The 42,497-nt window shown below is 64.8% G+C and carries 39 protein-coding genes and 1 riboswitch (1 of these 40 only partly in view); of the genes, 16 read left to right on the forward strand and 23 right to left on the reverse strand.

Annotated elements, in window-relative coordinates; translation table 11 throughout:
• Positions 1 to 126, reverse strand: the 5' portion of a protein-coding gene (locus AC1DNE_RS24785) for an aspartate aminotransferase family protein (protein WP_441473259.1). It extends 1,281 nt beyond the left edge of the window; the window shows 126 of its 1,407 coding nt (coding positions 1-126); its start codon is at positions 124 to 126; its stop codon lies off the left edge, out of view.
• 15 nt (positions 127 to 141) lie between these two features.
• A complete protein-coding gene (locus tag AC1DNE_RS24790) occupies positions 142 to 1,620 on the reverse strand; it encodes an NAD-dependent succinate-semialdehyde dehydrogenase (protein WP_476766677.1) in 1,479 nt (492 codons plus the stop codon).
• 126 nt (positions 1,621 to 1,746) lie between these two features.
• Here AC1DNE_RS24790 and AC1DNE_RS24795 point away from each other — a divergent pair, with 126 nt between their 5' ends.
• The 3 genes from AC1DNE_RS24795 (at position 1,747) to AC1DNE_RS24805 (ending at position 7,098) form a co-directional block, all read left to right on the forward strand.
• Positions 1,747 to 2,214 carry an Lrp/AsnC family transcriptional regulator gene (locus AC1DNE_RS24795; RefSeq protein WP_476766678.1) on the forward strand — a complete coding sequence of 156 codons (468 nt, stop codon included), beginning with the start codon at positions 1,747 to 1,749 and terminating at the stop codon, positions 2,212 to 2,214.
• 717 nt (positions 2,215 to 2,931) lie between these two features.
• Positions 2,932 to 3,957 carry an efflux RND transporter periplasmic adaptor subunit gene (locus AC1DNE_RS24800; protein ID WP_476841257.1) on the forward strand — a complete coding sequence of 342 codons (1,026 nt, stop codon included), beginning with the start codon at positions 2,932 to 2,934 and terminating at the stop codon, positions 3,955 to 3,957.
• A 3-nt stretch (positions 3,958 to 3,960) separates the two neighbouring features.
• Positions 3,961 to 7,098: an efflux RND transporter permease subunit gene (locus AC1DNE_RS24805; protein ID WP_476766680.1), complete on the forward strand. Its 3,138-nt coding sequence runs from the start codon at positions 3,961 to 3,963 to the stop codon at positions 7,096 to 7,098.
• Between the two features lie 77 nt (positions 7,099 to 7,175).
• On the opposite strand, the gene AC1DNE_RS24810 is transcribed toward AC1DNE_RS24805, so the two are convergent.
• Positions 7,176 to 8,537 (reverse strand): hemolysin family protein, encoded by a 1,362-nt coding sequence (locus AC1DNE_RS24810; RefSeq protein ID WP_441473308.1) that lies wholly within the window; start codon positions 8,535 to 8,537, stop codon positions 7,176 to 7,178.
• Between the two features lie 218 nt (positions 8,538 to 8,755).
• Between AC1DNE_RS24810 and AC1DNE_RS24815 the strand changes: the two genes are divergently transcribed.
• The 3 genes from AC1DNE_RS24815 (at position 8,756) to AC1DNE_RS24825 (ending at position 10,520) form a co-directional block, all read left to right on the forward strand.
• Positions 8,756 to 9,037: a hypothetical protein gene (locus AC1DNE_RS24815; protein WP_441473254.1), complete on the forward strand. Its 282-nt coding sequence runs from the start codon at positions 8,756 to 8,758 to the stop codon at positions 9,035 to 9,037.
• 363 nt (positions 9,038 to 9,400) lie between these two features.
• Positions 9,401 to 9,820 carry a VanZ family protein gene (locus tag AC1DNE_RS24820; protein ID WP_441473253.1) on the forward strand — a complete coding sequence of 140 codons (420 nt, stop codon included), beginning with the start codon at positions 9,401 to 9,403 and terminating at the stop codon, positions 9,818 to 9,820.
• Positions 9,783 to 10,520 carry a histidine phosphatase family protein gene (locus AC1DNE_RS24825; protein ID WP_441473252.1) on the forward strand — a complete coding sequence of 246 codons (738 nt, stop codon included), beginning with the start codon at positions 9,783 to 9,785 and terminating at the stop codon, positions 10,518 to 10,520. Before AC1DNE_RS24820 ends, AC1DNE_RS24825 begins: the two co-directional genes overlap by 38 nt.
• 170 nt (positions 10,521 to 10,690) lie before the next feature.
• Here AC1DNE_RS24825 and AC1DNE_RS24830 read toward each other — a convergent pair whose 3' ends face one another.
• Complete coding sequence (locus AC1DNE_RS24830) at positions 10,691 to 11,626, reverse strand: carbon-nitrogen hydrolase family protein (protein ID WP_476841262.1); 936 nt, start codon at positions 11,624 to 11,626, stop codon at positions 10,691 to 10,693.
• A gap of 109 nt (positions 11,627 to 11,735) precedes the next feature.
• Between AC1DNE_RS24830 and AC1DNE_RS24835 the strand changes: the two genes are divergently transcribed.
• Positions 11,736 to 12,626, forward strand: a complete 891-nt coding sequence (locus tag AC1DNE_RS24835) for a LysR family transcriptional regulator (RefSeq protein ID WP_476766682.1) — start codon at positions 11,736 to 11,738, stop codon at positions 12,624 to 12,626.
• Positions 12,627 to 12,712: 86 nt separating this feature from the next.
• Here AC1DNE_RS24835 and AC1DNE_RS24840 read toward each other — a convergent pair whose 3' ends face one another.
• From AC1DNE_RS24840 to AC1DNE_RS24855, 4 genes are all read right to left on the reverse strand, one after another.
• Positions 12,713 to 14,443 (reverse strand): ABC transporter ATP-binding protein/permease, encoded by a 1,731-nt coding sequence (locus tag AC1DNE_RS24840; RefSeq protein ID WP_476766683.1) that lies wholly within the window; start codon positions 14,441 to 14,443, stop codon positions 12,713 to 12,715.
• The gene (locus AC1DNE_RS24845) at positions 14,440 to 15,336 is read right to left on the reverse strand and encodes a ChaN family lipoprotein (protein WP_476766684.1); all 897 of its coding nucleotides are present in this window, start codon (positions 15,334 to 15,336) and stop codon (positions 14,440 to 14,442) included. The genes AC1DNE_RS24840 and AC1DNE_RS24845 overlap by 4 nt, the downstream gene beginning before the upstream one ends.
• Positions 15,320 to 16,072, reverse strand: a complete 753-nt coding sequence (locus AC1DNE_RS24850; RefSeq protein WP_476766685.1) for a ChuX/HutX family heme-like substrate-binding protein — start codon at positions 16,070 to 16,072, stop codon at positions 15,320 to 15,322. Before AC1DNE_RS24850 ends, AC1DNE_RS24845 begins: the two co-directional genes overlap by 17 nt.
• Before the next feature lie 87 nt (positions 16,073 to 16,159).
• Positions 16,160 to 18,406, reverse strand: a complete 2,247-nt coding sequence (locus AC1DNE_RS24855) for a TonB-dependent hemoglobin/transferrin/lactoferrin family receptor (RefSeq protein WP_476766686.1) — start codon at positions 18,404 to 18,406, stop codon at positions 16,160 to 16,162.
• 445 nt (positions 18,407 to 18,851) lie between these two features.
• A riboswitch (cobalamin riboswitch) is annotated at positions 18,852 to 19,050 on the forward strand.
• Positions 19,051 to 19,139: 89 nt separating this feature from the next.
• Here AC1DNE_RS24855 and AC1DNE_RS24860 point away from each other — a divergent pair.
• From AC1DNE_RS24860 to AC1DNE_RS24885, 6 genes are read left to right on the forward strand one after another with little or no spacing between them, the layout of a single operon-like run.
• Positions 19,140 to 21,116, forward strand: coding sequence for a TonB-dependent receptor plug domain-containing protein (locus AC1DNE_RS24860; protein ID WP_476766687.1), 1,977 nt, complete (start codon positions 19,140 to 19,142; stop codon positions 21,114 to 21,116).
• Positions 21,113 to 21,961 (forward strand): ABC transporter substrate-binding protein, encoded by an 849-nt coding sequence (locus AC1DNE_RS24865; protein WP_476766688.1) that lies wholly within the window; start codon positions 21,113 to 21,115, stop codon positions 21,959 to 21,961. Before AC1DNE_RS24860 ends, AC1DNE_RS24865 begins: the two co-directional genes overlap by 4 nt.
• Positions 21,958 to 22,968 carry a FecCD family ABC transporter permease gene (locus AC1DNE_RS24870; RefSeq protein ID WP_476766689.1) on the forward strand — a complete coding sequence of 337 codons (1,011 nt, stop codon included), beginning with the start codon at positions 21,958 to 21,960 and terminating at the stop codon, positions 22,966 to 22,968. The genes AC1DNE_RS24865 and AC1DNE_RS24870 overlap by 4 nt, the downstream gene beginning before the upstream one ends.
• Positions 22,968 to 23,762 carry an ABC transporter ATP-binding protein gene (locus AC1DNE_RS24875; protein ID WP_476766690.1) on the forward strand — a complete coding sequence of 265 codons (795 nt, stop codon included), beginning with the start codon at positions 22,968 to 22,970 and terminating at the stop codon, positions 23,760 to 23,762. The genes AC1DNE_RS24870 and AC1DNE_RS24875 overlap by 1 nt, the downstream gene beginning before the upstream one ends.
• Positions 23,755 to 24,774, forward strand: coding sequence for a DUF6925 family protein (locus AC1DNE_RS24880; RefSeq protein WP_476766691.1), 1,020 nt, complete (start codon positions 23,755 to 23,757; stop codon positions 24,772 to 24,774). The genes AC1DNE_RS24875 and AC1DNE_RS24880 overlap by 8 nt, the downstream gene beginning before the upstream one ends.
• Before the next feature lie 60 nt (positions 24,775 to 24,834).
• Positions 24,835 to 25,059, forward strand: coding sequence for a hypothetical protein (locus AC1DNE_RS24885; protein ID WP_441473240.1), 225 nt, complete (start codon positions 24,835 to 24,837; stop codon positions 25,057 to 25,059).
• A gap of 10 nt (positions 25,060 to 25,069) precedes the next feature.
• On the opposite strand, the gene AC1DNE_RS24890 is transcribed toward AC1DNE_RS24885, so the two are convergent.
• The 13 genes from AC1DNE_RS24890 to AC1DNE_RS24950 all read right to left on the reverse strand — a co-directional run bounded on the left by AC1DNE_RS24890 (position 25,070) and on the right by AC1DNE_RS24950 (position 39,622).
• Positions 25,070 to 25,465 carry a hypothetical protein gene (locus tag AC1DNE_RS24890; protein WP_441473239.1) on the reverse strand — a complete coding sequence of 132 codons (396 nt, stop codon included), beginning with the start codon at positions 25,463 to 25,465 and terminating at the stop codon, positions 25,070 to 25,072.
• Between the two features lie 369 nt (positions 25,466 to 25,834).
• The gene (locus tag AC1DNE_RS24895) at positions 25,835 to 28,306 is read right to left on the reverse strand and encodes an arylsulfatase (protein ID WP_441473238.1); all 2,472 of its coding nucleotides are present in this window, start codon (positions 28,304 to 28,306) and stop codon (positions 25,835 to 25,837) included.
• A 651-nt stretch (positions 28,307 to 28,957) separates the two neighbouring features.
• A complete protein-coding gene (locus AC1DNE_RS24900; RefSeq protein ID WP_441473237.1) occupies positions 28,958 to 29,305 on the reverse strand; it encodes an HdeA/HdeB family chaperone in 348 nt (115 codons plus the stop codon).
• A gap of 381 nt (positions 29,306 to 29,686) precedes the next feature.
• Complete coding sequence (locus AC1DNE_RS24905; RefSeq protein WP_441473236.1) at positions 29,687 to 30,883, reverse strand: M14 family metallopeptidase; 1,197 nt, start codon at positions 30,881 to 30,883, stop codon at positions 29,687 to 29,689.
• A 61-nt stretch (positions 30,884 to 30,944) separates the two neighbouring features.
• Complete coding sequence (locus tag AC1DNE_RS24910; RefSeq protein ID WP_476841258.1) at positions 30,945 to 31,217, reverse strand: hypothetical protein; 273 nt, start codon at positions 31,215 to 31,217, stop codon at positions 30,945 to 30,947.
• 169 nt (positions 31,218 to 31,386) lie between these two features.
• Entirely contained in the window at positions 31,387 to 32,574 is a 1,188-nt protein-coding gene (locus AC1DNE_RS24915) for a carboxylate-amine ligase (RefSeq protein ID WP_441473234.1), read from the reverse strand.
• Positions 32,571 to 33,605 (reverse strand): ATP-grasp domain-containing protein, encoded by a 1,035-nt coding sequence (locus tag AC1DNE_RS24920; protein ID WP_441473233.1) that lies wholly within the window; start codon positions 33,603 to 33,605, stop codon positions 32,571 to 32,573. Before AC1DNE_RS24920 ends, AC1DNE_RS24915 begins: the two co-directional genes overlap by 4 nt.
• 254 nt (positions 33,606 to 33,859) lie before the next feature.
• Positions 33,860 to 34,846, reverse strand: coding sequence for a FecCD family ABC transporter permease (locus tag AC1DNE_RS24925; RefSeq protein ID WP_441473232.1), 987 nt, complete (start codon positions 34,844 to 34,846; stop codon positions 33,860 to 33,862).
• 8 nt (positions 34,847 to 34,854) lie between these two features.
• Positions 34,855 to 35,619 carry an ABC transporter substrate-binding protein gene (locus tag AC1DNE_RS24930; RefSeq protein WP_441473231.1) on the reverse strand — a complete coding sequence of 255 codons (765 nt, stop codon included), beginning with the start codon at positions 35,617 to 35,619 and terminating at the stop codon, positions 34,855 to 34,857.
• A 345-nt stretch (positions 35,620 to 35,964) separates the two neighbouring features.
• Positions 35,965 to 36,741 carry a substrate-binding domain-containing protein gene (locus AC1DNE_RS24935; protein ID WP_476841259.1) on the reverse strand — a complete coding sequence of 259 codons (777 nt, stop codon included), beginning with the start codon at positions 36,739 to 36,741 and terminating at the stop codon, positions 35,965 to 35,967.
• Positions 36,731 to 37,537 (reverse strand): ABC transporter ATP-binding protein, encoded by an 807-nt coding sequence (locus tag AC1DNE_RS24940; RefSeq protein ID WP_441473229.1) that lies wholly within the window; start codon positions 37,535 to 37,537, stop codon positions 36,731 to 36,733. The genes AC1DNE_RS24935 and AC1DNE_RS24940 overlap by 11 nt, the downstream gene beginning before the upstream one ends.
• On the reverse strand, positions 37,530 to 38,573 hold the full coding sequence (locus AC1DNE_RS24945; RefSeq protein ID WP_441473228.1) for a FecCD family ABC transporter permease: 1,044 nt from the start codon (positions 38,571 to 38,573) through the stop codon (positions 37,530 to 37,532). Before AC1DNE_RS24945 ends, AC1DNE_RS24940 begins: the two co-directional genes overlap by 8 nt.
• Positions 38,570 to 39,622, reverse strand: a complete 1,053-nt coding sequence (locus tag AC1DNE_RS24950) for an ABC transporter substrate-binding protein (protein WP_441473227.1) — start codon at positions 39,620 to 39,622, stop codon at positions 38,570 to 38,572. Before AC1DNE_RS24950 ends, AC1DNE_RS24945 begins: the two co-directional genes overlap by 4 nt.
• 164 nt (positions 39,623 to 39,786) lie before the next feature.
• Between AC1DNE_RS24950 and AC1DNE_RS24955 the strand changes: the two genes are divergently transcribed.
• From AC1DNE_RS24955 to AC1DNE_RS24965, 3 genes are read left to right on the forward strand one after another with little or no spacing between them, the layout of a single operon-like run.
• A complete protein-coding gene (locus AC1DNE_RS24955) occupies positions 39,787 to 39,921 on the forward strand; it encodes a hypothetical protein (protein WP_441473226.1) in 135 nt (44 codons plus the stop codon).
• 9 nt (positions 39,922 to 39,930) lie between these two features.
• The gene (locus tag AC1DNE_RS24960; RefSeq protein WP_441473225.1) at positions 39,931 to 40,272 is read left to right on the forward strand and encodes an iron chelate uptake ABC transporter family permease subunit; all 342 of its coding nucleotides are present in this window, start codon (positions 39,931 to 39,933) and stop codon (positions 40,270 to 40,272) included.
• Entirely contained in the window at positions 40,269 to 40,844 is a 576-nt protein-coding gene (locus AC1DNE_RS24965; protein ID WP_441473224.1) for a siderophore-interacting protein, read from the forward strand. The genes AC1DNE_RS24960 and AC1DNE_RS24965 overlap by 4 nt, the downstream gene beginning before the upstream one ends.
• Before the next feature lie 78 nt (positions 40,845 to 40,922).
• Here the strand turns inward: AC1DNE_RS24965 and AC1DNE_RS24970 are convergent, their stop codons facing one another.
• Both AC1DNE_RS24970 and AC1DNE_RS24975 read right to left on the reverse strand, forming a co-directional pair.
• On the reverse strand, positions 40,923 to 41,525 hold the full coding sequence (locus AC1DNE_RS24970; protein WP_476841260.1) for an invasion associated locus B family protein: 603 nt from the start codon (positions 41,523 to 41,525) through the stop codon (positions 40,923 to 40,925).
• A gap of 15 nt (positions 41,526 to 41,540) precedes the next feature.
• The coding region (locus AC1DNE_RS24975) for a YDG domain-containing protein (RefSeq protein ID WP_476841261.1) at positions 41,541 to 42,497 on the reverse strand (957 nt) is incomplete at its 5' end.

The following is a 42,497-nucleotide window of genomic DNA, read 5'->3' on the forward strand; positions in this document are numbered from 1 at the left end:
GCCCTTGCCGGTCTCGACGATGGTGGGATCGCCGAGCTTGCCGGTGGCGAAGTCCTTAAGCTGGGTGAAGGGATGCAGGGTGCTGGCGCGATCCAGCGCGCCGATCGTCGCGATGTCGATCGTCATAGTCTTGCTCCTTGATTACGCTGCCAGATTGCCGAAGCAGACATATTTCGCTTCGAGATACTCGCTGAGGCCGTGGCGCGAGCCCTCGCGGCCGAGTCCGGACTGCTTCCAGCCGCCGAAGGGAACGGGCGCGCCCGTGAATTTCGGCGTGTTGACCGCGACCATGCCGTATTCGAGCGCATCGGTGAGGCGCATCGCCCGGCGCAGATCCTCGGTATAGAGATAGGCAGCGAGGCCCATCTCGGTCGCATTTGCGCGAGCTGCGACCTCCTCCTCCGTGTCGAAGGGCAGGATCGCGGCTACCGGGCCGAAGGTCTCCTCGCGAGCGATGGTCATGTCATCGGTCACATCGGCCAGCACGGCGGGCTGGACGAAATTGCCGCCGAACGGGCTGCCCTGGCCGCCTGCGACCAGCCGGGCGCCGGCCGCCACCGCTTGCGCGATCTGCAGGCGGCACTTTTCAGCGACCGAGGGCCGCGTCATCGGGCCGATATCGACGCCCTCCTCCAGCCCGTGCCCGACCTTGAGGCGGGCCGTCGCTTCCGCATAAGCCGCGACGAAGCGCCGATAGACGCCGCGCTGGACATAGATGCGGTTGGCGGCGAGGCAATCCTGTCCCGAAGTCGCGAATTTGGCGGCGATGCCGCCGATGACCGCCTGATCCAGCGGAGCGTCGTCGAAGACGATGAAGGGCGCGTGGCCGCCGAGCTCCAGCGAAGTGCGCTTCACCGTCTGTGCCGCCTGGCCGAGCAGGAGACGGCCCACCTCCGTCGAACCGGTGAAGGAGAAGGCGCGGATTTCCGTATGCGCCAACAGACGATGCGCCATCGGCGCGGCCTCGCCGGTCAGCACCTGGAAGACGCCCTTCGGGAAGCCGACCTCCTCTGCCAGCTTCGCCAGCGCCAGCGCCGAGAGCGGGGTTTCGGGAGCGGGCTTCACCACCATCGCGCAGCCGGCGGCCAGCGCCGCGCCGGCCTTGCGGGTGATCATCGCGCTCGGGAAGTTCCAGGGCGTCACGGCAGCGGCGACGCCGATCGGCTGCATCTGTACCGAGAGCCGGCTGCCGGGCAGATGGCTCGGGATGGTCTCGCCATAGCTGCGCTCGCCTTCGGCGGCGAACCAATCGAGGAAGGTCGCGGCATAGGCGATCTCGCCATGGGACTCGGCGAGCGGCTTGCCCTGCTCGGCGGTCATGATGACGGCGAGATCGTCGACATTGCGCCGCATCGCCACCGCCCAGTCGCGCAGCAGGCGGCCGCGCGCGATAGGCAGGATATCGCGCCAGAGCTTCTGGGCCGCGACCGCGGCGGCAACCACCTCATCCACGGCCTCCAGCGGCAGCGAAGCGACGCTGGCGATGGTCTCCTGCGTCGCGGGATCGACGACCGCGATATGCTCGGCCGCGTCGCGCCAGCTTCCATCCACGAAAGCCCGGCTCTCCAGCAAGTCGGCACGCTGCAGCTCTTTCAGCGCGTTCGCGGATAAACCCCGCATCGCATCCTCCGCTTCGATGATTGAACGGCGGGGAGGCTAACGTGGAGAATGCCGCCTATGCCGCCGAAACAGGCGATTTCGCGAGGAATTTCGGCTTAGATCGACAGAGCGGCGCAGGGATTCGGCATGCTTGAACTCGACAGCCTGGATCGCAGACTTCTCGAGGCGGTACAGCAGAACAATCGATTGACGACGGCCGAGCTCGGCGAGCGCGTCGGCCTCTCGGCAACGGCTTGCCAGCGTCGCCTCAAGCACCTGCGCGATGCCGGCGTGATCGAGGCGGACGTAGCAATCGTTTCGCCGCGCGCCGTCGGGAGGCCGCTCTCGATGCTGGTGCTGGTGACGCTGGAGCGCGAGCGGGCCGACATCGTCGACCGCTTCAAGGCCTCGATCCGGGCGACGAAGGAAGTGATGATCGGCTTCTACGTCACCGGTGACGCCGATTTCGTGCTCCATGTCACAGCGAAGGACATGGAGGATTACGAGCGCTTCACCCGCCGGTTCTTCTACGAAAACCCCGACATCAAGGGCTTCAAGACCATGGTGGTGATGGACCGGGTCAAGGCGAGCTTCGCCCTCCCGATCGATCCGTGACCGGAAGGGCAGCGGCGTGGGCGGACATTTGAGACTCGACCGGATCGACCTCAACATCCTCGCGCAATTGCAGCTGGATGGGGCGCAGACCAATCGGGGCGCAACTTTGCGAGCCGTTTGACATGGATGCCCCCGCCAGAGGATCTGCATTGCTGGTGCTGCAGGGGTTTTGCACTGGCGATCCGATGCTTGCCCGACGCGCACCGCGGCCGCCGCCCGCGTCACAAGATCGAGAGCGAATTCGGCCGGACCAAAGGCCGGCGGCGAATTGCGCGGCGTTGCAGGCGCTGCATTCGCGCCGCTTTTACAGCATTTTCTGACGCTCCGGGTGCTGCTTTACGGCTCCGCCGGCCAAATCTCTGTCGCGAGCCGCGGTGGATCGGCTCGCAGATTGACGATGTCGTCTCGGAAACCCACCGGCGGCCGCCGCGTTGTTCCCGCACAGTCGTGAGGGGCATCGCTGCGGCGCCACGGGGTGACGCTTTCGTCTTTCGGCGGATGCGAGCATGGTCGAGAATGGGAAGAATGGACGCAAGCACCGCGGCCGCGGGTGGCTGCTTGTCGCCCTCCCGGTTATTGCGATCCTCGGCTATCTGGGCTGGCGCGAATGGGGAGGCCATACCTCCACCGGCAGCACCGCGACCGGGCCGGCCGCGCCACCGCGAATTCCCGTCGCCTATTCCAATGTCCGCGAAGCTGACTATCCCGTCTATATCCATGGCATTGGGCACGGTTTCAGCCTTCAAGACCGTGACGGTCAAAAGCCGCGTCGACGGGGCGATCACCAAGGTACTGTTCAGGCAAGGCCAGATCGTTCGCCAGGGTGACCCGCTGGTCGAAATCGACCGGCGCCCCTATCAGGCTTCTTTCGATCAGGTCGTCGCCAAGAAGGCCCAGGATCAAGCCAATCTGAAGAACAACCAGCTCATTCTCGAGCGCTACCAGTCACTCGCCGCAAAAGACTTCCAGTCGCGCGAGAATCTCGACACGCAGCAAGCGCTGGTCGAACAGCTCAAGGCACAAATCCAAGGCGATCAGGCTGCGATCGATAGCGCCAAGGTCAATCTGGACTATGCGACCATCAGCTCCCCGATCACCGGTCGGGTCGGGTTTCGGCTGATCGATCCCGGCAACATCGTCCATGCGGCCGACTCGACCGGCATCGTCACCATCGCCCAGCTGCAGCCGATCGCGGTCGAATTCACCGCCCCGCAAGATCGTCTCCAGGCGATCGCCAAGGCTTTCGACGGCGGCCAAGTCCCGGTCGACGCGATTTCCTCGGACGGCCGGCGGACGCTGGCGCACGGCCAGCTCGTCGCCATCAACAACGCCGTCGATCTCGCCAGCGGCACGATCGGCCTGAAGGCACGCTTCGACAACAACGACAATGCGCTTTGGCCGGGGCTTTCGGTGAACACGCGGATGCGGATCGATACGCTCAAGCAGGTCATCCTCATTCCCGCGAATGGGGTGATGCACGGCCCCGATGGTCTGTTCACCTATGTTATCGGCGATGACAGCAAGGTGAGCGCCCGGCCGATCCAAGTCGGTGCCAGCGACGATGACCGTGCGGTGGTCCTGTCCGGGCTTGGCGTCGGGCAGAAGGTCGTGGTCGCCGGCCAGTCCCGCCTGCAGGACGGCACTCTGGTCGATGCCAGGCCGATGCTCCCCGATTCCGAAGCGCCAATGGCCTCGAATGCCTCCGCAGAAATAGCCCCGGCCTCGGCGAAGAGGGCGGACTGAGCTATGGCCAGCAAAATCTCCACTCCCTTCATCCGTTTCCCGGTCGCCACTTCGCTGCTGATGGCCGGTCTCCTCCTCGTCGGTGTCGTCGCCTATCCGCAACTGCCGGTCGCACCATTGCCGGAGGTGGATTTCCCGACGATCCAGGTCTCGGCCAACCTGCCGGGCGCCGATCCCGCCACCATGGCAGCAACCGTCGCGCAACCGCTTGAATCCCAATTCTCACTGATTCCGGGCGTCGCGGAAATGACCTCGTCGAGCCAGGCCAACTCGACCCAGATCACTCTCCAGTTCGATCTCTCGCGCAATATCGACGGCGCTGGCGCGGATGTGCTCGCCGCCATCAATGCGGCCGCCGGCCAACTGCCTAAAAACCTGCCGAGCCCGCCGACCTATCGCAAGGTCAATCCGGCCGACTCGCCGATCCTGCTGCTCAGCGCCACATCCGACAACTTGCCGCTCACTCAGGTCTCCGACGAGGCTCTCACCAAGCTCGCCCAGGCCATCAGCCAGATCGGCGGCGTCGGCCAGGTCAATGTCGGCGGCCAGCAGACACCTTCGATCCGCGTCCAGGTCGAACCGGCGAAGCTGGCCGCGCGCGGACTATCCCTGGAAGATATACGCACGCCGCTTTCCGTCACCACCGTCAACAGCCCGAAAGGCACCATCAACGGCAGCGCACGCGCCTACACGATCTACGCCAATGACCAGCTTACCGACGCCAGGAGCTGGAACGACGTGATCATCGCCTATCGCGACGGCAATCCCGTGCGCGTGCGCGACATCGGCCAGGCCGTCAGTGCGCCGCTCGACGATACGCAAGCCGGCTGGGCCGACGGCAAGCCCGGCGTGTTCCTGGTGATCTTCAAGCAGCCCGGGGCCAATGTCATCGCCACCGTCGACAAGGTCATGGAGGCTCTGCCGCACCTGACCGCGGGCATCTCGCCCGGCATCAAGATCGGCGTGCTGTCCGACCGGACGCAGACGATCCGCGCGGCGGTCAAGGACGTCCAATTTACGCTGCTGGTGACGATCGCACTGGTCGTTCTGGTGATCTTCGTCTTCTTGCGCAGCCTCTGGGCCACCATCATCCCGTCGTTGACCGTGCCGCTCGCGCTGCTCGGCGCCTGCGCCCTGATGTGGTTCGCCGGCTACAGCCTCGACAATCTCTCGCTGATGGCGCTGACCATCGCTGTCGGCTTCGTCGTCGACGACGCCATCGTCATGCTGGAGAACATCACGCGCCATATCGAGGACGGCGAGGAGCCGATGGCCGCCGCCATCAAGGGCGCGAGCGAGATCGGGTTCACCATCCTGTCGATCTCGATCTCCCTGGTGGCCGTGCTGATCCCGCTGCTGCTGATGGGCGGGATCATCGGCCGGCTGTTCCGCGAATTCTCCGTCACGCTGGCAATGGCCATCCTCGCTTCCGCGGTGATCTCGCTGACCCTGACGCCGATGATGGCTTCGCGCTTCATGAAGCCGCTCCGCGAAGTGCATCACGGCCGGATCTATCAGGCCAGCGATAAGCTGTTCCGGGCGCTCGCTGGCGCCTACGAGCGCAGCCTCGATGTGGCGTTGCGCTTCCGCTTCGCCACGCTGATGGTGTTTTTCGCGACGCTCGCGCTGACCGTCTACCTATTCGTCATCATCCCGAAGGGTTTCTTTCCGCAGCAGGATACAGGCCTGATCACCGGTGTGATCGAGACCGCACAGGACACCTCCATCGGGGCCATGGCCCGGCATATGGAGGATGTCGGCGCGATCGTCCTCAAGGACCCGGCTGTCGATCATATGGCGATGCGCATGGGCGGGACCGGCGGCACCCTCAATGACGGCCTCATGTACATCACGCTGAAGCCGCGGGAGGAACGCACGGCCTCGGCCGACGAGGTGATCCGCCGGCTGCGCGCGCAAACCGGCCGGCTCGAAGGTGCCAGCCTCTACCTTCAGGCGGCGCAGGATGTGCGCGTCGGCGGCCGGCCCTCGCGCACGCAGTTCCAGTTCACCCTTCAGGGCACCGACGTCGCCCAGCTCGACGAATGGGCTCCCAAGCTGCTCGCCAGGATGAAGGCGATGCCGGAGCTGCGCGATGTCGCCTCCGACCAGCAGGCAGCCGGCTCCACTCTGACCCTGACGTTCGATCGCGACCAGGCCGCTCGCTATGGGCTCACGCCGGACGTCATCGACGCCACGCTCTACGACGCCTTCGGGCAGCGGCAGATCGCCAGCTACGCGACGCAGCTTTCGACCTACTATGTGGTTCTTGAGGTGCTGCCCTCGCTGCAGCAGAAGATCGCGACGCTCGATCAGATCTATCTGCGTTCCGCGACGACGGCCGGCAACGTACCGCTCGCGGCCATCGCCACATGGAGCACGGTCCCGGCACAGCCGCTGGCGATCAACCATCAGGGCCAGTTCCCGGCGGTGACCATCTCCTTCAACCTGGCGCCGGGCATCGCGCTTGGGCAGGCGACTGCCGCCATCGGCGGCCTGCAAAATGCGATGGATTTGCCCGCGACGATCACGACGTCGTTCCAGGGTACGGCGCAGGCCTTCCAGGACTCGCTCGCCTCGGTGCCGATGCTGATCGCTGCGGCGCTGGTCGTGGTCTATCTGATCCTCGGCATCCTCTACGAGAGCTACATTCACCCGCTCACCATCCTCTCCACCTTGCCTTCGGCCGGTGTCGGCGCGCTTGCGACCTTGCTGCTCTTTGGCTTCGATTTCAGCCTGATCGCACTGATCGGCCTCATCCTGCTGATCGGCATCGTGAAGAAGAACGGCATCATGATGGTCGACTTCGCGATCGCCGCCGAGCGCGAGCAGGGCTTGTCCTCGCTGGAGGCGATCCGCCGCGCCTGCCTGCTGCGCTTCCGCCCGATCCTCATGACCACCATGGCCGCCCTCCTCGGTGGCGTGCCACTGATGCTCGGTCACGGCACGGGCTCGGAGATCCGCCAGCCTCTCGGCTACGCCATGGTCGGTGGCCTCTTCGTCAGCCAGTTGCTGACCCTGTTCACGACGCCGGTGATCTATCTCTATCTGGACGCTTTCTCGAACTGGCTCGTCCCGACGCGCAGCGCGAAAGCTGCCGGGATCGAAGAAGGGCATCGGGCAGTCGCCAATACCGATGCCTGACGGCGGCCGAGCGCAGCCAGCCTGGACGCGTTCGACCAATCGCAACGGCAAATTTGCTTCGCGACGACGAGCGCAGGCTATTTTGCTGTACCTCCCGGCCCCGCATCAGGTCCGGCCGCTGTCATGGCGTGGCTTGCGAGCAGCTTGTCGATCCGGCGCCCATCCATATCGACGATCTCGAAACGCCAGCCTTCATAGGTGAAGGAATCTCCGACCTCCGGGAGGCGTTCGAGCTGGGTCAGCGCAAACCCGGCTATGGTGTGAAAATCGCCGTCGACGGCGTCCAGGCGAAGGCCGAGTCGTTCGAAGGCTTGATGGGCAGGCATCATCCCGTCGATCAGCAGCGAGCCATCCTCCCGTTCGATGAGATCGGGCTCCTCGGTATCGGAATGGGGGAGATTCCCTGCCAAGGCCTCCAGAAGGTCGGTCTGCGTAACGATGCCTTCAAGGCCGCCGAACTCGTCGATGACGAGCGCAAGGCGAACGGGTGCCCGCTTGAATTCCTCCAATGCCCGGAAGATGCGTATTCCCTCGTGCAGAACGAGCGGAGAGCGGATGACGGCCGTCGGGTCGATGGACGAGCCGTCGAGCACCTGGTCGAGAAGATCCTTTTTGAGGACCATCCCCAACGGCTCATCGATCCCGCCGCGACCAACCAGCAACTGTTCGTGACGGCACTCACGAAGGATCCTCAGGGTCTCCTCGGGATCGTCATCGAGGTCGATCCAGTCGACATCGCGCCGGGGCGTCATGATGTCAGAGATACGGCGGTCGCCGATGCTCAGGACACGGGCGACGACCTCCTGCTGCTCCAATTCGAGGATGCCCGCTTCCTGGCTGGCTCGAATCAGCAGCTTGAGCTCTTCGGGAGAATGCAGCGCACCCTCCCCGCCTCCCGGTCGAAGGCCGCATAACCGCAGCACCAGATTGCCGAGACCGTTCAGGACCATGATCGCGGGCTTGAGCAGGAACAGGAAGAGGCCGAGCGGCCTCACCACCCAGAGGGCCGTGCCTTCGCTGCGCTGGAGCGCAAGGCTTTTCGGCGCCAGCTCTCCCAGAACGATGTGCAGCGCCGTGATGATGATGAAGGAGATCACGATGGCGATCGCATGCGAACTCGTCGTCGCGAGAGCGCCCGGCAGTCCCTGAAGCACGGGCTCGATCAGGTGAGCCAGGGCTGGCTCGCCGACCCAACCAAGTGCGAGCGAGGAGATGGTGATCCCCAGTTGCGTCGCGGCCAGATTGGCATCGAGGCCGTCTACCGCCCTCTTTAGCGCGATCGCATTCACGCGTCCGGCCGCCACGAGCTCCGTGACACGGCTGCGCCGAACCGAAACGAGGGAAAATTCAGCCGCGACGAAAAAGCCGTTCGCGGCGACGAGAAACAGAACAGCCAATATGCCGAGGATATCGAACATACTGCCACCGGGGCTGGACATGAACTCCCTTCTTGCGGACGGAGCCGCACCATTGCTGATTGGATTCTGCACCCTATAGCACGAGCGGACCGCATCCGCCCTGCGGAGGGTCGCCGGCGAGCCAATCGGGATAGCGTTCGGAGAACTGACCGAAAGCAGCGCCGGCCGCATGGCAAGCCAGACAATTCGTCTCCCTGCCGCTATTCTAGGTTTCGGAACAGGATCGGCCGAGGTGACCTATGTTCGAAGCCGTCAAAGAGAAAATTGAAGCGGAAATCGTCTCGCTGGTGAGCCAGAACGAGCATCTCCTGAAAGACTTCGCGGGACAGAAGGCGTCCGATCTCGTCAACGACGATGCCGCCATGCGCGATCTCGCCCTAAGGCTCTACGGCCTGCTGCCGGCCATGCTGAAGTCTATCGTCGGGCAGGATATCTTCATCGCCTTCGTGCTCGATAATCGCCAGCGGCTCATCGAGGCCATCACAGCGGCAACGCAGGAGCCCGGCGGCAAAGGCGCCTGATCTCCTCGATGGAGCGACCTGGACTCGGGCCGATGAGGTCGTGGTGCCGGTTGCCCAAGCCTCTGTGAGCCGGCGTTCCGCCCCGCACCGCGCAGCCAGCATTTCGCATGCCGACCACCTGCCGAATCTCTTGAACAGCAAATTTGCGCCTTGGTCCAACAATGGACCCATTTTCCTTCAGAATTTCATTTGTCAGAACTTGGCCTGGCGGCAGCAGGGGCAGGTCGATCGTGCGGGAAACGACGAAGTTGATGCTCCCAACCGGTAAAGCTGAGCGAGGAGCGCAAAGCCCCCTGCCCCCTGCCAGTGCAAGGAAGTACATTTTCCGTCCGAGGACAGTGGAATTGAGCCTCGGCGAAGCGTTTGCGTTCCCTGTCCCGCATTCTGGCTGACTTTCGGGCTTCCGCCTTGCCGCCCTTCCTCGAAAGATTCCGTCAGGCAGCGCTCATCCTGGGCTGGATTGCTCTCGCAGCGATCGTCTTCGCCACGCTGTCCCCGATCGAGCTGCGCCCGCACATCCCCGGACTTCAGCCCGATAGCGAACGCCTTCTGGCGTATTTCGCGGCAAGCGCATTATTGATTTTTGCTTATCCGCGAAAGCGCTTGGTCGTTTTGAGCGCCATCGTTCTCATCGCGTTCGGGCTCGAATGGCTTCAAACACTCGAGGCAACCCGCCATGGCCGACCGCATGATGCCATCGTCAAGGCGATTGGCGCGGTGACCGGAGCCTGCTTGGCGATGCTGTGTGAGCGCGCATTGCGCTGCTTTGGGTTGCCGCGGTGAACTCCTCGTCGAATGGATACAATCTCGATCGGCCCGATGGGCATCACAGGAGACTTTTATCGCGATGCAACGCAGCAGAGGACATGGCCCGAGATCGGCAACCATCCTGGCGGTGCTCGCGTTTGGCGGAGCAGGCGGCGGCTACGCCTGCGCGGCGCCTGTGACGCAAACGATCGTGTTGATCCGGCACGGCGAAAAGCCGAAGGGCGGATTGGGCCGGCTCGACTGCCGCGGATTGAGCCGCGCGAACGCCCTGCCGCCGGTCCTTGCAAAGCAATTCGGCCGCTTCGACGCGATCTTCGCTCCCGATCCCGAGCGGCAGAAGAAGGACGAGGGAATCAAATATCGATATCTGCGCCCCCTGGAGACTGTCGCGCCTCTCTCCAAGGCGACCGGGGTGCCGGTCGAGACGCAGTTCGGCTACAAGGAGATCGACAAGCTCGAAAAGGCGCTGCAATCCCCTGACTATAGAAGCGCGACTTTGCTGATCGCGTGGGAACACAAGCAGTTGGTCAAGCTGGCTCGCAACCTCCTTGACCACCACGGCGGCGATCCTCGCCAGGTCGAAAAATGGCCGGGCAACGATTTCGACAGCATCTATGTCGTCCGGATCGTCCGGGATGGCTCCGCGACACAGGCGCTTTTCAAGCACGGCATTCAGGGCCTGGACGGCGCGAGCGAAGCCTGCACTGGGGGCTAGACACCGCCTGACGAGCGACATTGGCTGCCAAGAGCATGCGCGTGAAATCGAGCATTTCCATCAGGCAACCCTCGGCTCTTTCGTCCTTCAAAGCCCTCAGTTCTCGTGCTCCCGAACTTCGCCGCTCCAACAGTTTTAGGTGCATGGCGATGGATTGCGGGGGGATAATGTCACGCGTCCTCGAACGAAACGAGACTCTGGCGCCGCCGATCGACGACCAGGCGCGTCACATCCGGTCGAGCATAATGCCCCGCCTGATCGAAGTTCTGGCGTTCCCGGCGCACCAGGCGGTGGTCGAGCTGCGCCACCAGCAGTTCCTCGCGCCCCGTCACGGGCTCCACCACCCAATCGCCGTCGGGGCCGGCAATGCAGGATCCACCGTCGGCCAGCCAGTCGGGGCAGCCCCGCTCCAGCATCGCGGCCGCCGGACTGTCCGAGGTCACATCCGCTCGCCGCATCAGTCCCGATACGGCCAGCACATAGCTGCGCCCCTCCCGGGCCAGGAAGCGAGTCGTATCCTGTGTGTTGCGGCGACTGCCGGGCCAAAGCGCCACATGCAGGTCCTCGCCCTGCGCATAGAGCGCCGCCCGGGACAGCGGCATCCAGTTCTCGTAGCAGTTCAGCCCTCCGACCGTGAAAGGGCCCACGGGGTGAACGCATAGACCGTGCCCATCACCGGGCGCCCAGCTCAGCCGCTCCTCATAGGTCGGCATCAGCTTGCGATGGACCGAGGCGACCTTGCCGTCGGCGCCGATGTGAACACGCGAGCAATAGACGCTGTGCCCACCTCTGTCGGCCGGACGCTCGATCGCGCCCAGCATGACGGCGATGCCGAGCCGGGCCGCCGCCGCCCGCACCCCGTCGAGATGTCCCGCTTCGAGCTGCACCGCCTGATCGAGATAGTGCGCGTGGATTTCCTTCTGCAGGGAGGATTCGAAGCGCGCGCCGTCCGTATGCTCGATCCAGAAGGGATAGCCCGGCACCAGGGCTTCTCCGAAGACAACGAAGCCGCAGCCCGCCAGGGCCGCCCGCTCGACCCATTGCTCGATCTTTGCCAAAGTCGCATCGCGGTCCAGCCATATCGGGGCGATCTGCGCCAACCCCACCGTCAACCCGTCTCTGTTCGTCATGATGACCGTCCGCAGCGTTTCGGTTGCGTCAACTACCGAACCGGATCAACATCAGTCCAATTAATCGTTCTGAAACTCACCTATCATGTTAGCTAATATCACTCTGACGCAGCTCCGGTGCTTTCGCGCCGTTGCCGAGCGGGGCGGCTTCACGGCCGCAGCGAGCCAGCTCTGCCTGTCTCAGTCAGCCGTCAGTCAGGCCGTCGCGGCGCTGGAAAAGAGCCTGGGCGTCCCGCTCCTCGTACGGGGAGGCCGCGATGGCGCAACGCCGACCGCTGCGGGGGTCGAGGCTTTGGCCGAAGCGAGAACCGCACTGGCCGCTCTTGAACGCCTCGCGACCGGCGCGGCGGCTGCCGCTGGTTCTCGAAGCCTGACCGGCATCCTGCGCGTCGGCGTCGTGCAGAGCGCCGCCGTACAACTGCTGCCGGACTGGATGCGGCGCCTGCGCAGCGAGCACCCGGGCATCACCGTGATGCTCCATGAAGGCACGGATCCGGAGGTGACGAGCTGGGTCCTGTCCGACGTGGCCGAGATCGGAGTGACCAGCCGGACCCATGCGAGCCTCTCGTCCCGCGCGGTTGTCCAGGACGACTATGTCGTCGTCGTTCCGGACGGCCACGCCTTCGCCAATCGTCGCGAGGTTGCGCTGAAGGAGCTCGACGGGCAACGCATGCTGCTGTCGGGTGGTGGCTGCGAGACGCTGATCCAGGAGCTCCTGGCCTTGGCCGGAAGCAACCCCGAGATCGTCTGTCTCGTACGCGACAACGCGACCCTGGCGAGCATGGTGCGCGGAGGTCTGGGGCTGACGATCATGCCCGAGCTCGCCCTGCCGGCGGACCGCCATGGCATACAGGTTCTCGGCCTGCGGCCGAATGTCCGCCGCACGCTGCATCTGCTGACCAAGCCGCGCGATGCGCTCGGTCCCGTCGCGCTCGCTTTCGCCGATATGGTGGAGCGGACGGAGCGCGCCAGTTGATTGCGCCCTGCGTCCGGACGGTCTCGCGCATTCGGTAGCTTTTTGACCGGGCCGATCGGACCAGCTCGCGCGTCCCAGCAGTAGCCTCAGGCCGGTAGCGGCGCGAGACGGGACATCGGATTGCCGTCCGAAGCAAGGCCGGGCAGCGAGATTCGTTCGATATCGCCGAGGCCCGCCGGCTCACGATGGGCGATCGCGATCACGGTCACGCCCGGCAGCGCCGCGCGGACGGCCACCAGCACCTGCTTCTCGCCGGCCATATCAAGCGCGCTCGTGGCCTCGTCCAGCACCAGCCAGTCTGGCCGCTGCAGCAAGGCGCGCGCCAGAGCGAAGCGCTGCCGTTCGCCGCCGGAGAGCCCGCGCCTGGCATCGGTCCAACCCTGATCGTCAATGGACCACAGCCCTTCGAGCCCGACGGATCCGAGCGCTTGCCGCAGTGCTTCGTCGCCGATCGCGCCAGGCTGCTGCGGATAGGACAGAGCTGTGCGCAGGTCGCCGAGCGGGAGATAGGGTTGCTGCGGCAGCACGAGGATTCGCCCCTCGGGCCGCTCGATCCGCCCCTCGCCGTGACGCCACAGCCCGGCCATCGCCTTCGCCAGGGTGCTCTTGCCGTGGCCGGAGGGAGCCGAGAGCCAGTAATTGCGCCCCGCTTCCAGTGTCAGCTCCGGCCACGGCGTCAACCGGCGCCCGGCTGGCGTCTCGAGCGCGATGTCCCGAAGCCTCAACCTCGCATCCGCCGTGGTGTGCAGGCTCGGGCGCAGCGCCGGCGCGGCTTCCGCCTCCGCGACCCTGATGAAATGCGACAGGCGGCTGGCTGCCGCGGCGAGCTCGGTGAGGTCGCGATAGGAGAATACGAACCAGGAGAGCGTTGTCACGACGTTCTGGAAGGCCGAGCCGATCTGCATCAGCCCGCCGAAAGTGACACGGCCGGCCAGGTAAGCCGGCAGCGCCAGAAACAGGGGAATGCGCAGCACGGTCTGGAAATAGGGTCGGGTGAACAGGCCCAGGATCAGGTCGCGATTGGCGAGGCTGCGCCAGTTCTGGACGATCGCGGCGAAGCGCTCGCGCATCAGGCGTCGCTCTGCCGGCTCGCCATCGGCCAGCGCCACCGCCTCGACATGCTCGCGCAGCCTGACCAGCGCGAAGCGGAAATCCGCCTCGCGGCGCTGCTGCTCGACGGAAAGCGCCTTGAGCGGCCGGCCAAGGAGATGGGTGATCCCGCTGGCGATCGCGACATAGAGCGGCGCTGCCCAGACCATGTAGCGGGGGATCTCGACGGAGAAGCCGAGAGCGCTGAACGCAAGCGGGAAGGTCGAAAGCGACCACAAGATCCCGAGATAGGTGATGAGCGCGACGATATTGGTGGCGAGTTCGAGCCCTTCGCTGGTCAGCTTGTCAACGAAGATGCGGCAATCTTCGGCGATGCGCTGGTCGGGATTGTCGAGCCCGTGGTCGGTGCGCTCCCGCAAATGCCAGAAGGCCTTGCCGGTAAGCCAGCGGTCAAGCGCAGCCTCGGTCAGGGTGCGCCGCCAGCGGATCTGCAGCATCTTGCGCAGATAGGTGCTACTGAGATGCAGCGCGACGCTGATCGCGATGAGCCCGAAGAAGAGTCCCACTTGCCGCAAGGCGCCATCGACATCGAGCTTCTGCAAGGCGTTGTAGAAATCCGCCGTCCATGAGATGAGCCGCACGCCGACCTGCACGCCGGCCAACCCCAGCCCGAAGATCAGCCCGAAATAGAGCGCGCCGACCCTGCCGCCGGGGCCGGCGATGCACAGACGCGTCAGCCAGGCGATCTGGGAAAGGACGGCCCTCATGATGCGGCTCGCGGCAGGGCGCGCCGCGGTTGCGGCGGCTCCGGCATGTCGAGGCGGAACACGGCGTCGGCGATGCCCCGCAGGGCCGCGGCATCGTGCTCGGCCTCGCTCGTCGGCAGCAGCACCGCGACATCCTCGATGCCGAGATCGCGGAGCTGATGCGGCGTACCATGCCCGTGCTCGAGATGGCCCCGGCCGATGATGCCGATGACCAGCGGATCATCCGTCGCCTCGGCCAGATGATCGGCGATGCGGCAGGCGAAGGCGCGGTCCCAACATTGCTGCGCCCGGACGAAACGGTCGAAGCGTTCCGGCGCCATCGCTTCCGGCCGATCGGGCCCGGCGAAGCGGCCGGTGATTGCGGCGAGGTAGTCGCGATAAGCCTCGGTCGCAGGCGCCGCAGGGGTGACGCCGTCGCGCTCCTCGACGGGGATGGCCTCCCAGCCCAGCTGACCGACGCGCGTCACCAGCGGCCGGTGGCAGTTCAGGGCCAGCATCTTCACGCGCTGCTGCCGGCAGAAATGGAAGAGTGGCAGGTAGAGCTCCGGATCGAAACCCCAGACCTGTGTCCATTCGCTGCGCTCGATGAAGGTCGCGGTGTCCATCGCGCCATCGACCCAGGCGTCGAGGATCGGCTGGATGCGCAGCGGAAACATCTCGAAGCCAACGGCGAGCGCCGGCCGCAGCATGTGCAGGAACGCTGTGACATGCAGCTGCCAGCGATGGATCTCGGCGACGTCATGCGTCTCGCCGAGCAGGACGACGCGCTTGCGCGCCATCGCCTGCATCAGTTCGCCCTGCGGCAGCAGCTCTCCCGTTTCCGGACAGAGCCAGCTCGCGCGCGGATGGGCATGGCGCCCGCCCCTGCCCTCCCATTCAGCTGCGAGCGGCATGGCTTTCCGGGACCTTGGCGAAGGCTGCGGCGGGCCCCCTCAGGACGAGACCGAAAGGCTTGCCTTCGCTGTCGAGGGCCTGGAGCGTGACGGTTCCGCCGCTTTCGCTGCGCTGCCAGCTCGCGACGGCACCGGCCCTGAGATGGAGGTGAAAGTCGGGCTGCATGATGTTGACGAAGCCCATCGCCGGCTTCGGCTCGGGCAGCACGGCTTCCCAGTGTTGGAACAGGCCGGGCCGCTCGATGTCGATGGCGATGGTCTCGCCGCTGTCGAGGATGGCCGCGAAGCTCCGGGCGCCGAGATCGTCCGCGGGTATGTCGGCCGCGCCGCCTGTGCCGGGCGCCTCGCGCATGGCCGGCTCCAGAGGCTCGCCGGCGCCGAAGGCTGCCAGCGCCTTGTCGAACGGCTCCAGCCCGTCGAGGCCGATCAGGCTGAACAGGGTCTCGCCATTGGCATCCTGACATTCTAGGCGCGGCAGCACTCGCTCGCGCATCTTGCTGGTCCGGTCGGCGACGATGCGCACGACCGCCGTCAGGTCGATGCGGCTGTCGTGGAACGCGCCCGAAAGCCTGGCTTCGTTCCCTTCGATCGCGACCGCCTCGACCTCGCCCATACGCTCATGCGTGGCGCCGCCGGAGCGGGTGCTCAGCATGACCCGCCCCATGGCGGGCAAGCTCTTCAGGATTTCGGACGGCGCGCGCGTGAGCCGTTCGCGTGGATTGGTCTCTTGGGTCATCGTGGTCTCCAAATGAGGCGACGCCCGGGTCTCGCCGGGAGCGCCGCCGATCCGCCGCGCTTCCGGGCGCGGCATCTCAATCGAGGGTCAGAACTCTGCAGACGCAGAGAGCTTGAATATGCGCCCCGGCGCGGTCTGCAGTTCGAGCGGGTTGGCGGCCGCGACGCTCAAGCTTGCGACCTTGTCGTAGTTCAGGACGTCGGCGAAGTAGCGCTTGTCGAAGATGTTCTGGACGCCGGCACGAAGGGTCAGGAAGCTGGTCGGCTTCCAGTTCAGATAGGCGTCAAACACCGAATAGCCGCCGGGCTTGAACGTGGTGGGTGCGTCGGCGCGCGTCGCGCCGGCCGCGAAGGTGCCGATCACCTCGGCTTCCAGTCCGTATTCCGGCATCAGGTACTTCAGGCCCGTCACCGCCTTCAGTGGGCTGACATTATAGGGGACTTCGAGCGCGCCCTGCTGCTTCCGCTGCTGGCCGTATTGATAGCTCAGCGCCAGATGGGTGACCCAGCGCTCCTGGAAGCGCCACTCGGCCGAGGCCTCGATGCCGGAGATTTTTACCCGCGCCAGGTTGCGCGAGGTGATGTCGGTCGTCCCGGGCACCTCGTAGAGCTCCTGGATGAAGTCCTTGTAGTCGGCATGGAAGACGCCGATCGAGAACCAGCCATCGGCGAAGCGTCCGCGCACGCCCGCCTCATAGGATGTGACCATCTCAGGCCGCAGATCCGGATTCGGGATCAGGTTCTGCGTGCCGAAGGGCAGCGAGGTGTAGAGCTGCTGCGCCGTCGGCATCTTGAAGCCCTGGGCGTAGCGGGCATAGAGCGAATAGGTCTCGTCGAGCTTGAAGATCGTGCCGACCTGCGGGATGAGCCGGTGCGAGTCGAGCTCGCGCGGCGCTTTTCCGGGCACGATGACATAGCCGGGGCCGACACGCGGATCGATGTTGTAGTTCGCGTAGCGGACGCCGGGCGTGATCGTCCAGCGGCCGTTCAGGAGTTCGATCTCGTCCTGGAGATAGATGTCGGCCCGCGTCGTCGTCGCATTGGCGAAGTTGAAGCCGCCGGCGATCGCGGTCGTCGTCACACCGCTGGTCAGGTTTCTAACATCGTCGCGCCGCTCATAGTCGGTGCGCGTGACGTCGCCCTGGAAGCCGTAGGTCAGGCGGTGGAAGCTCGACCCCAGCGCGAAGCTCGACTTCGCCTGGACGTCGAGCTGCGAGAATTGCTCGGTATAGTCGAGCAGGCCGCGCGTGAAGCGCTGCTGACCATTGGCGAGCGTCTGCAGGTTGTTGGTGATGAAGGTGCGGCTCTGGGGTGTGAAAGAGGCTTGCCAGCGCAGCGAGTCGAGGAAGCTTGCGCCGACATTCCACTCATGCTCGAGCGCCAGGCGCTTGCGCGACTTGATCTGATCGCGAATATTCGGTCCGTTGCGGATGCCCAGGCTCACGACGTTGTAGTTGTAGAGCTGGTTCACAGTGGATTCGCTGTCGAAGTAGTCGCCGGTCAGCTTGAAGGTGTGATCGGGCGTCGGCTTGAATACGATCTTGCCGAAAGCGTTCCAGACCTCGGTATCGAGCGGGTTGAGCAGATTGCAGCCGAGGAAGCGCAGGGTTGGCACCGGGCAGCCCCAGCGGCCGCCATCGGCGCGGGCATTGCCGAGCTTGGCTTCCTGCGCGTTGCGCTGGCTCACGCCGATGATCGCTTCGAGGGCGGGCGAGAAGCTGTAGGCGGCGATGCCGGTCTTGACGAAGGAGCGGTCCAGGCTGTCGTAGCTGGTGTCGAGCTTCACCGCCCAGGGCTTGTCAGTGCGGCCCTTCAGCAGGTCCTGCGGATCGAGCGTGCGATAGGCGACGATGCCGCCCAGCGCATCGGCTCCCCACAGCACCGAGCCCGGGCCGCGCACGATCTCGACGCTCTTGAGGAAAGGCAGGTCGACGAAGTCGCGGTTGCCGTCGGTGATGCGCTCGATCACGCGCGAACCGTCGACCTGCATCTGCACGCGGTTGCCGCCGACGCCGCGGATGGTGAAGCCGCCATAGTTGCCGAAGGGATCGGTCGCCGTGGTCTGGCGGTTGACGATGACGCCGGGCTCGTAGCGCACGAGGTCCTGGGTATCGCGGGTGATCCGCTGCTCCATGTCCTGCCGCGTGATGACGTTGACGGTCCCGGGCACGTCGAGAGCCTGCTTTTCGCTGCGGGTCGCCGTCACGGTGATCTGGTCGAGGGCAATCGGTTCGGCACCGCCCGGAGCAACCGGCGCCGACTGGGCATACGCGCCCGTCAATGCGGTGGAAGACAGGAAATATACAGCAATATATAGCTTAGAATTATTATTCATAATTTCGTCCCGAGTTGAATTCGGGACGAGTTATTTCTGAAAGAAGAGATTCGCAACCAACATTTGAACACAAATTGTCGATTATAAATACAATATATTCGGATCTAAATTGCAATCATCATAATATGATGGCGAAATTGGAATTATAACAATGATGCAGAACCATATTTATCTGAGTTAAACTCGCAATTCGCACGCAGTCACGTGAGCCTGCCCCATCTCTCGGCCGCAGGCCAATGTGTCCCGCTGAAACGCCCCAAAAGCGGGCCATCTGAGCGCCAGAAGCTGGCCAGAAAGCTCAGCGTTCGCCCGGCTGGACGGGCGGGCGAAGCTTGGCTTGGCGTCTCGCGGCCGCCGCCCCTGGAGCACACTCCGAGACCAAGCGTATCCAGCGGTCGCATGAGGCTGCGCGATCGGCGCGGTTTGACGCCGCCACTTTTTCGCCCTAATCCTCGCCGCGACGGTTCCCTCACGGGATCAAAAGGGAACGCGGTGCGGGCGGAGTTTTGCCCCATGCCGCGGCTGCCCCCGCAACTGTAAGCGGCGAGCCTTTCGCCACACGCCACTGGGGCCTCGGACCTGGGAAGGCGGCGCAAAGGCACCGACCCGCGAGCCAGGAGACCTGCCGTCAGCCGTGGTCACACGCGAACACGTTCGGACGGGGTGCGCCGATCGCTGATTTGACTGTTTGCCGCCTCTCGCGCGGCCGATGGGAGATCGCGTTCGCGGTGACGTGCCACTGACGTCAACGCCCGAGGTCTCCATCGTGAACGTCTTCTTCCCGGCCGCAGGACGCGGCCGCCTGCTGCTGTCCGCCTCCCTGCTCGCCCTCGCCTGCTCTGTCCCTGCCCTGGCGCAAAGTGACGCCGGCCCTCTCGCCCTCGACGAGATCGTCGTCAGCGCCACCGGCACACCGACGCCGGCCCGCGAGATCGCAAGCTCGGTCACAGTCATCACGGCGAAGGACATCGAGCAGCAGCAGCGCCGCACCCTGCCGCAAGCGCTCGCCACCGTGCCCGGCCTCAACATCGTGCAGACCGGCGGGCCGGGCGGCCAGACCTCGGTCTTCATGCGCGGCACCAACTCGAACCACGTCAAGGTGCTGATCGACGGCATCGAGGCCAACGACCCCTCGACGCCCAACCGCTCCTTCGATTTCGGCTCGATGCTGACCGACGATATCGAGCGCATCGAGGTGCTGCGCGGCCCGCAGAGCGGCCTCTACGGCGCCAACGCCCTCGGCGGCGTGATCTCGATCACGACAAAGCGCGGCGAGGGTCCGCCAAAGGCGACCGCGCGCATCGAAGCCGGCTCCCACGGCACCTTCAACCAGTCGGCCGGCTTCGGCGGCGGCAACGACCGCTTCAACTACGCCTTCAACGTGGCCCACTTCCGCTCGGACTCGACCCCTGTGACGCCGCCGAACCTCGTCCCGCCGGGCCGGCGCATCAACCCCAACGCCTTCGACAACTACAGTTATTCCGGCCGCGTCGGCGTCGCGCTCAGCGACACGCTGACGCTGAACTGGGTCGGCCGCTATCAGGACGGGCAGCTGCGATTCACCAGCGACACCGGCTTCCCGAGCCGGCCTGCGCCCTATCGCTCGCTGCAGAACTACGCCCAGGCCTTCACCCGCGGCGAGATTGTGTGGGATCCGTTCGGCGGGCGCTTCGTCAACACCTTCGGCGTCTCCTACACCAACCAGGACCGGGCGACGCGGACGGCCAACGGCACGACCGGCATTCCCGGCCTGCCCAGCGAGAATCTGGGCGAGCGCACCAAGCTGGACTGGCGCGGCAATCTCGAGATCGCCAAGGGCCACAATCTGCTCATGGGCCTGCAATACGAGCGCGAGCGGCTCGACACCACCAGCCTCGTCGCCTCCAACGGCAACAAGGCCGGCTTCCTCGAGTACCAGGGCAATATCGAGGACCGCTTCTTCCTCGTGGCCAACATCCGCCGCGACGACGACGACAGCTATGGCGGCCACACCACTTACCGCATCGCGCCGGCCGTCATCATTCCCGGCACGGAGACGAAACTGAAGGCGAGCTACGGCACCGGTTTCAAGGCGCCGACGCTCAACGAGCTCTTCGTCGACTATCGCCCCGGCTTCAATTTCCACGGCAATCCGAACCTGCGGCCGGAAGAGAGCCGCGGCTGGGATGCCGGCTTCGAGCAGCCGCTTTTCGATCGGAAGCTGCAGTTCGGTGCGACCTGGTTCCAGAACGACATCGACAACCTGATCGTTACCAACGCCACCTTCGATTCCTACGCGAATGTCGGAAAGGCCAGGACGAAGGGCGTCGAGGCCTTCGCCGCGCTGGAGGTGTCGCCGCAGTTCCGCATCCGGGCCGACTACACCTTCACCCTCGCCAAGGACGAGATCGCGCGGCAGGAGCTGCTGCGCCGGCCGCGCCACAAGGCGAGCGCGACCGCGACCTGGACGCCGACCGACAAGCTCACCCTCTCGGCGACGCTGCTCTATGTCGGCTCCTGGGTGGACGGCAATCGCGACTTCTCCGTCTCCCGGCTGAACGCGAAGGGCGCGACGCTGGTCAATCTCGCCGCCGAATACAAGGCGACCGACAAGGTCACCGTGTTCGGGCGGATCGACAACCTGTTCGACAAGCGCTGGGAAAATCCGGTCGGCTTCCTGGTTCCCGGCTTCGGCGCCTTCGGCGGCATCAAGGTGGCCATCGGCGGATGAAACCGCGCCGCGCCAATCATGCCTTCGCCATGGCGGCCTTCGTCGCCATGGCTGTCGGCGCCGAGCCGGCCGCCGCGGCGAAGCCGACGCGGATCGTCTCGCTCAACATGTGCACGGATGAACTCGTCCTGCGCCTCGCCGAGCCCGAACGCATCGCTTCCGTCACCTGGCTCTCGCGCGATCCACGCAGCGCCAATATGGCGGAGGCGGCGCGCGCGGTCGGCGTCAATCACGGCCTCGTCGAGCAGGTCCTCGCCAGCCAGCCCGACCTCGTCATCGCCGGCGCCTATACCACCCGCTCGACCGTGGTCCTGCTCAAGCGCGTCGGCATGGAGGTGCGCGAATTCGGCGTGCCGCGGAACATTGCCAAGATGCGCGACCAGATCGCGGAGATGGCGGCGCTGCTCGGGGAGGAGGAGCGTGGCACGGCGCTGATCGCCGACATTGATGCACGGCTCGCCGGGCTGGCCGCGAAACGCCCGCCCGAGCGCAGCCGCGCCATCGTGCTCAGGCCGAACGGCTTCACAGTCGGGCGCGGCTCGCTGGTCGACGAGATCCTGACGCTGGCCGGCCTCGACAACATCGCCGCCGAGCTCGGCATCGACAGCTACGGCCAGATCGCCCTGGAGACGGTGGCGCTGGGCGGCGCCGAGATGCTGATCCTCAACGACACTCGGGACGGGCCGCCCTCTCTCGCCCATGAAGTGCTGCACCACCCCGTGATCGGAAAGCTCGGCGCGCGCCTCAGGCTCGTCGCCCTGCCCTCGCGACTCTGGGCCTGCGCCGGGCCGAGCGTGCTCGACGCCATCGAATTGCTGGCCAAGGCGGCCGGAGGGAAGCGATGAAATCCTCCTCCATCAAGCCGCCTTCCCTGCCGATCCTGATCGCGCTGCTCGCTGCGGTGACGGTCGCCGTCTTCGCTCTCTCGATGGCCGTCGGCTATGCGCGGCTCGATCTCGGCGCGGCGATCCGCGATTGGCTGGCGGGGCGCCCGACCCTGCCGGCGCTCGTGCTGACCGAGCTGCGCCTGCCACGCGCCATCCTCGGCGCGCTCGTCGGATTCAGTCTGGGCCTGTCCGGTGCGGCGATGCAGGGGCTGCTCCGCAACCCGCTGGCCGAGCCCGGCGTGGTCGGGATTTCCAGCGCGGCCGCCTTCGGCTCCGTCCTCGCCTTCTACAGCGGGCTTTCGGCCAGCCTGTCGCTCGCCTTGCCGCTCGGTGGCATCGCCGGCGCCATCTTCGCCACGCTGGTGCTATTTGTCCTGCTCGGCCGCGGCGCCGGCACGACGACGCTGATCCTCGCTGGCGTCGCCCTCAATGCCTTCGCGGGGGCTGCAACCTCGCTCGCGCTCAACCTCGCCCCAAACCCCTATGCGGCGCTGGAGATCGTGTTCTGGCTGATGGGCTCGCTCGCCGACCGCAGCCTGAACCATGTCCTGCTTGCTCTACCGCTGATGCTCATCGGCTGGGCGCTGCTGATCTCGACGGCACCGGCTCTCGATGCGCTGACGCTGGGCGAGGATACTGCCGCGAGCCTGGGATTCGATCTGACCTGGCTGCGTGTTCGCCTGATCGGCGGCACGGCGCTTGCCGTCGGCAGTGCGGTCGCGGTAACCGGCGCAGTCGGCTTCGTCGGCCTCGTCGTGCCGCATCTGCTGCGCCCGCTCGTCGACAACCGCCCCGGCCGGCTGCTGCTGGTCAGCGGCTTCGGCGGCGCCATCCTCGTACTGCTGGCCGACATTGCGCTTCGGCTCGCGCCGATCCGGCCGGAGCTGAAGCTCGGCGTGGTCACGGCGCTGATCGGCGCGCCCTTCCTCTTCAGCCTCGTCAATCGCATGCGGCGGGAGGCGTGATGGCCATCGAAGCTCACGACATCGCGGTCACGCTCGGCGGCAAGACGATCCTTCAGAACATCGACCTCGCCTTGCAACGAGGCGAGCTTCTGGGCCTCGTCGGCCCGAACGGCGCCGGCAAGACGACCCTGCTGCGTGTGATGGCGGGCCTGCTCGCCCCTGCAAGCGGCACGGTCCGCTATGACGGCGAGAAGGCGTGCACGCTGGGCCGGCAGGCGCTCGCACGGCAGGTCTCCTTCCTGGCGCAAGGCGGCGATACCTCCTGGCCACTCTCGGTCGAGGCCGTGGTCGGTCTCGGCCGCCTGCCGCATCGCCGTCCTTTCGGTAGCCTGACCGAAACGGACCGCAGGGCGATCGCCACCGCGCTGACCCATTGCGACGTGGCCGGCTTCGGCGACCGCACGGTGGGCACGCTTTCGGGCGGCGAACGCCGGCGGGTCCTGCTGGCTCGCGCGCTGGCGGTAGAGGCGCCCCATCTCCTCGCCGACGAACCGCTCGCCGGCCTCGACCCGCTGCACCAGCTGGACATGATGGAGCTCCTGCGCCGGACCGCACGCCGTGGCGCGGGCGTCGTCGTGGTGCTGCACGATCTTACCCTCGCCACCCGTTTCTGCGACCGGCTCGCCTTGCTCGATCAAGGCAGGCTTGTGGCCGAAGGCGCGCCAGAAACGGTCCTCGACGAAGCCAGCCTTGGCAGTGTGTTCGGCGTCGAGGGGCTGCGCGGCAACCATGACGGCGAGCCTTTCCTCCTGCCCTGGCGGGCACAGAACCAAGGACGATCCCACGATGTCTGACAGCGCCACCATCCGCGCCGTTCTGCGCGAGCATCTCGGTGACCCTTCGAGCCAATGGAACCTCGGCACCTTCGGCGCCATCGCCGAGTTCATGCGCGATGCTGGGGAGGCGGTCGCGATCACGGACGAACCCCACCGGCTTGCCGCGGTGACGGAGCGCGGCGGCATCGGCTTCGGGCGGCTCGACGACACCCGCCTGTTCGCCTCGGAGAGCGCCGTCGGGACGAGCTGGAGCCATCGCCTGGCGCTGTGCCTGCCGGAGGACGCCTGCTCGATGCACAGGCGCACCGTCCTGACCGAGCTTGGCCCGGACACGGACGCGCTACGCGCCGAGGATACCGCCGGTATCCTGTTCGATATGGGGCTCGGCACACTACAGGCCGATATCTGCATCCGCACGGACGATCCGGAACTGCTCACGCTGCTGCGCGCCCAGGCAGGTCGCTCGCTGTTCGGGCCCGGCAACCCCGCCATGCCGGCGATCGTCGCAGCCGGGCCGCATCGTGTTTTCGTAGCCCGGATCGGGCGCTGCGAGGTCTACCAACCGATCCCGGCGGCCGGCGGCAAGATTCCGGAAGGCCCGCATACCCATGTGCTACCGCAATTGCTGCGGGCGGGCCGAACCCATGCTGCGACTGAGCCGGTGCCCGACGGCTTCGTACCTTGTGCCCATCTGGTGCCGGCCCATCCGGCCAGGGACGCAATGGGGCGGCCGCGTTCGTTCGACCGCCAGGCCTTCGAACGTTTCGAGAATCTTCTGAATCGGTACGGCGATCCCGAAACGGTGGCAACGCAGCGGGCGGTGCGAGAGCTTTTGGCAAATAATGCGCCGCCGGCGGCTTTCTCAGCGCCGCCGAGCCGGTTTGGCCGCAATGCCGTGAAGGTCACGTTGCGCCAACAGAAGGAATTCCACGAGTCTGCCGGCCGATTGCAAGACTGGCTCCGTCGCTACGATAGGCGCGACGGCCGGGATCCCGGCGACGGCGACACGGATGATTACGGCCATCGTTGAGTCGGAACGGCATATCGCAACATCAGCCCGATCCCACGCTCTTTCCCCCAAGGGATGTCCGTGCACTTCATCGCCAGCTGCCATGGAGCACCGCTGCGCATCCAGACCGCCTTCGCGACGGCCGAGATCGCTTGCTCCTGGATGAGCGAAGCGACAGATCTCTGGAAGGAGAAGAACCTGCTCGGGACCCGCATCGTCAAATGCCAGAATGGTGGCGCATTAAGCGGGGGCAGCGGCCAGGGCACATCCGTTACGCCAACGATGGGCCAATTTCGACTGCGCTAACATCGCCCGGCTATCGCAGGAGACCCTCGTCTTTTCCCAGCAGACTCAGGACACACCAGACGCCCATCGCCACATGAAACGCGACCGCTGGCCACAGCAGCATGCCGTACAGTCCGTGGCCAAAGCGGGCGAACAGGAGAACGCTGGCGACCGCAATGTTATAGAACAGCATTGCAATGACCACTCCGCGCGAGGCGAGGCTCTGCGCATCGGCGCGCGCCAGCCAGGAGACGATACTGAGCGCAAGTATCGCGACGCCGCCAACGCGCACCAGGCTCACGGCGACGGGCGCGTCGAGCGGCGCCCCAAGCAACAGCCACGCCGTGACCGATGGAACGCCCAACAGCGCAAGGGCGGCACCGGCCTCGACGATTGCGGTCGCTGTTTGCAGGCTTCTCATGGTCATCTGGAGTTTCACCCGGCACGAGAAGGAAGGCGGCGGCGCGCAGGCGCGAGAGTTACGGTTGATATTTCGGGCCGCGGTGGCGCTCTATCCTTGACCTGTGCAGCGCAGACCATCCGCGAAATTGCTTGCGAATTCGCGCAAAACGCAGTCGTGGCCGTTCCAGTTCAACGATCAGATGAACCCAGGATCGTGCCGCAGTCGTATATCTTGTTCAGAATGGCTACCGTTACCTTCTTGATGGATCGAATACCTGCGAGCAGCCCCCCAACGAGCGGGATCGTTTTCCGCATGGTTTGAAGGTGGCCGAGGCAACCCAGGTGACGCCGGAGTGAACCGGCGCCACCTTCCAATTGCTTGAGCCAATCATTCCTAGTCTTTCGCCCGAGCGACCGCTTCCCGCAATTTCCTCTGGTCCGCCTTGGCCAGTTGCATCGGCCCAAGGTTGACGGTCAGTCTGTCGATCTTGCCATCGAAGGCAAACGGCACCTGGTAGTCTTTATCATTGACCCCCGTGCGCGTATCGACGCCGATGTCGAAGGTCTCGTCGGACACCTGCAGGAACGCGATCGAGTTGGGCTGCTTTCCGGTGGCGACGACTTTGCCGTCCACCTTCAGCTCACCGCTGCCGCCCTTGGCAATACCCGGGCCGTCATAGGTGTATTCGAACACGATCGTATGCTTGCCCGGGGTGAGAGCATCCGCGCCTTCCCAGCGATATTGGGCGAGGATCAGCATGTTGTAGTTGAACACCGGCTTGCCGTTGAGCAGGTAGAGCCCCCATCCACCCCAACGGCCTCCAGTGGTGGCGAGCATGCCGTTGCCGCCGCTCTGGGGAACGTCAACCTCGGCGGTGATCTTGTAGGATCGGCCGATGACGTTTGGCGAGTTGGCCATGGGGATGCCGGAATTCACGCCGGTATAGGTGAACACCGTCTGGCCCGCGGTGGCGCTCGGCCGCGGCTCGACTGCTCGCGCGAAGGACCTGTTGTCCAGCGGCAGCACATTGTACTTGGCAGCCTCCTGGACAAACAGCTTCTGCATCTCCTTCAGCTTGCCAGGCATCTTTGCGGCGAGATCGTTGGCCTGAGTGTAGTCCTCCTTCAGGTTGTACAGCTCCCATTTATAGTCGCTGATCGGCGGCAGGGGCGCGTTCAGGATCCAGGGGCCATGCGGCGGTGTCGTGTTGGCGTACCAGCCGTCATTGTAGATGCCGCGATTGGCGATCATTTCGAAATACTGGGTCTTTCGCTTCGAGGGCGCATTCGCATTGGCCTTGTCGAAGGTGTAGGCCATGCTCACGCCCTCGATCGGCTTTTGCTTGATCCCATTGACCGTCTGCGGCGCCTTGATGCGGGTCGCCTCCAGAATCGTCGGCACGATATCGATGATGTGGTGGAACTGGTTGCGGATGCCGCCGGGGTCATTGATATGGCCGGGCCAGCTGATCGCCAGGCCCTGGCGTGTGCCGCCGAAATGCGATGCGATCTGCTTGGTGTATTTGAACGGCGTGTCGAACGCCCATGACCACGCGACAGCCATATGCGGGTAACTGGCCGCCGACCCCCAAGTGTCGTAGAATTTCATCTGTTCGGCGATCGGGAAGTCGAGGATACCGTTATAGGCGGTCCACTGGTTCGGCGTGCCGGACAGGGTTCCTTCGGGGCTCGTGCCATTATCGCCGACGATGTAGATGATCAGCGTGTTGTCGAGCTTGCCCATGTCCTCGACCTGCTGGATCACCCGGCCGATTTCGTTGTCGGTGTAGGCAGCGTAGCCGGCAAAGACTTCGGCCTGGCGGGCGAACAGCTTCTTCTGGTCGGGCGACAGGCTGTCCCATTTCGGCAGGCTGTCGGGCCAATCGGTGAGCTTTGCATTGGCGGGGATCACGCCCAGGCGCTTCTGGTTGGCGAAGATCTGGTCGCGCATGGCATTCCAGCCCATGTCGAACTTGCCCTTGAACTTGTCGATCCACTCCTGCGTCGGGTTGTGCGGAGAGTGGGTTCCGCCGGGGGCGTAGTAGATGAAGAACGGCGTGTCGTGCGCGGCAGCGTCAAGCTGCTTCAGCCGCGTAATGGCTTCATCAGCCATATCGGTGATGAGGTTGTAGCCGGGCTTGCCGACCCACGGGAAAATCTGGGTGTGGTCACGGAACAGATAGGGCGTCCATTGGTCGGTCTCGCCGCCCTGGAAGCCGTAGAAGTAATCGAAGCCCATTCCCGACGGCCATTGGTCGTAGGGCCCGGCAACGCTGTACTGGAAATCCGGCGTGTTGTGGTTCTTGCCGAACCATGAGGTCGGATAGCCGTTGCCCTTGAGAATGGCGCCGATCGTCGCGTTGTCCGTACCGATGATCGAGTCATAGCCGGGGAAGCCGGTCGACAACTCGGTGATCACACCGTTGCCCGTGGAATGGTGGTTGCGGCCGGTAAGCAGGGCCGCGCGGGTCGGCGAGCACAAGGCGGTCGAGTTGAACTGGGTGTAGCGCAAACCCGCCTTTGCGACGCGGTCAAGCGCCGGCGTCGGGACGACGCCGCCGAAGGTACCGCTGACGCCATAGCCCTGGTCGTCGGTCATGATCAGCAGCACGTTGGGGGCGCCCCTGGGCGGAGCCACGCGCGGCGGCCACCAGACCTTCGACCCTTCAAGAGTTTCCTTGATCACGCCGCCAAATTTGGGGGGCGGCGCCGGGAGCTGCTTGCCATCGAGGGTGATCGTTGCGCTCGGCTGCCCCAGGGTTCCGTTGATCTGCTGGGCCGTTGCCGGCAAGTAACTTGAGCCGATTAAAAGGCTAACCGCACCCGCCAGCCCAGTGCTTATACGCAAATTGTGACGCGACCTCATGATAAATCACCTCGCTATTTTCCGTTTTAGACACAGATATCAAAGTATAATTATATAATTATCATCGCTATCCGCATTCCATTCGCAGATTGACGAGTGCAGACTCAAATGATTTTCTTATTCCTTGAATTCTATGGGGACTTCGTCCTTTCCGAGACCAAGGGCCACCCCTTCGCTCTGGCCAACGAGATGCATGATGACGCCAGCCTTATTCTCCAGCCAAAGTTCGCTGCGGGCGCCCACCTGGAGGCCCGCGGGGCCGGTTCCTTCCGCCCAAATGCCCGAGAATTGCGAGAGGTCGTCGAGTATAGACCTCGCCCATCACTTGCCGCTTGCAAAGGGCGAGGCCAACCTCAGATTCGCAGGCTGACCGCCTCCGCCTCGCATTCTGATCATTGCTCATGTCGATCTCCGCCATTCTAACTCGCTCGGCGCTGCGCCGGCGATTAGTCGGGCTGGCCGAGGAACTCCGTGGCCGGGATCATTGGAAGGATTCCGGCGCCTGCTTGGCCGGGCTTGCACAGATCTTCGTGAATTGGCACGAAGTTTGAAAATAAACACCGCCTGAAGTGGCAGTTGACGTAAGATTCGGCCGTCTACTTTTCCATAGCAGCTTTTTGTTGTTAATTTTTGGGTATTCTCTCCGTCGTCTTAATCTTTATGCATCTTGATTTTTTCCTCCTTCAGCAGACTGTCCATCGCTTCGATCACTGTTTTCCCGCGGTTTTCCTTGCAATACACGATAAGGGCGTGCTCGCCAGGTTTGACGCGGGTCAAATGGTAGAAGTGCTTCTTGGCGAGGCCGTTGTACCAGCCGGAATACCAGTTGGTGAGCGCGTCAGCGTCCTCCTGATACGTGTTTGCGAGTTGGGCGCATGTGATTTTCTGAACGTCAATGAAACCGTTCGCGTCGGCCAGAGTGTCGAGGCCAACTTGGGCTTGCGCCGAGGAGACAAGGGCCAGCAGAGAAACAGCGATAGTGCGAGCGGTTATCTTCATCGTCGTGCTCCGAAAATCGTTGTGTTCCGAAATTCGCGGCGGGGGATAGATGCACCGCGGAGGGCGACAGACGTTAGCAGCGCCCGCAAAGGATGAGCACGTAGCTTACTGTAGGGTTACGTCGAGGAAGCGCCTGATTTCATCGTCCTGATGCGGGAAACGCAGATGTCCCCCCGCATTTTTCCAGTCCCTTCCTACGTCCTCGCATCCGAGCCAGATTCCCCCACGTCGAACCCAGCGCCTGGGAGGACGTGTGCTCTTCAGAACGAACGCGAGGACGTCACTGCGGATGACGGCGATGGTCTGACCATTGCTGGGCGGCGCCCCTCTCGTAATGCGTCTGCCCAAGGTCACCGCCAGACGCGAATACCCCGTGTTCGATTATTCGGGATACGTCTCGCTACGGTCCGGCGTCGCCTTGTGGAAAAGGATGAACACCAGAGGGTTGCCGGGTTCGGACATCGCGTCGCTGCGCTGTCCCGTCACCTCACCGGCCACGCCGCTTGTATATTCCGCGACGACTTCTCCGAAGCTGTTGCGCTGGATGGCAACCTTCTGGCCGGCTTCGACCTTTTCATTGAGCTCGACGAGATGCTCGACGATCCCGCCCTGGCTCGCCAGGATCGGGAACGCGCTGTTGCCAACGAAGACATTCACGTCCTTGCCTGTGCGCCCCATCGGCCCGGCCAGGATGCCGTGATGCTTGAGGACGTTCAGGGTGCCTTCCACGAACAGCGAGATCATCTCGAGGTTTAGCACGCGCGCAGCGCCAATCTCAGGCGTAAAGGCGGGGATGCCCGCGTCCATGAACGCGTTATGCAGGACGCCTGGATAGACATGATTGTCGAAGATCTGACCCACCGGGTAAAGTTCCAGCATTGCTTTGACCTCCGGCACATCCATGCCGCCGATATTGAAGGCGGTGACCTCGAACCCCGTTGTCCCGGTATGGAAGTCGATCGCGGCGTCGGCGTTCGGGCGCAGCAGCCGGTTGAACAGCAGACCAGCGTGTCGGCTGGCTGCGGTCGGGCCATTCTCGTTCCCCGGCCATTCCCGGTTCATGTCGATCAGATCGTTGCCCCTGCCGAAATTGGGCCATCTGCGCTGCATGCTTTCGACGGCCGGGCGGGCGACATCCGTGACCGCCATCACCGTGCCCGACATCTGCGCCGGATCGAGCTGATTCATCACCGTTTGAACGGTATGGATGGAACTCATCTCGTCGCCATGCACGCCGCTGGTGAGGACGACGCGCTTGCCCGGCCTTGCCCCCTTGGCGACCGTCACGGACGCGTAGCAGTGTAGCCCGGTGGGCATTTGCACGCCCCGAAAATACAGATGGTGCTTCCTGCCGGGCTCCAAGTCACTGACGTCCAGCGTGCTGACGACCTTCTTTCCTTCGATCGTATCGCCCGTATAGACCGTGGCGGACGCCGCCCCCGAGGCAGGCCGACCAACGGGCGTAGCAGCGTTTTGGGCCATCGCAGAGCCCGTGCTCGCTAAGAGAGCGGCCGATGTGCCGATCGTTGCAATCATAAAGTCGCGGCGATCGGGGCGTTCTTCTGGCTTGCCTGGCATGATCTGTGTCCTAACCGTGTGAACCGCGGTGCAAGGTCAAATTGACCGTCTCTTCCCTCGCCTAATCACCGTCGAATCCGCTCTTCCTGGGAACGCGAGGATGGTCACGACGGGCCGCCCCCCCCTCGACGACCAGCGCGTCGTGAAAGCTCGGTGGCTTCGCGACGGCTACGAGGAGTTCTGAAAGCTTCTGCCACTCGAACACAAGATGGCCGTCTTGGGACGTTTCTGGAGAAAAGGGGGGAAATTCGGCGAGCAGATCGCGAATGCGCTCGGCAGGAGCGTCGTCCGCATGCGCCGCGACGCTGATCCGCCGAATAAGATGCTCATCCATATGTCAGATCCGCCTGCTGGATCGGATGTTAGTCCGCAGCCGTGCCGGATGCGAGGCGAACCTCGCTGCGCCGCGGTGCGCCAGAAGCTGACGTCGGCATACTGCCCTATAGTGGACGATCGCGGCCCTGGCCCTGAGTGGGGGCTGTCGCCGCACCGGAAGCGGTGATTCAGTCTCGGAACGCCGCCCCTTTGGCGAGACATTCGCACAGCTCTGCATAGACCGACGCAATCCGCTCTCGGGAAGGGAAAGCGCCGAGCGCGCGCTCAATTCTGCTCGCAAGCGTGCCGGCCCGAGAGATGCGCTCCAAATGCGGGATGCAGCTTCCGTCAGTAGAGCGCCCGAGCAGATGGCGCCAGAGTTCGCCGGCAGTGCACGCGTTTCCCGGTCGGCCGAGGGCGGAGAGATAGTCCGCATCGTCGATCAGCGCGTCCTCGGCCCGCTCGATGCAGCGGCCGAGGATGCTGACGAGGCGGCTGGTACCCAAGGGAGCGGCGAGAGGGGCCTCGTCCAGGTACAGCAGCCGAACAGCAGCGATTATCGCTTTGGCAACGGCGAGGTCCGCTTCAATGCATTCCTGCGTGTCGGTAACGCGGATCTCGATGGAATGGCGGTCAAATCGTGGTATGGCGCCACGGGAGTTCAGCCAAGGAAAGCGCAGCGTACCCTCGGGATCGGCCTGTGCAAGACTGGCGAACATCGGCGCCAGGATCTCCGCCTCATAGGCGCCTGCGCTGCCAATGCTGTCCGGGATGATGTTGCCGGCGACGAGCGGGTAACGCGCAGCATTCGTCCGATAAGCCTGCATCCGGAAATTGCGGAAGCCGGTCAGCCGAGCGTCCGCTACGGGTGAGCTCGCCGCGATGGCGGGGATGATCGGAAGTACGCGCCTGATGGCCTCGTGGAGCCGCGCGAACTCACCGTCGTCCGCGAAAGGCAGGTTGATATGGATGCTCTGGAGATTGGCCCAGCCATGCGTCCTCGTCTCGAAGATGCGTTGGTAAGCACCGTAGATGCCGTGCGGATCCACCGGCCAGGGTCGAGCGTCTCGCGGATCGAGCCACGGATGCATCGCGGTCGGCATCAGCCTCGCCCCGTGCTGCGCCAGGCGCCGGTTCATGGCGTCGATCTCGGCCTGCATCGGCTGTCGCAGCGCGTCCAGCCGTTCTATCGGAGTGGGGTTCTTCAGCTCGAGTACGTGGAGCATGAATTCGTTCGACCAGCCGAGCGCACCGGCTGGTGTGTCGAGATCGTCGAGGACGACGTCGGCGATCGGCATGCAGCGCATGTCTTCGCGGCCGACGATCGCGTACTCGATCTCGATGCCGAGGCGCTCGAACGCGCCATAGCGGGTCACTGCCGAACCATCCGCAACGCGCGGCGCACAATGGTGGCGATCACTGCCTCGTAGAGCTCCATGCCGGCGACGCCATCCTCCTGCCCGGCATCGACATTCGGATTGTCATTGACCTCGATGACGACGCTGCGGTCCGTCAAGTCCTTGACGTCGATGCCGTAAAACCCGTCTCCGATGGCACCGGCCGCCATTGCCGCTACCGCAAGCACGCGTTCAGGAACATTGACGAGGGACACGGCCTCGGTCCTGCCTTCCTGATAGCTGCGCGTTCCAGCGTTGCGCACGACCTGCCAATGGCCCGGCACCATGTGATAGCGGCAGGCGAAGATCGGCTGTCGGTCGACAAACCCTATGCGCCAGTCGAAGTCAGTCCGGAGGTATTCCTGTGCCACCACGGCGGTTTGGCTCCGGAACAGCGTCGAAGCGTGCTCGTACAGTTGGGCTGCACTGTCGACGCGGTACACGCCTCTGGAGAACGAGCTCCCCGGCTCCTTGAGCACGCAGGGCAGTCCGAGCATTGCTACGGCCCGGTCGATGGTTTGGCTGGTGAGGATCAGCGTTTTTGGCGTCGGCACACCGTGCATGGAGAACAGCCTCGCCTGAACAATCTTGGACGCACAGCTCAGGATGGAGGCGTGATCGTCGACGGTTGCGAGGCCGAGCTCAGCCGCCTTTCTCGCGAAAGCATAGGTGTAGTCATCGGTTCGAGTGTGGTCGCGAATGAACAGCCCGTCGAACTCGCCGAGACGCTCGATGTCGCCGGCCGTGACGATCTCGGTCTCTACCCCAACCGTATCCGCGGCCCGGACGAACAGTGCGATCGCCGCAGCATTCGAGGGAGCGAGGGCGCGCCCTTCAGTTCTGAGGATGGCGACCCGAAGCCGCGGACGAACCGCAGCTTTGAGGGGAGTTGCCATAACGCGAGCCGGGTCAGCCATCTCGCGCAGCATGCCGCCGATACATAACCAGTCACTTAAACTTGATGCCCGCTGCCGGCTCGCGGTCGCGCTGTGGAGCGCGGTAATGCTCACGATCTCACCGTGCGATCGATCACGTTTCGGCGCGTGTTCCAGACCACGCTGCTTAATCCGAAAGGAGCGATCTCGCCTTCGCTCTGCTCCCGGCGGCAGATTACGGGATGCTGGCTTGCTTCGCCGGCGTGGTCGCCGCCCGCGTCATCATGGTGCTTAACCGATCACAAGCCGCAAACGTCCGAAATCAGCCCGCGCCAGGCTATGTCGAACCGGAAGGCCGCGATCAGTGGGGCCAAGAATTGAAGCCCCCGTTAGACGAGAGCCCGCCGACCGCGCCAAAGAAGCCAGACGAAAACCGGCCCGCCGATGAGCGCCGTCAGCACGCCCAGCGGGATTTCGATCCGAGCTGCGCTGCGCGCGAGCGTGTCGACCGCGACCATGAAGCTCCCACCCAGCAGGATCGCCACCGGCAGAAGACGGTCAAACCGCGAACCGGCGATGAGCCGCGCCATGTGCGGTACCATCAAGCCGACCCAACCGATGACACCCGAGATCGCGACCGCGGCGGCGGTGATCAGCGTCGCGGAGACGATGACGAGGCGGCGCAGCCAGACCGTGTCGATGCCGAGGGCGCGCGCCTCCTCCTCTCCGAGCCCCAACACGCCGATGCGCCAGCGCAGCAGGACGAGCGGGACGAGACCGATGAGGACGATCGGCACGGCCGCGAGTGCATCGCCGCGCTGGATGCCGGAAAGCGATCCGAGCAGCCAGAAGGTGATGGCGGGAAGCTGCTCGTAGGGGTCAGCCAGGACCTTGACCAGGGCGATCGCCGCGCCCGCCAGCGCTCCGACGACGATACCAGCGAGCACCAGTACGAGAATATCAGCCTCTCCCCGCAAGGCGCGCGCGAGCATCGCGACGCAGAACACGGTCGCAAGACCTCCACCGAAACCGAGTAACTGAACGGCGAAAACGGGCAATCCGAGCAATATGCCGAAAACCGCGCCGAGCCCTGCCCCACTCGACACGCCGAGGATGTCCGGCGAGACAAGCGGATTGCGAAACAGGCTCTGATAGGCGCTTCCGGCAGCCGCGAGCGCCGCGCCGACCAGCAACGCCGCCAGCACACGCGGCAACCGAATATCGAAGACGACGTGTGCGGAGGCGGGATTCGCCGCGCCGCCGGCGAGCATCCTCAGGACCGTCAACGGCGACACGGGATAAGGTCCGATGCCACAGGCTACGACGACGGTGACGATGAGCAGCAGCCCGAGCAGCGGCAGGATGGAGCGGCGCATCGAACTCGTCAGGGTGAACTGCCAAGCAGCCGGTTGAGTGCGGAACCGTCGAGCTCGATCTGGTAAAACAGCCGGTAGAAGCCAGCCACTTCCGCGCGCAAATCACCCTCGACCTTGCCCGGGTAGAGCAGGTGCAGCAGCCAACTCAGCCCGATCAGCCGGTTTACGGAAGGCGGAGAATCGATGAAGCCGAACGGCAACGCAGGCGCGACGTAGACCCGGCCCGCCCTTGCGGCCTCGAGCTCTGGCCAGGGCGGGCGTGTCGCGAGGCTGTCGCGCAGCGAAGCATCGAGCGTGATGATGGCATCGGGAGCGATCGCCAGCAGCCGTTCGGCCCCGACCCGCACCAGCCCGCCGCTTTCGCGCAGGCCGTCGACGGGATTGATAGCGCCGACGCGCTCGATCATTTCCGTGTTGATCGATCCGCGCGTCCCGCTTTCGAGACCGTCCGGACCACGTGCCAAATAGACCTTCGGGCGCTCGGCCTGCGGGATCTTCGCCAATGTCGCATCGACGGCGGCAAAGATGCGCTCGGCGTCCTTCGCCAACGCTTCCCCCCGTGCCTCGACGCCGAGCACGCCGCCCAGCAGCCGCAAGGCCGTCGGTGTGTTGGCGAAGCTGCCGTCGATCAAAAGGTACGGAATGCCAGTTTGGGTTTGCACGCGGTCGGCAAGTGAGCGGTAGGTATCGTTGATCGTGCCGAAATCGATGATGAGGTCGGGCTTCTCGGCAAGCAGGCGCTCGAGGCTCAGCGTGTTGCCGCGACCGGTCAACCTGCCGAGTTCAGGGAGATCGCGGGTTCCGGGCACCAGGAAGGGTTTCTCTTCGGCCCGCGGCGCCCTCACCCATCCGACCATCGTTTCCGGAGCGACGACGTAGAGAAGCGTGGAGGCGGGAGGCCCCGCGGCGAAAAGCCGGCGAACATTGTCCGGGACCTCGACGACGCGCCCAGCCGAATCCGTGACAGGCCGGGCAATGGCGCCAGCTACGCAGGCTAGCCCGAGCAACAGAGCCGCAGGGACCGAGATCCACGATCGCCACATGTCTATCACCTCTTGCAATCTTCGGTGTTGTTGGTGCTGCCAGCGGCCACGATGCGGGCAACCCGAACTCTCCCGCTAGATGTCATGGCTCGCACTCGTCCCGTCCGAAGCCAGAAAGCCGTTGGCAAGGAGCACGGCCCCAGCCTGCTCCCCGATGAGAAAGGCGGCAAGGGCACGCCCCGCCTCCCCACCGGCGCGCGCGACCGCCAGGCCATAGGTCGCGGTGACCGCGCAGTTCCCGGGCAATGCCACGACCGCACACGGACCTGAGTGATCTAGACCGAGCGTGCCCGAGCGGTAACCCAGGACGATATCCGCCTGTCCGGTCTCGATCAGCCATGATCCGGGTGAACGCCCCGCTGGCACGTCCGAAACGAAGCCTCCACCAAGCAGAAGGTGCGCCTTGGCAGCGAGCATGCGACCCATGCCTGGTCGAATCCGATCGACATGTTCGAACACCGCCTGGGCATAGTCTCCCGAAGGGTCGGCAACGGGTGTCGAGGTTGCCAGCACCAGTCCCGGATCGAGCATCGCGTTGATCAGCCCGGCGGTGTCGATAGCTAGGTCGCGCCGAACGACTGCGCAAATTTCGTTTCGGGCAAAGCAGATGGGTTCATCGAACACTCCCACTTCGAACAAGCGGCGGGGATGCTCCATGTTGGCCGAAGCGAAGACATTGGCCCCCTCGCCGGCTTCGATCCGTTGACGCAACAAACCTGCCGGGCCGAACAACGCATCGACGCGCGTCGCATGAGCCTGCTCGAAGAGCGGCAGCAGCCCGCCGAAAGCACGGCGCAAGCTTCCGGCTGCATAGAGCGTCACGGACCGCATTCTCGCAGCCTCATTCGACATGACCGTCTCCCGGAGCGCGCTTGCTCCCCCGCGCGACCTGGCTTCTGAAGATCGGAGCGAAGGCCGTCAGCTCCCTGCCCTCGGCGGCGAAGCGCAGCAGGCGCACCGGCACCCTGTAGAGCTCAGCGAGATTAGCCTCCGTCATGGTCTCGACCGCCGGGCCTATCAGGTGCCGCTCGTCGTCGTGCATCAGCAGTACCCTGTCGGCGATCGCGAAGGCGTGGTCAGGATGATGCGTCGTGAACAAAACCGCGAGCTGCCGGTCGTCGGCGATCTTTCGGATCAGGGCGATCACCTCGTCCTGATGGTGCAGGTCAAGCGCCGCCGCTGGTTCGTCGAGCAGCAGGATCGGCGTCTCGCCTGCGAGCGCCTGGGCGATCAGGACGAGTTGCCGCTCGCCGCCGGACAGCGAATTGAAGGAACGCTCCGCCAGTCTCGCAATGCCGAGTTCGGCCAGACAGGCGGAGACGATATCGCGATCGCGGCGCCCAGGCGTGCGCAGCAGCGGGATGTGCCGCGTGCGGCCCATCAGCACGATATCGAAGGCGCTGTAGGAAAAAGCGGGCATGAAGGCTTGCGGCACGAAGCCGACATCGCCCAGCGCCTTGATGTTACCGACGCTCGGACGGATCAGGCCTGCCACGGCCCGCAGCAGCGTCGACTTCCCGCGTCCGTTGGGTCCGAGCACGGCAACGATCTCACCGGCCGAAACGATGAGATCCAGCTCCCGGAACTGCCAGCGTTGGCCGTCATAGGAATGGCCAGCCCGGGTCGCCTGAATGCGGGGCTCAGCCATTTCCACGCTCCGAGCTGGTGGCGCGCAGGAAGACGAGTGCGAAAACCGGTGCGCCGATAAGGGCGGTCAGAATTCCCAGTGGGATTTCGCTCTGGCTCAGCGTGCGCGCGACATCGTCCACCAGCACCATGAACAGGCCCCCGGCCAGCATTGCTCCGGGCAAAAGAACGCGATGGTCCGGACCGACCAGCATCCGCGCCAGATGCGGCACGACGAGGCCGATCCAGCCGATCACGCCACTCACGGCAACCTGGGCCGAGACGATCAGCCCGATCAGCATCAGCACAAGCCATCGCGTCGGCTCTGCCCGGACGCCGAGCGCCTGGGCCTCTTCCTCGCCCAGCGAGAGGATATTGATGCGCCAGCGCAGCAGCAGAAGCAGAGCGGCGCCCGGAACGAGCGGCCCGATCATCAGCAGGAGCTTGTCATAGTCGGCTGTGGCGAAGGAGCCGAGCAGCCAAAACACAATGCGCGGCAGCTTCTCCTCGGCGTCGGCGAGATATTGCGCCAGGCCGACCAGCGCCCCGAAGAAACCACTGACCACGACCCCGGCGAGGACGAGCACCAGCATGTTGCGCCGTGCCACCAGGGCGTTCAGCGCGTAGACCATCAGCAGCGCCAACATGCCGAAGAGAAAGGCCAGCGCCAGCAGGAGGCCGCGCGACTCGCTCATCAGGATCGCCAGCGTGCCGCCGAAGGCCGCTCCGGTCGAGACGCCGATGATGTGCGGACCGACCAGCGGATTCCGAAACACGCCTTGCAGCGCCGCCCCGCACAAGGCGAGGCCTGCCCCCGCAAAAAGCGCAGTCAGGACGCGCGGCATCCTTACGGTCAGTACGACATGCCGCTCGATCGCGTCTGTGCCGTCGAAGCCAAGCAGGATTTGCCCAACGCGAGCGGGCGAGATGCCATAGCGGCCGATGCCGAGAGAGACCAGCAAAGCGACGAGAAGCGCGCCCGCAAGCAGCCCCAGCACGACGCCGGGACTTTGGTGACGAGCGGCGCGCACCACCTGGCGATCGGCGCCCGCGGTCAATGGAAGGAATCGTAGCCAGTACGGTAGAACCGCCGGTAGTAAGCGTCCGCCTCGGCCTGCATGTCGATATCGGCGAAACGTTCGGGATAGAGCTTCTTAGCCATCCAGAGCTCGCCCAGCGCCATCGCCTCCGGCATCGGATAGCCCCAGGCCTTGGCATATTCCGGCATGAGGTAGACGCGGCCCGCCTTGACGGCCTCGATGGGGTGCCACGCCGGCGCGCGCTTGATCTCGTCGACCACCTGCGGATAGCGCTCCTGCACGAAGATGACGGCAGGATTCCATTTCAGGACATCCTCCATCGTCACCTGCTTGAAGCCTTGCAGGCTGGCCGCGACATTGGCCGCCCCCGCGCGCTTGATCATGATGCCGGTGTACTTGCCCGAGCCATAGGTGGTGAGATCGGGATTGGCCATATAGGCCGTTATGCGCTGCGCCGGCGCCACCGTCGCGAGACGTTCGGCGACGAGCTTCCGCTTTGCGGTGGCCGTTGCGATCAGGGCCTCGGCCTCGTCCTTGCGATCGAGCACTGCGCCGATCAGCCTCACGCCTTCCGCGAAACCGCTCTCATAGGCGGCTTCCTCGTCGGCTACGACCGGGCTGACCTTGGCCGCTTCTCCCTGCGGGGCGGTCAGAAGCGAAATCGCGACGACGGGGATGCCCGCCTTCTCGATCTGGCCGATCATCTCCGCTGGAGTGTAGTTGGTGACGAAGACGACATCGGGCTTCAGTTGCAGCAGAGCCTCAATGTTGACCTTGGTCAGGCCGCCCGGCATCGGCAGCCTTGCGAGCTCGGGCGCTAGGCGGACGTAGTTTGCCCCGAGCTGCTGCTTCCACTGGTCGAGGATGCCGACGATCTTGCTGGTCGCGTTCATCTGCACGGCGAGATTGAGCGTCTGATGCTGGAGGACGACAGCACGGGACACGCTGTCCGGCAGCGTCACCTTCTTCCCAAGCTGATCGGTCACGGTCCGCTCGGCCCGAGCGGAGAATGCCATGAGCGGCAGGAGGAGCAGAGCGACGAGCACTGCGATGGAACGCTGGGGCAAGGCCGCCTCCCGTGTAGTCCAAGCTACGCGCCGTCCGCGAATCCGTCGTCGGGCGTCGCCTTCGTTGTATTTCCACGGGAATAACGCGCGCCCGTTCCGACAGCAAGCGATCGTGCCAGGTGTGGTCTCCATGGCGATCAGCTCGAACTACGGTTCTGCTGTCGATGGGCCATCCGGCGCTGCGCGGCTTGCTGGGCTGGCTGTCGGGCTCCACGGCCAGCGTCGAGCCCCTCGGAGCGATCGCGGCCGTGCTCGCCCTGATCGACGCGCTGGCGGTGCTGCCCCCGTTGCTGCGCTGACTCGCGATATTGCCGCTGGGGCAGGCCACCGCCGGCGCGGTCGGCATATCCGTGAGGCGCGCCCGCGCGATCGTTCTCGCCTATTGCGCCGTTGTCACGGGGGCGGCGACCTTGCTGATCGGCCCGCTCAGCTTCGCCGGCCTGATGGTACCGCATATCGCGAAACGCTTCGGCCTCGCGGCCGCGGGGAGCCAGCTCGTCAGCGCGATGCTGGTGGGCGCCTCGCTTCTCGTCGTCTCCGACTGGATCGGGCGCGCCGTGATCTTCCCTTGGGAAATCCCGGCGGGATTGGTCTCGGTGTTCCTGGGCGGGTCTTATTTCATGTGGCTGATGAAGAGGCGCGGGCAATGAGGACCTCGGGCATAACCCACAATCCCGGACGCGGGGCGTTCCGTCGGCTCGAGGTTCTGCGCGCCTGGCGGGTGACGACGAATATGCGCCGGGTGATCCTCACCGGGCCCGAGCTGGCAGGGTTTTCGTTCTACCGCTACGGCCTCGGGCCGTATGTGAAGCAGCTGGTTCCACCGATGAACTTCAAGGAGCCGGGCTGGCCGCGCCTTGGAGAAAGCGGCGCGATCGAATGCCCTGATGATCAACGCCCATCGGTGCGCACCTACACGGTGAGAGATTTCGACGACGAGCTGCTGGAACTGATCATCGGCTTCGTCCTGCACGGTGATGAGGGCCCGGCGTCGCGCTGGGCGACCAAAGCCGAACCCGGCGACAGCATCGCGCTCCTCGAACGCGGCTTCTCGCAGCCCCACGGGGTGGATCGCTATGTCTTCATCGGCGACCATACGGCTCTGCCGGCCATCGCCCAAAGTCTGGAGAACCTGCCTGACGACAGCACGGGCCAGGCCGTCTTTGCTTGCACGACGCCAAGGACAAGCAGCCCCTTCGTGCCCCACCCGGCTTTTCGGTAATCTGGCTGATCGGCAAGGAAACGATCGAGCTGCCGTCTTTGATGAGGGATCTGCACCTATCGCCGGTCGACGGCCGGTCTACGGCTCTTTGGCGAGAGCAGCCATTGCCTGCGACAGGCCACGAAATGACAATGGCAGTGCGGTGTCGCGATCGGCCGCATTCCTGAACACGATCCGACCCGGCTCGGATTGCGCGGCCAGTTCGCCGATCGCGGCGCTCGAGATTTCCGCCGACGCGAAGCAGGCGCCCGGCAAGCAGCGCTGCCAGGTCAATTCGAACGGCGCGGCGCCTGCCTTGGAAGTCGCGACATAGGGTCTGACGCCGATCGCGATGTTCGGCGGAACAACAACAGTCAATCGTTCGCGCTCGCCCGGCGCCTGCTTGCCGATGGCGATCTGCGCGACGGGCGCGGTTTGACCTTGCGCCACGATCATGTAGGCGACTTCGCAAACTCGCCTCGGCGGCGCGGCGATGCCGTCGCAGCGCAGGAGCCAGTCCCCGAAACTCGCCGCCGTCCGTTCAGGCGTGGCCGGCACTGGAGTTGCCGCGGACTTCGTCGCGGGGCCATCCGTAGCCGTAACCGCCCCCTTCTGCGTCTGCCCCATGGCGATCAGAGGGGGCAGGCAGAAGGCCACGACAAGCAGAAAACCAGGCAGGCGGCACATCGGATGCAATCTCATGTCAAGAGCGTGCCTCTATTGAGGCACGGAAGAACACACTTGAGCGGTTCCGCCGCCACCGCCGAAGCAGATGTAGACCTGGTCGAAGCGCGGATCCGCGTGGACCGTGCCAGTGCCAACGCCCAGCGCAGCAAAGACGGGCTTGGCAGGGTCAGGCAAAGCCGGCGGGTAAAAACTGTCGTTCACAATCGTGTTCGCCAGCGGGGCAGGCTCGACGCTCGGAACGGCGGTCACAGTCCAGTTGCCGGCGATGCGTGCGGTGACGATGTAATTCGCATTGTTCAACACGCCGACGACGTTCAGCGCATACGGACTGCCGGCCACGCTTGATGTGCTGGTGATGCCGAACGAGTTCGAAAGCCCCGTCAGCACGCTGGCATTTTCGCCGTTTTGCAGGCCCGTTGCCGAAAGACCGGGATTTGCCGGTTGTGATCCGTACACCGAGGTTCCGCCCATCGCGATAACGATGATGGCTGCCGGATTGATTTGCACCGTGCCGGTGCCGCCGACCAGCGTGTAGTTGCTGTTGCTCAGCGACAGCCCCGACAGGTTCAGCACCTGAGCTCCCGCGCTGACATTCGCCGAGGCGACCGACCCCGTCCCGGTCAGCCCGATCGAGGCCGCCGTTGCGCCGGAAACGCCGTTGGTGAGGGTCAGGCCACCCGCCGCAACGCTGGTGCCACCGCTATAGGTCTGCGATCCCGTCAGCGTCACCGCCAGCGGGTTGACCGTCACCGTCCCGCTGCCACCGGTCAGCGTGTAGTTGCCGTTGCTCAGCGACAGGCCGGCCAGCGAGGACATCGCCTCCGGCCCGGCATTGGCCGAGGCCAGCGTGCCGGTCGGCGTGCCGCTGACCGTCAGCGTGTCGCCGGCAATCTTGTTGCTCGCCGTCAGTGCCGCCGTGATCGCCGTCAGGCCGTTATAGGTCTGCGATCCCGYCAGCGTCACCGCCAGCGGRTTRACCGTCACCGT

The organism is Allobosea sp. 05L423 (genome assembly GCF_056397745.1).

Coding starts and splice junctions, on each gene's coding strand:
- AC1DNE_RS24905 (WP_441473236.1), bottom strand. CDS start 30,883: ATGCCAGGCAAGCCAGAAGAACGCCCCGATCGCCGCGACTTTATGATT.
- AC1DNE_RS24850 (WP_476766685.1), bottom strand. CDS start 16,072: ATGACCCAAGAGACCAATCCACGCGAACGGCTCACGCGCGCGCCGTCC.
- AC1DNE_RS24810 (WP_441473308.1), bottom strand. CDS start 8,537: ATGTCCAGCCCCGGTGGCAGTATGTTCGATATCCTCGGCATATTGGCT.
- AC1DNE_RS24815 (WP_441473254.1), top strand. CDS start 8,756: ATGTTCGAAGCCGTCAAAGAGAAAATTGAAGCGGAAATCGTCTCGCTG.
- AC1DNE_RS24900 (WP_441473237.1), bottom strand. CDS start 29,305: ATGAAGATAACCGCTCGCACTATCGCTGTTTCTCTGCTGGCCCTTGTC.
- AC1DNE_RS24835 (WP_476766682.1), top strand. CDS start 11,736: ATGTTAGCTAATATCACTCTGACGCAGCTCCGGTGCTTTCGCGCCGTT.
- AC1DNE_RS24870 (WP_476766689.1), top strand. CDS start 21,958: ATGAAATCCTCCTCCATCAAGCCGCCTTCCCTGCCGATCCTGATCGCG.
- AC1DNE_RS24895 (WP_441473238.1), bottom strand. CDS start 28,306: ATGAGGTCGCGTCACAATTTGCGTATAAGCACTGGGCTGGCGGGTGCG.
- AC1DNE_RS24940 (WP_441473229.1), bottom strand. CDS start 37,537: ATGGCTGAGCCCCGCATTCAGGCGACCCGGGCTGGCCATTCCTATGAC.
- AC1DNE_RS24890 (WP_441473239.1), bottom strand. CDS start 25,465: ATGACCATGAGAAGCCTGCAAACAGCGACCGCAATCGTCGAGGCCGGT.
- AC1DNE_RS24790 (WP_476766677.1), bottom strand. CDS start 1,620: ATGCGGGGTTTATCCGCGAACGCGCTGAAAGAGCTGCAGCGTGCCGAC.
- AC1DNE_RS24875 (WP_476766690.1), top strand. CDS start 22,968: ATGGCCATCGAAGCTCACGACATCGCGGTCACGCTCGGCGGCAAGACG.
- AC1DNE_RS24925 (WP_441473232.1), bottom strand. CDS start 34,846: ATGCGCCGCTCCATCCTGCCGCTGCTCGGGCTGCTGCTCATCGTCACC.
- AC1DNE_RS24970 (WP_476841260.1), bottom strand. CDS start 41,525: ATGAGATTGCATCCGATGTGCCGCCTGCCTGGTTTTCTGCTTGTCGTG.
- AC1DNE_RS24845 (WP_476766684.1), bottom strand. CDS start 15,336: ATGCCGCTCGCAGCTGAATGGGAGGGCAGGGGCGGGCGCCATGCCCAT.
- AC1DNE_RS24880 (WP_476766691.1), top strand. CDS start 23,755: ATGTCTGACAGCGCCACCATCCGCGCCGTTCTGCGCGAGCATCTCGGT.
- AC1DNE_RS24840 (WP_476766683.1), bottom strand. CDS start 14,443: ATGAGGGCCGTCCTTTCCCAGATCGCCTGGCTGACGCGTCTGTGCATC.
- AC1DNE_RS24865 (WP_476766688.1), top strand. CDS start 21,113: ATGAAACCGCGCCGCGCCAATCATGCCTTCGCCATGGCGGCCTTCGTC.
- AC1DNE_RS24800 (WP_476841257.1), top strand. CDS start 2,932: ATGGCATTGGGCACGGTTTCAGCCTTCAAGACCGTGACGGTCAAAAGC.
- AC1DNE_RS24910 (WP_476841258.1), bottom strand. CDS start 31,217: ATGGATGAGCATCTTATTCGGCGGATCAGCGTCGCGGCGCATGCGGAC.
- AC1DNE_RS24965 (WP_441473224.1), top strand. CDS start 40,269: ATGAGGACCTCGGGCATAACCCACAATCCCGGACGCGGGGCGTTCCGT.
- AC1DNE_RS24955 (WP_441473226.1), top strand. CDS start 39,787: ATGGGCCATCCGGCGCTGCGCGGCTTGCTGGGCTGGCTGTCGGGCTCC.
- AC1DNE_RS24855 (WP_476766686.1), bottom strand. CDS start 18,406: ATGAATAATAATTCTAAGCTATATATTGCTGTATATTTCCTGTCTTCC.
- AC1DNE_RS24805 (WP_476766680.1), top strand. CDS start 3,961: ATGGCCAGCAAAATCTCCACTCCCTTCATCCGTTTCCCGGTCGCCACT.
- AC1DNE_RS24935 (WP_476841259.1), bottom strand. CDS start 36,741: ATGTCGAATGAGGCTGCGAGAATGCGGTCCGTGACGCTCTATGCAGCC.
- AC1DNE_RS24795 (WP_476766678.1), top strand. CDS start 1,747: ATGCTTGAACTCGACAGCCTGGATCGCAGACTTCTCGAGGCGGTACAG.